The organism is Trinickia sp. HAY1-2D, from assembly GCF_056754935.1.
In genome coordinates, this window is sequence record NZ_JBPGWX010000002.1 from 1 (window position 1) to 57,671 (window position 57,671).

At 61.4% G+C, this 57,671-nt stretch carries 45 protein-coding genes, 2 pseudogenes and 2 riboswitches (1 of these 49 running past the window's edge); of the genes and pseudogenes, 33 read left to right on the forward strand and 14 right to left on the reverse strand.

The window, feature by feature from the left end:
- The 3 genes from ACR9ZC_RS06930 to ACR9ZC_RS06940 form a co-directional block, all read right to left on the reverse strand.
- Positions 1 to 2,064, reverse strand: a 2,064-nt coding sequence (locus ACR9ZC_RS06930; RefSeq protein WP_481579750.1) for a T6SS effector BTH_I2691 family protein, incomplete at its 3' end; no start/stop codon positions are given.
- Between the two features lie 36 nt (positions 2,065 to 2,100).
- A complete protein-coding gene (locus ACR9ZC_RS06935) occupies positions 2,101 to 2,904 on the reverse strand; it encodes a DUF4123 domain-containing protein (RefSeq protein ID WP_481579751.1) in 804 nt (267 codons plus the stop codon).
- 8 nt (positions 2,905 to 2,912) lie between these two features.
- Positions 2,913 to 5,465 carry a type VI secretion system Vgr family protein gene (locus tag ACR9ZC_RS06940; protein WP_481579752.1) on the reverse strand — a complete coding sequence of 851 codons (2,553 nt, stop codon included), beginning with the start codon at positions 5,463 to 5,465 and terminating at the stop codon, positions 2,913 to 2,915.
- 453 nt (positions 5,466 to 5,918) lie between these two features.
- On the opposite strand from ACR9ZC_RS06940, the gene ACR9ZC_RS06945 reads away from it, so the two are divergent.
- Positions 5,919 to 6,371, forward strand: a complete 453-nt coding sequence (locus ACR9ZC_RS06945) for a DUF4410 domain-containing protein (protein WP_481579753.1) — start codon at positions 5,919 to 5,921, stop codon at positions 6,369 to 6,371.
- A gap of 125 nt (positions 6,372 to 6,496) precedes the next feature.
- On the opposite strand, the gene ACR9ZC_RS06950 is transcribed toward ACR9ZC_RS06945, so the two are convergent.
- On the reverse strand, positions 6,497 to 7,102 hold the full coding sequence (locus ACR9ZC_RS06950; protein WP_331571526.1) for a ParB/Srx family N-terminal domain-containing protein: 606 nt from the start codon (positions 7,100 to 7,102) through the stop codon (positions 6,497 to 6,499).
- 610 nt (positions 7,103 to 7,712) lie between these two features.
- Between ACR9ZC_RS06950 and ACR9ZC_RS06955 the strand changes: the two genes are divergently transcribed.
- The 8 genes and pseudogenes from ACR9ZC_RS06955 (at position 7,713) to ACR9ZC_RS06990 (ending at position 29,001) form a co-directional block, all read left to right on the forward strand.
- Complete coding sequence (locus ACR9ZC_RS06955; protein ID WP_481579754.1) at positions 7,713 to 9,881, forward strand: two-partner secretion domain-containing protein; 2,169 nt, start codon at positions 7,713 to 7,715, stop codon at positions 9,879 to 9,881.
- The gene (locus ACR9ZC_RS06960; RefSeq protein ID WP_481579755.1) at positions 9,866 to 11,677 is read left to right on the forward strand and encodes a ShlB/FhaC/HecB family hemolysin secretion/activation protein; all 1,812 of its coding nucleotides are present in this window, start codon (positions 9,866 to 9,868) and stop codon (positions 11,675 to 11,677) included. The genes ACR9ZC_RS06955 and ACR9ZC_RS06960 overlap by 16 nt, the downstream gene beginning before the upstream one ends.
- Positions 11,678 to 11,759: 82 nt before the next feature.
- Positions 11,760 to 12,632, forward strand: coding sequence for a peptidylprolyl isomerase (locus ACR9ZC_RS06965; protein ID WP_481579756.1), 873 nt, complete (start codon positions 11,760 to 11,762; stop codon positions 12,630 to 12,632).
- An 85-nt stretch (positions 12,633 to 12,717) separates the two neighbouring features.
- Positions 12,718 to 13,287, forward strand: a complete 570-nt coding sequence (locus ACR9ZC_RS06970) for a hypothetical protein (RefSeq protein ID WP_440562151.1) — start codon at positions 12,718 to 12,720, stop codon at positions 13,285 to 13,287.
- A 62-nt stretch (positions 13,288 to 13,349) separates the two neighbouring features.
- The gene (locus ACR9ZC_RS06975; protein ID WP_331572841.1) at positions 13,350 to 13,937 is read left to right on the forward strand and encodes a hypothetical protein; all 588 of its coding nucleotides are present in this window, start codon (positions 13,350 to 13,352) and stop codon (positions 13,935 to 13,937) included.
- Positions 13,938 to 14,023: 86 nt separating this feature from the next.
- Positions 14,024 to 24,165, forward strand: a pseudogene (locus ACR9ZC_RS06980) (two-partner secretion domain-containing protein); the annotation flags it as partial.
- 1,165 nt (positions 24,166 to 25,330) lie between these two features.
- The gene (locus ACR9ZC_RS06985; RefSeq protein ID WP_481579757.1) at positions 25,331 to 28,741 is read left to right on the forward strand and encodes a polymorphic toxin type 46 domain-containing protein; all 3,411 of its coding nucleotides are present in this window, start codon (positions 25,331 to 25,333) and stop codon (positions 28,739 to 28,741) included.
- Positions 28,738 to 29,001, forward strand: coding sequence for an immunity protein Tsi6 family protein (locus tag ACR9ZC_RS06990; protein WP_481579758.1), 264 nt, complete (start codon positions 28,738 to 28,740; stop codon positions 28,999 to 29,001). The genes ACR9ZC_RS06985 and ACR9ZC_RS06990 overlap by 4 nt, the downstream gene beginning before the upstream one ends.
- A gap of 102 nt (positions 29,002 to 29,103) precedes the next feature.
- Here the strand turns inward: ACR9ZC_RS06990 and ACR9ZC_RS06995 are convergent, their stop codons facing one another.
- From ACR9ZC_RS06995 to istA, 3 genes are all read right to left on the reverse strand, one after another.
- Complete coding sequence (locus ACR9ZC_RS06995; protein ID WP_481579759.1) at positions 29,104 to 29,334, reverse strand: SymE family type I addiction module toxin; 231 nt, start codon at positions 29,332 to 29,334, stop codon at positions 29,104 to 29,106.
- A gap of 537 nt (positions 29,335 to 29,871) precedes the next feature.
- A complete protein-coding gene (gene istB / locus ACR9ZC_RS07000) occupies positions 29,872 to 30,642 on the reverse strand; it encodes an IS21-like element helper ATPase IstB (RefSeq protein ID WP_481579760.1) in 771 nt (256 codons plus the stop codon).
- 14 nt (positions 30,643 to 30,656) lie between these two features.
- Positions 30,657 to 32,180, reverse strand: a complete 1,524-nt coding sequence (gene istA, locus ACR9ZC_RS07005) for an IS21 family transposase (RefSeq protein WP_481579761.1) — start codon at positions 32,178 to 32,180, stop codon at positions 30,657 to 30,659.
- A gap of 278 nt (positions 32,181 to 32,458) precedes the next feature.
- On the opposite strand from istA, the gene ACR9ZC_RS07010 reads away from it, so the two are divergent.
- On the forward strand, positions 32,459 to 33,115 hold the full coding sequence (locus ACR9ZC_RS07010; RefSeq protein ID WP_481579762.1) for a hypothetical protein: 657 nt from the start codon (positions 32,459 to 32,461) through the stop codon (positions 33,113 to 33,115).
- A gap of 130 nt (positions 33,116 to 33,245) precedes the next feature.
- Positions 33,246 to 33,482: a hypothetical protein gene (locus tag ACR9ZC_RS07015; protein ID WP_481579763.1), complete on the forward strand. Its 237-nt coding sequence runs from the start codon at positions 33,246 to 33,248 to the stop codon at positions 33,480 to 33,482.
- 90 nt (positions 33,483 to 33,572) lie between these two features.
- On the opposite strand, the gene ACR9ZC_RS07020 is transcribed toward ACR9ZC_RS07015, so the two are convergent.
- Entirely contained in the window at positions 33,573 to 33,743 is a 171-nt protein-coding gene (locus ACR9ZC_RS07020) for a SymE family type I addiction module toxin (RefSeq protein WP_481579764.1), read from the reverse strand.
- A 111-nt stretch (positions 33,744 to 33,854) separates the two neighbouring features.
- Between ACR9ZC_RS07020 and ACR9ZC_RS07025 the strand changes: the two genes are divergently transcribed.
- The 6 genes from ACR9ZC_RS07025 (at position 33,855) to ACR9ZC_RS07050 (ending at position 37,747) form a co-directional block, all read left to right on the forward strand.
- Positions 33,855 to 34,184, forward strand: coding sequence for a hypothetical protein (locus ACR9ZC_RS07025; protein WP_481579765.1), 330 nt, complete (start codon positions 33,855 to 33,857; stop codon positions 34,182 to 34,184).
- A 2-nt stretch (positions 34,185 to 34,186) separates the two neighbouring features.
- Positions 34,187 to 35,263 carry a site-specific tyrosine recombinase XerC gene (gene xerC, locus ACR9ZC_RS07030; RefSeq protein WP_481579766.1) on the forward strand — a complete coding sequence of 359 codons (1,077 nt, stop codon included), beginning with the start codon at positions 34,187 to 34,189 and terminating at the stop codon, positions 35,261 to 35,263.
- Between the two features lie 39 nt (positions 35,264 to 35,302).
- Positions 35,303 to 35,677 (forward strand): type II toxin-antitoxin system RelE/ParE family toxin, encoded by a 375-nt coding sequence (locus ACR9ZC_RS07035; RefSeq protein WP_481579767.1) that lies wholly within the window; start codon positions 35,303 to 35,305, stop codon positions 35,675 to 35,677.
- On the forward strand, positions 35,670 to 35,975 hold the full coding sequence (locus tag ACR9ZC_RS07040; RefSeq protein ID WP_440559222.1) for a helix-turn-helix domain-containing protein: 306 nt from the start codon (positions 35,670 to 35,672) through the stop codon (positions 35,973 to 35,975). The genes ACR9ZC_RS07035 and ACR9ZC_RS07040 overlap by 8 nt, the downstream gene beginning before the upstream one ends.
- A 297-nt stretch (positions 35,976 to 36,272) precedes the next feature.
- On the forward strand, positions 36,273 to 36,614 hold the full coding sequence (locus ACR9ZC_RS07045) for a hypothetical protein (RefSeq protein ID WP_481579768.1): 342 nt from the start codon (positions 36,273 to 36,275) through the stop codon (positions 36,612 to 36,614).
- A 155-nt stretch (positions 36,615 to 36,769) separates the two neighbouring features.
- Entirely contained in the window at positions 36,770 to 37,747 is a 978-nt protein-coding gene (locus ACR9ZC_RS07050; protein ID WP_481579769.1) for an AraC family transcriptional regulator, read from the forward strand.
- Positions 37,748 to 37,835: 88 nt separating this feature from the next.
- Here the strand turns inward: ACR9ZC_RS07050 and ACR9ZC_RS07055 are convergent, their stop codons facing one another.
- From ACR9ZC_RS07055 to ACR9ZC_RS07080, 6 genes are all read right to left on the reverse strand, one after another.
- Complete coding sequence (locus ACR9ZC_RS07055; protein ID WP_481579770.1) at positions 37,836 to 38,321, reverse strand: flavin reductase family protein; 486 nt, start codon at positions 38,319 to 38,321, stop codon at positions 37,836 to 37,838.
- 54 nt (positions 38,322 to 38,375) lie between these two features.
- Positions 38,376 to 39,695 carry a zinc-binding metallopeptidase family protein gene (locus ACR9ZC_RS07060; protein WP_481579771.1) on the reverse strand — a complete coding sequence of 440 codons (1,320 nt, stop codon included), beginning with the start codon at positions 39,693 to 39,695 and terminating at the stop codon, positions 38,376 to 38,378.
- A 1-nt stretch (position 39,696) separates the two neighbouring features.
- Positions 39,697 to 40,347 (reverse strand): cysteine hydrolase family protein, encoded by a 651-nt coding sequence (locus tag ACR9ZC_RS07065; protein WP_481579772.1) that lies wholly within the window; start codon positions 40,345 to 40,347, stop codon positions 39,697 to 39,699.
- Positions 40,344 to 41,402 (reverse strand): LLM class flavin-dependent oxidoreductase, encoded by a 1,059-nt coding sequence (locus tag ACR9ZC_RS07070; RefSeq protein ID WP_481579773.1) that lies wholly within the window; start codon positions 41,400 to 41,402, stop codon positions 40,344 to 40,346. The genes ACR9ZC_RS07065 and ACR9ZC_RS07070 overlap by 4 nt, the downstream gene beginning before the upstream one ends.
- A 52-nt stretch (positions 41,403 to 41,454) precedes the next feature.
- Positions 41,455 to 42,531 carry an MFS transporter gene (locus ACR9ZC_RS07075; protein ID WP_481579774.1) on the reverse strand — a complete coding sequence of 359 codons (1,077 nt, stop codon included), beginning with the start codon at positions 42,529 to 42,531 and terminating at the stop codon, positions 41,455 to 41,457.
- Positions 42,532 to 42,738: 207 nt separating this feature from the next.
- Positions 42,739 to 43,428 carry an outer membrane protein OmpK gene (locus ACR9ZC_RS07080; protein WP_481579775.1) on the reverse strand — a complete coding sequence of 230 codons (690 nt, stop codon included), beginning with the start codon at positions 43,426 to 43,428 and terminating at the stop codon, positions 42,739 to 42,741.
- Positions 43,429 to 43,796: 368 nt separating this feature from the next.
- On the opposite strand from ACR9ZC_RS07080, the gene ACR9ZC_RS07085 reads away from it, so the two are divergent.
- The 16 genes and pseudogenes from ACR9ZC_RS07085 to gcvP all read left to right on the forward strand — a co-directional run.
- Complete coding sequence (locus tag ACR9ZC_RS07085; RefSeq protein WP_481579776.1) at positions 43,797 to 44,249, forward strand: tyrosine-type recombinase/integrase; 453 nt, start codon at positions 43,797 to 43,799, stop codon at positions 44,247 to 44,249.
- Between the two features lie 59 nt (positions 44,250 to 44,308).
- A complete protein-coding gene (locus ACR9ZC_RS07090; protein ID WP_481579777.1) occupies positions 44,309 to 44,740 on the forward strand; it encodes a DUF29 domain-containing protein in 432 nt (143 codons plus the stop codon).
- Positions 44,741 to 45,016: 276 nt separating this feature from the next.
- Positions 45,017 to 45,241: a type II toxin-antitoxin system RelB family antitoxin gene (gene relB, locus ACR9ZC_RS07095; RefSeq protein ID WP_481579778.1), complete on the forward strand. Its 225-nt coding sequence runs from the start codon at positions 45,017 to 45,019 to the stop codon at positions 45,239 to 45,241.
- Positions 45,225 to 45,494, forward strand: a complete 270-nt coding sequence (locus ACR9ZC_RS07100) for a type II toxin-antitoxin system RelE family toxin (RefSeq protein ID WP_481579779.1) — start codon at positions 45,225 to 45,227, stop codon at positions 45,492 to 45,494. The genes relB and ACR9ZC_RS07100 overlap by 17 nt, the downstream gene beginning before the upstream one ends.
- 353 nt (positions 45,495 to 45,847) lie before the next feature.
- Positions 45,848 to 46,864, forward strand: a complete 1,017-nt coding sequence (locus tag ACR9ZC_RS07105) for a HEAT repeat domain-containing protein (RefSeq protein WP_481579780.1) — start codon at positions 45,848 to 45,850, stop codon at positions 46,862 to 46,864.
- 318 nt (positions 46,865 to 47,182) lie between these two features.
- Positions 47,183 to 47,779 (forward strand): undecaprenyl-diphosphatase, encoded by a 597-nt coding sequence (locus ACR9ZC_RS07110; protein WP_481579781.1) that lies wholly within the window; start codon positions 47,183 to 47,185, stop codon positions 47,777 to 47,779.
- Between the two features lie 92 nt (positions 47,780 to 47,871).
- Positions 47,872 to 48,630 carry a COG4705 family protein gene (locus ACR9ZC_RS07115; protein WP_481579782.1) on the forward strand — a complete coding sequence of 253 codons (759 nt, stop codon included), beginning with the start codon at positions 47,872 to 47,874 and terminating at the stop codon, positions 48,628 to 48,630.
- A 30-nt stretch (positions 48,631 to 48,660) separates the two neighbouring features.
- The gene (locus ACR9ZC_RS07120; RefSeq protein WP_481579783.1) at positions 48,661 to 49,326 is read left to right on the forward strand and encodes a response regulator; all 666 of its coding nucleotides are present in this window, start codon (positions 48,661 to 48,663) and stop codon (positions 49,324 to 49,326) included.
- A complete protein-coding gene (locus tag ACR9ZC_RS07125; RefSeq protein ID WP_481579784.1) occupies positions 49,302 to 50,663 on the forward strand; it encodes an ATP-binding protein in 1,362 nt (453 codons plus the stop codon). Before ACR9ZC_RS07120 ends, ACR9ZC_RS07125 begins: the two co-directional genes overlap by 25 nt.
- A 58-nt stretch (positions 50,664 to 50,721) precedes the next feature.
- A complete protein-coding gene (locus ACR9ZC_RS07130) occupies positions 50,722 to 51,324 on the forward strand; it encodes a TetR/AcrR family transcriptional regulator (protein WP_481579785.1) in 603 nt (200 codons plus the stop codon).
- Between the two features lie 133 nt (positions 51,325 to 51,457).
- Positions 51,458 to 52,492, forward strand: coding sequence for an NADP-dependent oxidoreductase (locus ACR9ZC_RS07135; RefSeq protein WP_481579786.1), 1,035 nt, complete (start codon positions 51,458 to 51,460; stop codon positions 52,490 to 52,492).
- A 150-nt stretch (positions 52,493 to 52,642) separates the two neighbouring features.
- A pseudogene (locus ACR9ZC_RS07140) lies at positions 52,643 to 53,038 on the forward strand (Fic family protein); the annotation flags it as partial.
- Positions 53,039 to 53,414: 376 nt separating this feature from the next.
- On the forward strand, positions 53,415 to 53,996 hold the full coding sequence (locus ACR9ZC_RS07145; protein WP_481579787.1) for a hypothetical protein: 582 nt from the start codon (positions 53,415 to 53,417) through the stop codon (positions 53,994 to 53,996).
- Between the two features lie 165 nt (positions 53,997 to 54,161).
- Positions 54,162 to 54,273, forward strand: a riboswitch (glycine riboswitch).
- Between the two features lie 40 nt (positions 54,274 to 54,313).
- A riboswitch (glycine riboswitch) is annotated at positions 54,314 to 54,481 on the forward strand.
- 93 nt (positions 54,482 to 54,574) lie between these two features.
- Positions 54,575 to 55,693: a glycine cleavage system aminomethyltransferase GcvT gene (gene gcvT, locus ACR9ZC_RS07150; RefSeq protein ID WP_481579788.1), complete on the forward strand. Its 1,119-nt coding sequence runs from the start codon at positions 54,575 to 54,577 to the stop codon at positions 55,691 to 55,693.
- Between the two features lie 63 nt (positions 55,694 to 55,756).
- The gene (gene gcvH / locus ACR9ZC_RS07155) at positions 55,757 to 56,137 is read left to right on the forward strand and encodes a glycine cleavage system protein GcvH (protein ID WP_481579789.1); all 381 of its coding nucleotides are present in this window, start codon (positions 55,757 to 55,759) and stop codon (positions 56,135 to 56,137) included.
- An 86-nt stretch (positions 56,138 to 56,223) separates the two neighbouring features.
- Positions 56,224 to 57,671: the start of an aminomethyl-transferring glycine dehydrogenase gene (gene gcvP, locus ACR9ZC_RS07160; protein ID WP_481579790.1), read on the forward strand. The gene runs 1,510 nt beyond the window's last position; only the first 1,448 of its 2,958 coding nucleotides appear in the window; the start codon lies at positions 56,224 to 56,226; the stop codon falls past the right edge of the window.

Sequence of the window (57,671 nt, forward strand, 5' to 3'; positions counted from 1 at the left end):
GGATTTCTTCAACTCCTCTCGGGCGAATCGCAAGTTGATGGCATTGAATATTGCGCCGATGCCGGCGAAACCCGGTTCACCTTTGGCAACCAGCCGGAATTTTGGCATATAGATGTTCTCGACGACATCCGGCGTCAGCGTCGCCGCAGCCATCTTCCGGGCCACATTCGGCGGAGCCTTGACGCTAGCCAGGGCTGCCGCTTCCTCTTCGGCGCTCTGCACCGCCACGAACTGCTTTACTTTGACTTCCAAATCCTTCTCCCCGGCAGGCGGGGCCTTTTCTTGCAACCGATTCTTCACCTTCTCCACATCAATTTTCTGCCGTCCCGGCATCATTTCCTGCATCTGCCTAGCGATATAGTAGACCCACTGATTGGGCGAACCCCACAAAGCTTTGAACTCGAACAGCTTTTTCGTCCGCATACACATCGCCGCATAGAGCACTTTTGCGGCCGTCGCATCCACACTCGAACTAACAGCTTGGACAATCGGCCCTCCGGCCTCGTGCAGCAGACGTGCAAACGAGCTTGCGATTATCCCTTTGAGGCTGCGGTCGGCCATCTCGGCGACCTCTTCGATCTTGCTATAAGCCTCGATGAGCTTCGCCACGGACTCCCGCATTTCGATATAGGGGTAACTTGAAGCCTCCTTGACCTTCTCGCTCAACACCGGGTGATTGAGCACAAACGCGCGCAGCAGCGGGTTGCGCTTATCGGAGACATCGCCCTTCGCCCACTTGACGAGCACGTCGACCGTCTCCTTGCGGTCCGCCGCGCCCTCAATGCAGTTCGTGAGCATATTCGTATAGCTCACACCGCTTCGGCAATTCCCCTCTTCGTAGTCGAATTGAAAAACGTCCAGCAGCGCAGCACTGGTTAGCCAAGCTTTGTGGTCCTGCGAAAGCGGCACTAACGTACTCGTCTGCTCTTGCTCCAACTTCGCAGCCATATTCCGTTTGAAATCGTCGATGGCTTGCGACCGGTAGTGGAACGTATACGGTTTCCACGCTTCGGGGCCGGCACTGACGAGATCCGCTTCCTTCATCTTCTCGATGCTCTTGAGCTGCTTTTCGAGCAGCTTCCCGCCGTCAAAAATCGCAGTTGTGCCCAGCCCCTCATAGGCATTGGACTCGAGCAGACGCGAGCCGCTTTCGACGTCCTCCTTGGCCGACGCAACGACGGCTTCGTGCAACGCATCGATGGCGCTCGCGGTCCAGATCCCGTGCCCGTATGGCTCGAGCGCAGCCCCGAATGCCAGCCGCTGTTCGAAGTTCAATTCTTGCGTGATCCCGACCGGATCCCAGAGCGCGAAAACGAGCCCTTTCTCAGGGGTGATGGAGTCCATCGCCTTCTTCAACGCCGGTCCTTGTCCGGCGCGGTTGTGATACGGGAAGAGGGCGGTCGTCAGTGCCTCCGAAGGGTTGGCCTTGTACTCGCTCAGCAGGTCGGCAACGTGTGTCACGCTATCCGCGTGATGCTGCTGCGTGCTGCCGTCGAACCACCCCGTTGCATCGAACTTTTGCATTCGCTTGTCGCGGCAGCCCATGAAGTTCGATGCATACGCGTCGCGGACCTTTTTCGTCCACCGCTCGTCGCTGAAGGCGATATAGACGACGCCTGCCTTTTCGGCATCCTCGATAGTGATGCACTGCGCCAGTTGCGCATGTCCGGCCTGATGACAGTTGAACGGCTGTTCGAGGCTCCGGTCGATATTCATATCGAGAGGGTATTCGTACAGATTCCCTTCGACAGTCACCGCATATGCTTGCCAACGCCCGGTCTTCGGATAGAACACGTACACATAGCCGTAGCGCAGCGTGCGCAACGCGTACTTGGCCTTTTTCAGCGCGATGTTCGTCACCCCGTCGCCGAACCTTCCGCCCATGAGTCTCATCGCGCCGGCGGCGCTGTGCGCCTTCGTATCGGCGAACACCGAGTAACGGACCGGCAAGATGGGCAAGCCCTTCTTTTTGCACATGTTGCAGCTGCCGGGCTCGCGCGTGGATGCCTGCATTGCCGCTGTCGTCAACTGACCGATATTCGAGAAATCGAAGTCGTAAGCCATATTCTTGTTTCGTTAAAACGTGTGGCGATGCCGCGGTCATTGGTACTGGATGCTTTCGCGCGCGATGGCTTCCCAATCGCCCTGCGTCCAGCGTGCGACGGTCTCCGCATACGGCGCTTTGTCAGGCGCCTGCAACACGGTCCGCACACGAGGATGGCGGTCGAAATACGGAGAGACGATCGCGCCGTGCAGGGCGAACGCGAGCAAGTCAGCGCCAGAACGGCCATACATCTCGCCCTTCGCCAGTTGCGCATCGAGCAGCGAAGGCATGCCGGGCTTGAGAGGCGCACCGCTGCCAAGCAGTATTTGAAGCGCCCGCTCGATGACCTCGATGCGCGTAACTTGCTCGTATTGCGCCTTCGTAATTGCAAACTCCTCGTTCGGGGCTTTTGCGCCCTCGAGTCTCACCCATTCCGCCGCGCTGTCGAGATAGGACCAACGCGTCACGGGCCCCATCAGCGCGCCGAGTTGTTCGGGTTTCAGTATCCATCGCAAATGCGCAAACACGCGCGGATCGTAGAACCGGAAAATTGAGGTTCCTTCCGTAGGCTTTGGCAGCAGCAGGCGGTTCGCCAAATGCCGCCGCAATCGAGTGGATGCTTTATCGCATTCGAGAATGGCGCAGATGACCGGCGGCGTTCCTGCGGCTCGGTCGCGTTCCGCTTGCTCACGCAGTGCCGGCAACTGCTCGTCAGGATGCTCAGCGCAATACAGCATGGGCGCCGTGCCCTCCAGCTCCGGTCGTGTCTCGGGAACGAACTCGCCGACGTCGTAAATAGGCGGCGCGCCCGGCAGTTCGAGCTTGCCGTTGAGGGGCTCAACGATGACATAGTGAATCATGCCGTGACCTATACGAGCGCAGCGCCGGACTGTGCCGCTGCGCCCATCTGCTGGGCGCAGGATTTGGCGGCTGTGAGCTGCGCGGAGGCATTCTCACTTGCCGGTCCGTCGACCACGAACTGTGCGCCCTTGACCTCGACCGTTCCCGGCGCATGCAGATAGATGTTGCCGTCGGCCAGTCGGATCGTCGCGCCGCCCGCTTTGAGCGTGATCTCTTTTTGCGCAGTGACCTCCACAGCACTAGCCGTCGAAATAACCTTCACGGTCTTGTCAGCCGTGATTTCGATGTTGTCCGACTGCGCTTGGAGTTCGACTTTGCCTTTGCCTGCGAACAACTTGATACCGGCGTTTTGCACGAAAAAGCTGAGCTTGTCGCCGACGCTCGCAATCCAGGACTTCGCCGCCGACACATACGTGCTGGAGCCACTCACGAGGTTGATATGTTCGGTAGCCGCTGCGTGCAGCGATTGCTGAGCCGACAATCCCATACCGGAGGGGCTCGCCAGCAGCATGATGGGCTGCGAAAACGAGTTCGCAGCACCCGTGCCGCCGCCAGCGGTGCGGCCACCGCTCATCGTTCCTTGAGCATCGTTCTGTGTGGATGCGGCGAAGTCTTTGATTGCGCTTTGCGCCTCATCCAGCCCCTCAGCCTGGCCGTCTGCGGCCGCGAGCGACCGTCGCTGGATCACGCCGCTCGAGTCCATCAGATGTCGAGTCGCCTCCTTGGCATCGAGCGCCTGACTCGATGTGCCGCCGCGCGCATAAGTCGAAACGTAAAGCCCTTGTCCTGCGCGTACGGTACCCGACGAGTCGGTCTTCAAGTCGAAGCCCGTGCCGAGGTAATTCCCGCGTGTATTGCCGCTGTGGTCGACGAGGTACCCGATGTGGAGATATGAATTTGCCGTCGAGCAATAAAGTTGCGCGCGACTTTGTGCCGTCGAGTCATCGAAAACGAGCTGATTGAAACCGTATCCGCCATACTCCTTGGACTTGAAGCCGGACAACAGGCCGTTCGTATGCCAGTGCGGCGTATTGATACCGTTGAAGAGCACGCCCGTGACGACGGGCCGGTCGCAGTCCCCGTCGATATAGTCGATGGCGACTTCGTGACCTACCCTTGGAACGAACACGCCCCCGAACGTGCTCCCCGCATGCGGCGAAACCACGCGCAGCCAGCATGAAGACGACTGATCTTTGTTCCCCAGCCGGTCCCGATGCATCTGCACCTTCACACGGTTTAATTCATCGGTGTACACCTCTTCATTGGCCGGCCCGACAACCGTTGCCGTCTGCATATGCATTGCCGGCTTCTTGTGCTCGAACGGGCTCCGATACGGGACTCGCTTGCGTTGCGCCTCGATTTCGACGAGAAAGAAGCTTTCGCCGCCGGTTGGATCGGTCGACGTAAACACCGTCTTGAGGTCCTTGTGTTCCGCGCGAACGCGTGCCATTTGCCGCTGCAAGCTGTGCGGAAACGGGCGGCTGTTGCCGAGCGGCAGATTATTCTGGATGTACCAACGAACGGCGATGGTCGCAAATTCCTGGTCTTGAGCTTTATCGGCGTCATGCTCCGGATGGCCTTTCAAGCTGAACCACCGGCCCGCATCCATGCACCGTACGCTGCCAACGCCAAAAAATCGCTTGCTCCGCGAATCCAACTCCTCGAGGCGAATGCGAACATAGCGTTCGCCCGGGTCTCTGCCCCCCTCGCGCACCGGAAAACTGTAGTGCCCCGCGTACTCATAGACCTCGAGTTCTTGGGGCACTCCGCCGCGTTGCGCCCAGGAAGTTCCGGCGCGCGCTCTCGGCGTGCTCGGGAGCTTGTAATCGGCCGTGCGCACCGCGTATGCAACGCTCTCGACGATGCGCTCGCTGTCCCACTCCACGAGTGTGTCGATACGGCCTTCTCTCTCGCCACGATAAAACGTGACCTCTTGCGAATCGAGCGGCCCGAACCGGCCAATGTCGTCTGTGATGACGACCGTATGTGACTTCCCGTCGTTCGCTTGTTCGATGTACGTGAACCAGCCTTCGGATTCCATCAGCCGGTGGACGAAGATCGCATCGGTCTCGTACTGTGTGCAATAAGAGCGCTTGGCGCCCGCGTCCCCGACCTCGAACCGGTAATGTCCCCTCGCGAGCGCATGGCCTTCGAATACCTGCGCAATGATGCCGGCTGTCGTGAGGTCTTGAAAAATTCTCGCGTCCTTTCGGTGCCGCAGAAATCGCATCCATGACGACAGCGAGAGCTGATAGTACGTGAGGCCACCGTCTCCACCGAGGCGGCGGGTTGCGAATACATAGCCGTGATAAGGAAGATACGTGCCGTCAGGCTGGAGAATCCACAACGTGACCGGCTGCCCCATCAACTTTTTGAGTTCGAGGGTTCGCTCTCGCGAGACGAGGTCGATTATGAGTTCAAAGCCTCGGCCGATACGGGATTCACCGACCACGCGCTGAGGCAAGAGCGTAGGCGTCCCGTCCGGGGTTTGCAGTATCAGCGTTCGGTTGGCTTGCTCGACTCCCGTCTCGAGCATGAGCGAATGAGCTGACCTACCCATATCAAATACCCCTTTCCAGACACATCGGCAATCAAAAAAATGGAATCTTAAATTAAATGGCTGGTAATGGAAATGACTTATGCCACTGGCTAAAATATCTTAAAAACTATTAACTATTTTCGGGAATTTATGCCAGGTGAAAACGTTTTAGGCGGCGTCGAGCTGCGCCGTGGCAGGTATCTTTTCCTTACATGACCCGACGGGCACCTGCCGAGCTATGTCGAATCCCGACGGCACGCCAAGCTCGTTGGCGACGTCGTTCTCCAATTGGGTTGCCGATAGCGATCGGCAGGCCGCTGCCGCGCCCCTTTCAGTCCCCCTTAATTTCGTCCCCGATCTGCCGTTATCGACAGTGTCCGTCCTCAATGCAAAACGGGGGGATGGAATGCGAAAACCAATCAAACGAGGGAAACGATGATCTCGAAGATTTTTGCAGTCTCGGGGGCGGTGGCTGTGCTGACGCTGGCAGGCTGTGCGGCGACGCAGCCGAATATCGATGCCGCGCATACCGGCAATGAGCAATTGAAAACGAGCTTGGGTTCAGGCGTGGCAGAGCCCACCCTCGATACCAATGGTCACGAGATCAGCGCGGCGGTGCGCGCCGGGCTGATCGACGCGTTCGACCAGCAAGCGAAAAAAGCAGGCGTGAAGGTCGGGCCGGGCGGCGTGCCGGTCAAGATCGTCGTTACCGACTACGCCGCGCGATCGGGCGTCGCGCGCGTCCTGCTCGGCGTTCTTGCCGGGCGCGATCACATCAAAGCGACCGTCAATGTTGGCGATGCGAATTTTGAGGTCGAAGACGAAGCTCATTCGACCATCAACGGGATCGACGTCGTCGCAGAAGATGTGGGCATCGAGGCAGCGAACGGCGTGGCCAAGCTTGCCGGTTTGTCCGTGGGTCAATAAGAGCGCCTGCGGCCTAAGTACAGGGCCTTGGCGTTTTCAAGAACTACTGGGGCTCAGTGGGCGGCTATCGCAAGCTCCTGATATCGAGAAATATGATCGACAGGCAACTCCGCGACGTAGCCCATTCACCTCGCAGCCTCGGGACGATACCCCGGAAGTGCTCGCGCTTCCGGGGTATGCGCAAAGCGAAATGCCGTCGCCAGCATCTCGGCAAATCCCTCGATCGTCCCCGAGTCGCCGCTGACGTGTTCTCGCAGATAGTCGGCCCATGCAAATTTTGCGTTGAACTCCCCGGGGTTTTCAAACACACGGGCGATGCGCAGAAAGGCCGCGAGGCTTTGATACGGGTCGTCCGGCATCTGCGCTATCGAAGGTGGCAAAGTCCCGATGTCGACTTTTTCGCCCCGCTCGTTGAAGGGATGGACCCAACCTCGCTCCATCATGGCCGCAAGGAAGTCGATGTCGTCGAGGTCGCGGAAATCCATCTTGACCTGCACCGGCGCGCGTTCGATGCCCAGTTCGATCCATGCTCGAGCCCAATGATGATGATCGATGACATGCAGCACGCTGCCGGGACCGCGAACGACCGCAATCGCACGCTGCTCCATGAAGGCATAGCGCGAATCGGCGCAAACCGCGCGGGTCTCGGCCATTTTTCGTCTGACGTGAATCATGCCAACTGCGAACTGGGTGGGGCGCAAATCGCGCAGCGTGGCAGAAGATTCCTTCATTGCCTTCCCCCCTCGGGATCGCCGGCCGTCATCTGTGCAATCGGCCATTCTTCCCGCAGTGAACGATGCGTGGATGGACAACCCGTATTGACGCAACGAGCGTTCCAAAGAGGTTGTGGCGATTCGGCTGCTTCCTCAAATGATGCGTTGAGCGGTATCCGTCGCATGACTCGCAGCCGGGAAACAGTCAGATTTTTGCAACAGCAGACACGTGCTTTGCCGAGCGAGCATAGAAAGGAAGTGGAAACAAATGGATAGTAATTTGAAAGAATTTGGCGCACATGATTTTGCCATGATGTCGATGATCGTCAGCTACAGAGCGATACGTGGCCTGTGGTCGCAAGGATCGGCTTGCACTCGTCGAACATTACAAAATTCAAACGACCTTGGGCGAAGCCGTGAGTCGCCTGCCAGAACCCTTTCAATTCGAAAGAATTTTTGTAACCATTGGTAACTGATTTGTCTGATAGCATTTCCCTCGTTTGCCGCGGCGATAGGCACAGACAGTTTCAAGCCAGCGGCGAAGAGGTTCTTCAAAAAGAAGTTCGCATAACAAGCGCATGAGCGAGAGGCGATACAAACGGCCCCGCCGACGCGCAGAGAGAAGACCATGCAATTCCGTAACCACCGTGCGGGGCTCACGGGTGAGACGGTCGATACGCAACGGAGGATGCCGTCGTGGTTCGGTCGATATCTGGGCACTGCGGTACTTTTATCGATCGCCGTATCGCATTCGGCGCAGGGCGCAGGCGCGCAAGGCATCGTCGCTGATGGCGGCACGGCCACCACTGTCTCGACCGCTGCGAACGGCCGGCAGACGGTTGCAATCGCACCCGCCGTCTATGGCGTGTCCAACAACACCTACACCAGCTTCAACGTCGGCAAAGCCGGCGCCACGCTCGACAACTCGGGCATCAACGCTCGCACGATCGTCAATCAGGTCACCGGTACGAACCCAAGCCTGATTCAAGGCGACATCACGGTTGCAGGCCCGCGAGCCAATGTCATTCTCGCGAACCCGAACGGCATCACCGTCAATGGTGGCTCGTTCGTCAACACGGGTCACGTTGCACTGACGACGGGCCAAGTCAGCTTCTCCGACGTGCAACTGGCCTCGGGCCAGTTTCAGCGCAACGTCGTATTGAACACACAGGGCGGCACCATCGTGGTCGGCTCCGGCGGGCTCGCCGGTACATTGATCGGGCTCGAGCTCATCGCGAAGCAGATTCAAATCAACGGGCCGGTACAGAACAGCTTCAGTTCCGGCACTGCATACGTGCGAGCGGTGGCCGGTACGACACAGGTCACGCTGAATACCGGAATCTCGCCCAACGACAACGGCAACGATTGGCTCTCGCTCGCCAACAGTCAGATCGCCAATCCGAACGCCATCGCCATCGATGTCGAGCCGACGGGCAGCATCACGGCAGGCAGCATCCGCCTCATTGCGAACGACCTCGGTGCAGGTGTTCGCAGCGCGGGCACGCTCGTAGCAAACGCCGGCGATTTCACGCTCAGTGCCGCGGGCGACGTTCAACTGCTCCAGGGCAGCAGCATCGCGGCCGCCGGTGGCATCACCGCCCAGGCTGGCGGCGCGATCTCGCTGACGGCCGCCCACGTTCAGTCGGGTGGTGACATCGTGTTCTCGAGCAGCGGCTTCTCGGCGTCGAACGTGGGCGTCAGCGAATCGACGATCGCGTCGGGAGCGGGCGGTGTTCTCATCAAGAGTACCGGCGACATTGCCAATACGAGCAGCCTGATCCAAGGCGTAACACGCATCAAGAACAACACCGAATCGAAGGGCGCTGTCACGCTCTCGGCCACCGGCGAAGTGACGAATGCGTCGGATACCTCACAGCCCTCGACGCTCGGCGTCATCTTCGGCAGCAACGACGACGTGTCGCTGACGGCGGGCGGTAATGTGAACAACCGCAACGCGCGTATCGAATCGAACTACAACGTGTCGATTGCGGCTCAGGGCGATATCGATAACGTCATCGACCATACCGAAGGCGCAAATGGCGGCAAGTTGACGAGCTACTCGAGCCACGGTCATCGCTGGCTCGTTTTCGCTGCGAACGACGACGGGTTTTCAGTCGACTATGGCGCGCTGCCCGCGCCCGCGCAACTCTCGTACATCGTGTCGGATGCCGGCAGCGTCTCGCTAACCGGCCGCAACGTCATCAACGCGGGCGGCAGCGTCATCGCGAACGGTGACAAGACGCCGGACGGAAAGCTGCTCGCGAACGGCGGAAACATCGCGATCACGGCGCAGCAACAAGTTGTCAATCAAGCCATGTTCACCGGATCGGCATCGTTTCGCCGCTCCTGCTTCATCGTTTGCCATCAAAGCGCATCGAGCACCATCCAATCGTTCGGCGGGGCGATCGAGGCAAGCAATGACATTGCGATTACGGCCGGCACGCAGGCCGTCAACGTCGGCGGCAACGTCTACTCACAAAACGGCAATGTGACCGTCATCGCACCCATCGTCTCCGCGCAAGGGGTGAGAGGCTACACCGCGTACAACCGCAACGCGGGGCTGAAGGCGTGGTTCGGCAATAGCTGGGCGGCGATTTACGCGGCCGATGACGGCGGGCTCTTCACTGCTGCATCGGGCGAAGTGCGTCTTGTCGGGCAGGGTGTCGTACAGGGTGGTGCGTTTTCGGGAGCGAAGGGTGTGAGCGCAACGAATGGCATCGTCACGATCGCTCCGCCTTATCGGCAACCGATGGGAATCGGTAATCACGTCGGGCTCGTGTCATGGCTCGGTCTGTGAGAACGGCACTCGTTCGTATCGTGGCCGCCTGCGCGCTCGTGAGCGCGGCATGGCAAGCGGCTGCGCAAACGCCCCCGCCGCCTGGCTTGCCGCCCGCGCTGCCTACCGTGCAGGACCCGGGGCAGCGCCTGCTCGACGAGCAACGGGCACGTCAACGCCAGCGCGAACTCGATGCCGCGCCGGCGCAGATTCAGGCGGCGCCCGGGGCGCTGCCCGCGATTCCGAATCTGCCAGCGGGCGCAGACGTCGAATCGTTGCCGGAGACCGGGCCGACGTTTCTCATTGAGCATGTCGTTTTTGCCGGCGACACGGTGTTGTCCGCGCGACAACTCGATGCGGTTGCGCATCCGTTCATCGGCAAGCACCTCGGCCGCAATCGAATCGATCTGCTGCTGCGGCGCTTGACCGAGGCCTATATCGCCGAGAGCTACATCACCACGCGCGTCTATTTGAGCACGCCGCAGAATCTGGCATCGGGCACGCTGTCGGTCACCGTCGTGCCGGGGCGCATCGAAGGCATCATGCTCAACGGCGCAGCATTGCGTCCCGCGCCGCCCCTGCCCAAGAGCGGCTTGCCGAAGACGAGCGGCGGCGGATTGCTGACGGATGCCGGTACCGCATGGGCGTTTCCGGAGGGCGTCGGCGACGTACTGCGGTTGCCCGATCTCGAACAAGGCGTGGACCAGATCAACCGCTTGCGGCGCAACCAGGCACAGATTCAGATCCTGCCGGGACAGGCCAGTGGCGAATCGATCGTCGCCATCGAGAACGCCTACGGCAAGCGGTTCGCCTACAACTTCGGCATCGACAACTATGGTTCCTCATCGACGGGAACGCTGCGATATCGCGCGGGTGCGGAAGCCGATAACGTGCTCGGCTTCCAGGAATCGTTCGGGATCTCCTACATCGGCACGACCGACAGCAATGCGCTCGTCTTCTCCGCTGCCGTGCCGTATGGCTTTCACACATTCAGCTACACGACTTCGGTATCCGAGTATCAGCAGGCCATCGGCGATACGGCGTTGCTGCTGGGCCGCACCTTCAGTCAAAGCATCGGCTGGAACTACGTGTTTGCGCGGTCTTCGGCGTCGCGCTTCGCGGTGGATGCGACGCTGACGAAGCTGCGCGCCGAACGCGACATCAATGACATCGATCTCGCGCCGCAGAGTCTGACGGTCCTCCGTGTGGGCGTATCGGGCCTCTGGCACTTCTCGTCGCATGGCGAGCCCGCTGCCTTTAACGCGGAAACCGGGGTGGCGCAGGGCGTGCCGTGGCTTGCCGCGGTACACGACGCGCATGGCATCGGCGAGGCCGACGCGCACGCGCAGTTCACGCGTCTCGATTTAAGCGCCACGCTGCAAATGCCGTTAGGACATATCGGGCCGACAGCATGGACTTATCGCGGGACGTTCACCGGCCAATACAGCCACGATGCGTTGTTCGGCAACGAACAGCTCTTTCTCGGCGGCAGCGATACGGTGCGCGGTTTCACGCAGGGCAGCGTCAGCGGCGATAGCGGGTTTTATCTGCGCAACGAATGCGTCTGGACCAATGCTCCGGCATGGCGCGACGGTCATTGGGAGTCCTATGTATTCGTCGACGGCGGCAAGGCACATCTCGTCGCCCAAGGCGGCTGGCCCACGCTGATAGGAGCCGGCGCCGGTGTGCGCGCGCAATGGAAGGTGCGTGCGAGGCTGGTTTCGGGCGAATTGCTCGCCGGACAGGCACTGACGCAGCCTGCCGCGATGGGACGCAAGGCGAGCGTAGTGCTTTTCACACTGAACTTGGCGACGTAGCTCGCGAGATGCGCGAGCTGCGAATGCCGATTGATCCCGAGAGGGGAAGGACGAGGCGATGAACGAGAACTTGAGAGCAACCATGAAAAACAGCGTACGCGTAGTGCTGATGGTATCGGCACTGGCAGTGACGGGAGCCGCCGTTGCGGCGAAGAAGCCGGCATCGGCTTCGGCGCAGGCGCCTGTCGCGGCCAGTGCGCCGTTGCCGGCAGGCGCGATCGCCCGCGTGAACGGAGTGACGATTCTGGCGGCGGATCTCGATGCGGCGGTGCGTGCAAGCCGGCAGCCCGACACGCCGGCGCTGCGGACATCGCTGAAGAATCAGTTGATCGCGCGCGAGCTTTTCCGCCAGGCGGCGCAAAAGCAGCATTACGACGCGCATGCCGACGTGCAGGCCATCGTCGAGCAGACGAAGACGACGGCGATGATGCAGGCCTATTTGAAGGATGTCGTGAAGCCCGCGCCCGTCACCGATGACGAAGTGAAATCGAAATACGACGCCATCGTCGCGACACTCGGCGAAAACGAGTACAAGCCGAGCGCGATTGCGGTGAAGGACGAGGCCACTGCCAAGACGATTCTCGAGCAACTGAAGAAGGGTGGCGATTTCGCGCAACTCGCGAAGCAATACAGCCAAGGGCCGAACGCGGCGCAAGGTGGTGCGCTGAATTGGGTGTCGTTCAAGACGCCGATCACGGCCGGCAGTACGCAGAACTGGCCGCAGCCGCTTGCCGAGGCACTCGTGAAGTTGCCGAAGGGGGCGGTTTCGAGTGCGCCGGTGCAAGTGGGTGACGCTTTTTGGATTTTGCGCGCGGACGATATGCGCAAGACGCAAATCCCGACGCTCGATCAATCGAAGGACGGCTTGCGCAAGGAACTCGAGCAGGTCGCGTTGGCCAAGGCGACGGCGCAGGTCGTGACCGAGCTCGTCAAAAGCGCGCACATCGAGCAGTGAGATGCTGAAAAGCGGCGAGCCCGGGGATCAGCGCTTTTAAACGAGACATTCGACAACAAAACCTCAACCACAAGAGACCAACGATATGGACTTACACAAACGTATTCCTCGCCTCGTCGCTGTCGCGATACCTGTTGCGCTGCTGAGCGCGTGTGGCTTCGTGGCTCCGCCCTACACGGCGTCGGTCGACAACATTCAAGCCCTGAAGAATGCATCCGGCGCACATGCGCGCGTCGGCACGTTCGACTCCCAGTCGAGCACCAAAAACTACTATCCGATTGCCCTGCGCGCGAACGTGATGCGCTCCCCGGTTGGCGATTCGTACGGCAGCTATCTCGCCGATGCGATGACAAAGGAGCTGACGATGGCAGGCAAGCTTTCGCCGCAATCCGATGTCGAGATCAAAGCGACATTGATCGAAAACCACGTGGATGTCGGCTTGGCGACTGGCGAGGCCGCGCTGAGCGCGCGTTTTATCGTCACGCGCGGAGGCGCCATCCGATATGACCAGGTCAAGACAGCCCATACCCAGTGGGAATCGGCTTTCGCGGCCATGATCGCGGTCCCGAAAGCGCGCGAAGAATATCCCCTGGCTGTTCAAAAGCTGTTGGGCGAGCTTTACGCGGACCCAGCGTTTCGCGAAGCAATCGAATAGGCGCAGGCAGCGCGTTAGAGATCGACAAACCGTTTCACCCCACGCAAACGAGGACCAAAAAAATGGCATTGATTCACAAAATCGCAGTAGTTGGCATGATTGCAGCGTTGTCAGGTTGCGCACACGAAATTTCGTTGACGGGCGACCCCGCCAAGCTTCCTGAGTTGTCGACGAAACCCATCGAAAAGAGCGTCGCCATGGTGATTTCGGAAGACGAGTCCGCGCGCGAGGTCATCACGCCAGGCGGAGGAGGCGACAAAGTCAGTTACCACCCGTATCACGACCTGGAGCTTCCGATCTACGTCGGTCTTGGACATGTGTTCAAGAACGTCACGAAGATGAAGAAAGCGCCGGATGCGGAAGCTATGCGTGCGCAGCATCTCGACTATGTCGTTGTCCCGTCGATCACGACGAAGTCATCGTCGCCTAGCCTGCTGACGTGGCCGCCGACGGACTTTACCGTCGCGCTGACCTGCACGATCACCGATCCGACGGGCCAGAAAGTGGTGGTCGAGGACGTGACGGGCACGGGCCACGCCGAATTCAGCGAATTCAAGCGCAACTTCGGTTTGGCCGGACAGCTCGCGGTTGCGGATGCAGTGACGAAACTGCAGACCGCGCTGGCGAACGAGCCCAAGTTGCAAAAGTAATAGCACAAAGCCGAGCCCGTGGCCGCGGGCTCGGCAATACGCAATGGGCAGTCGGTAAAAACAAAACAACTCGTTGGCGAATAAAAATGACGAACGGGGCAAGGCAGGGCGGTGTATTCCAGCGTCTGGAGCAGGCACGCGCCGCATCCGACGCATTACAAGCGAATGCCGAGACGGGCATGCCGGAAAGCGGCATGCATGCCCGCTATCGCAGCTGGCAACGCGCGCTGAGCGCGTTCGTTGCCGCGACCCTGTTCGTCGGACCGATTACCGTGACGGTCGAGACCGGCCGTCAGGCGGCGGGCGTGCTGGCGGCGGGAAGTCATCGGCTGGATGACGACGCCTGGCGTGCGATTCAGGATATTGCTTCGTTGCGCCTGCGAGTGCGCATCGCAATGCAGGCGGCTAATGCCGCCCCGATCGTCGATCCCACTGCGCCAATCGCGTTTCAACCGCAGATCGTGCAATCGACGGGCGCCGGTGGCGGCGTGCCTGTCGTCAACATCACCGCACCGAATGCCGCGGGCATTTCGCTCAATCAATATCAAACGTTCAACATCGACGCAGCTGGGTTGATTCTGAACAACAGCTTGCAAAGCGGGACTTCGCTCACAGGCGGCACCGTGGGTGCCAACCCGAATCTGAACGGACGCACGGCCAGCGTCATTCTCAATCAGGTGACATCGACAGGCGCGGGCTACGCGAGCGTATTGGCCGGCCCGCTCGAAGTCTTCGGCGCGGCGGCGAGCGTCATCATCGCGAACCCGAACGGCATCGCGGTACGCGGGGCGGGCTTCACCAATACGACGGGCGTGACGCTCACGACAGGCGCGCCGCAATTCCTCACCGGCACGGGCGGCACCGTGACGGACTTCACGAACGGTCAGGCCATCGCCTACGACGTGAAGGGTGGGCATATTCAGATCGAAGGCAATGCGGGCGTGAATGGCCCGGGCTCGGGCATCGAAGGTACCGTTGGCACCATCGATCTAATCGGCGAAACGGTGGGCATCAATGCGCCGTTATACGCCGGCACGCGCATCAATGTGATTGCGGGCGATCAACTCGTGAAGCCCGGCGTCGTTGATGCAACGGGCACCACCTATTCCACGAGCGCCAATGGCAGCGCGAACACGCTGGCCGCAATCGGCGCCGCCAATCAGGGTTATGCGATCGACGCGACCGCGTTCGGGGCGATGACGGCCGGCCAGATCGCGATGGTCGGTACCGCGGCGGGCATGGGCGTGCGGGCCGACGCGGGGTTGTCGGCGACGACGGGAAATCTGACGCTGTCGTCGAACGGAGATTTGACGGTGGCGAGTCATACGGCACAGCAGGACGTGTCGATGACGAGTGCGGGGAATGTCACGGTCTCGGGTGCGGGCGTGGCCGGCAGCGGGTATACCGTGAATGCCGCCGGAGACGTGGTGTCGAATGGCACCGTGCAGTCGGGGGCCGATTTATCGGTTACGGCTGGGAACAACGTCACGATCGCGGGTCAGACCACCGCGCAAAACAATGTGACGCTGTCCGCCGGACATGATGTGTTGTTGACGGGATCGCTGGCGAGCGGCAAGGCGCTCAACGCGACGGTGGGCGGTGCGCTCAGTGTGCCGGGCACGCTGCTGGTGGGCACGGATGCGACGCTCGCGAGCGGCACGCTCGATGTGCCGGGCGTCGTCATCGTGCAGGGCAACGGTACAGTGACGACGCAAGGCGACCTGACGGGCAGCGGTTCCATTGCGTTCGGGCAAAGCGGCGCGGTGACGAGCGGGCACGATCTCAACATCACGGGCAAGCTGCTTTCGAACGACTTGCACGTCGATGCGGCGAACAGTGCGACGTTTGCCGATGTGCAGGCAGGCGGCGCGTTGGGCATCACGGCGCGCGGTCTCGCCGGCAATGGAGACGTGACGTTCAACGGCAACGCTGCCTCGGTTGGCAATGCAACCGTTCAGGCCGCGAACGATGTGATTGTGAACGGCACGCTGGCCGGCGGGGCCCAGGTGGCGTTGACCGGGCAACGCAACGTGACCGTGGCCACGTCCGGCACCGTGCAATCGGTCGGCGATTTGTCGATGACGGCCACGACAGGCGACGCCGCTTCCATCGGCACGATTACGAGCGGTGGCGCATTCAGCGCGCAAGCTGCGCACGATGTCGCTTTGGCAGGGACGACGAATGCGGTTGGCGACACGACGCTGAACGCGGGCAACGATCTGACGGTGAACGGCACCCTGGCGGGCCAGGGCAACGCTGCGCTGACCGCCGGGCGCGATCTTACCGTCGGTGGCACCAGCGGAATCGCGAAGGACGTGACGGCCACAGCCGGCCACGATCTCTCGGTAGCCGGTTCGCTACAAGGCAACGTGATCGCAATGAGCGCGGCCAATGCGATCACGTTGAACAACGTCCAGGCCAACGGCGCGCTATCGGCGACGAGTACCGGCAGCACCGGGAGCATCGTGGTCAACGGGACGGTGGCATCGCTCTCGAACGGCGCGCTGAATTCAGCCGGCACGGTGTCGATCAACGGCGCCTTGAAGACCGCGGGCGCGCTGGCCGTGAGCTCCGGTACCGATACGACGATCGCCGGCACGGTCGCCTCGAACGGCGACATGACGCTGACGAATACGGCGGGCTCGCTGACGAGCACGGGGCAGATGCAGTCGGGCGGCAACCTCGGCATCAACGCCGCTCAGTCGATCGATCTCGGGACGGGCGCGACCTCGGCGCTCAGCGATGTCACGCTGCACGCCGGCCGCGACGTGCTGATGAACGGCACGCTCGTCGGCCAGGGCAACGGGACGATCAACGCCGGCGGTGCGATCAACGGCGACGCGGCACTGGCGTTCGGCCTCGCGGCGAACTTGAACTCGACGGGCGATACGTTGCTGACAGGGTCGTTGCGCGGCGCGACCATCCAGACGAGCGCCGGTGGTTCCGGCACGTTTGCGGATGTCCAGGCCGGTTCGACGATCGCCCTGTCTGCGAACAACGACCTGAATGTAACGGGAACGCTCGTCGGCGGCGCGACGGTCAATCTGACGGCCGGACGCGACGTGAACGTTGGCGGCACCACGACGGTGACGCTCGACACGGCGCTGCAAGCAGGACGCGACGTCAACATCACGGGCACCGTCAACGGTCAAGCTAACGGCACGGTGACGGCAGGCCGAGACATCACCGGGAACGGAACACTGGGCTTTCAGCAGGCCGCGATACTCAGCGCGGACCGCAACGTCGCACAAACCGGACTCGTTCAAGGGCAGACGGTTCAGGTCTCCGCGGGTAGCGATCTGGCCATTAACAACGCCCAGTCGGCGTCGAATCTGAGCTTGAGCGCCGGCACCTCGGGCGCGGGCAATCTCACCGTCAATGGATCGGTCTCGGCGGCTCAGGCGTTGACGGCCACCGCATTCGGCAATGTCGCCGTGGCGAACGGCGGCAAGCTCGCAGCGGGCTCGACGCTCGGCGTCGGTGCGCTGAATGACATCACCATTGGTGGGGCGGTCGAGTCCGTGGCCGACATGACGCTGAACGCGCAACTCGGCAGCTTGAACGCGACGGGCGGCATCAACAGCGGCGGCGCGCTCACGATCACGACGGGGCTCGATCTGTCGACGGGCGCGAGCACGACTTCGACCGGCGACATGACGCTGAGCGCCGGGCGGAACGTGATGCTCAACGGAACCCTCGTCGGCGCGGGGAATGGGTTGATCGTTGCCGGGCAGGATATTACGGGTGCGGGCACACAATCGTTCGCCTCGGCAGCGGTGCTCAGTGCACAACGCGACATCGGCCTGAGCGGATTGCTGCAAGCGAATTCCATTCAAGTCACCGGCGGCAACAACGCGGCGCTGCATGACATCACGTCGGCGACGACGCTCGCGGTGACGGCCAATGGCAACGCGGGCGAGGGCGACGTCTCGGTGGCGGGGACGGCGAGCGCAGCCGGCGCGGTCACGCTGACGGCTGCGCGCGATGTGCTCGTACAGGGTTCGGTGGGCAGCAGTTCGACCGTTGGGCTCGTTGCTCAGCGCGACGTCACCATTGCCGGCTCGGTGAATTCGACCGGCGACTTGAGCATCGATGCGAAGACGGGCAACGCATCGCTGAACGGCACAACGACGACATCGGGGGCGCTGACCGTCACCTCGGGCATCGATACGCGGTTAGGAGGCCAAACGAATGCGACGGGCAGCATCGATGTAGAAGCCGGGCGCAACATCGCACTCGACGGCTCGCTTGCCGGACAGTCGAGCGGAACGCTTTCTGCGGGGCAGGACATCACCGGGGCCGGCACGGCCGCCTTCGGTCAGGCGGTCGGCGTTGTGGCGAATAACAACATCGCGTTGACGGGCTCCTTGCAAGGCGCCGCGGTCGATGTGGTCGCGGGTAACAATGCCGGGCTCGGCACGGTGCAGGCACTGGCGGGCGACCTCAATGTGACCGCATACGGCCTGGCTGGGCAGGGCGATGTCACGTTGGGCGGGGCTGCCACGGCGTACGGATCGACTTCGTTTGCGGCAGCGCGTGACGTTAGTGTGGCCGGGGCGATCAACAGCATCAACGCGACGACGTTGAGCGCGGGTCGCAACGTGACCACCGCGGATATCGGCTCAGGCAGCGATATCACGTTGAGTGCGACGAACGGCAGTATCACGACGGGCAACGCGGCGACCAACGCGAATCTGTGGGTGGACGCTGGCGGCAGCGCGACGCTCGGCACGGTGAACGCGGCCGGGGTCGTGGCCATGCAGGCGCTCGGCTTCGACGGTATCGGCGACGTTGCGGTTCACGGGGCATTGACTGCGGGAAATACGGTGGCGGTCGCTGCGACGCGCGATGCGAGCTTTGCGGGTGCGCTGACGACGGGAGGCGGGTTGTCCGTTTCGGCTGGCCGCAATGTGACGGCCAGCGGCACGGTGTCGGCCAACGCCGATACAACCTTGACGGCGACAGCAGGAAACGTGGCCGTGGGCGGTTCTCTGTCGACGGTCGGCAATCTCAAAGCAAGTGCAGGGGGATCGCTGGCGCTCGCGGGCGGACTGATCAACGGCAATACGTCGCTGAGCTCCGGCGGCGCCATGACGCTCACGAACGCGCTATTTGGTTTGGGCGCGGCGACGCTGAGTTCCGGCGGCGCGATGAACGGCGGTGGCTCGCTCACGTTTGCCGGCGACATCGGGATCACATCCGGCGCAGGTATCACGCTTGGCGCGGTGGACGGCGCGGGACAGTTCACCGCGACGTCGGCCGGCGACATGTCGTTCGGGGCTACGACGGCGGTGGGTAACGTCACCGCTAAATCGACCGGCGGCAGTGTCGCGTTCAGCGGCCCGGTTCAATCGGGCGGCATCGCCGATCTGGAGGCTGCACATAATGTGTCGGCGGCGGGTGGTATTGCGTCGGTCGGCAACGTCACGGTCAAAGGCACGGCCGGGAATGTGAATGTCGCGGGCGTATCGGCCAACGGCGACGTGAACCTGACCGCGGGTCAGACGTTGACGCTGAGCGGCTCGAGCACGGTGGCGGGCGAGCTTGGACTCGCAGGCGGTAACGTGACGCTTTCGGGCACGGCGAGCGGCTCGAAGAACATCACGGTGGGTGCGCAAGGGACGCTCGATGCGAGCCAGGCAACGCTTGTGTCGTCGCAGAACCTGCAGGTCAGCGGCACGAATGTGACGTTGGGCAACGCGATTGTCGGTGGAGCGCTGAACGCGCAGGCGAGCCATCAACTGACGCTCTCGGGCAGCGCCGTCGATGTGGTGGGGGCGGCTACGCTTGCTTCGCAAGGCGGGCTTTATAACGCGAGTAACGTGCTGGCAGGCGGCGCGCTGACGGTATCGGCGCAGAACCTGACGAACGCGGCAAATGCGTCGTTGGCGTCGACTTCGACGACCTCGATCACGGCGACGAACTTCAGCAACGCGGGGCTCGTGAACGGCAAGTCGACGAACGTGACGGTCGCGGGTGCGTTGTCGAATGTCGGTGGGTCGTTGATGGGGCTCGATAGCCTGACGATCAACACGGGCACGCTGAACAATCAAAACGGCCTGATCTTCGCAGGCGATCCGAACACGACGAATGCGCCGACCACGGGCGATTTGTCGTTGACGATCAACGGTGGTGGCAGTGCGTTTGCCAATGCGAGCGGGCAGTTGCTGGCTCAGCGGAATTTGGGTCTGACTGCGGTGAATGCCGCGATCGATCCGTCGTTGGGCACGATCAGTCAGGGTGGTCAGCTGACGATCACTGCGGGCAGCATCAATGTGGCGGGGACGTGGGATTACGGTGGCCAGGGGGTAACGCTCAATGCGCTCGGGGGGATGACGAACGGCGGGACGATCGAGGGGACCGCGCCGTTGACTATCTCCACCGGTGGGATATTTACGAACAGCGGCACGGTGAAGGGGCAGGACGTCACCTTCAATGGCACGCTGAACAATGTCGTCAATGCGGTCATGCATGCGGGCGATGTGCTGACGCTTAATGGCAGCGTTACAAATCGCGGGACGGTGGAGAGCGCAGGCAACCTCGTTTTCAATGGTGCCGGCAATTTCGACAACCAGTACGGTACGACGCAAGCCAACGGCAATGTCACGTTAAACACTGGTGCGACGGTCTACAACACGGCCGGCTCGATCACCGCTGCGGGCAATATCAACATCAACGCGGGCGCGGTCATCAACGATGCGTTGCAAGGGGCGAGTCAAACGCAAACTCAGTTGGTCGGCGCATCGGCTGACCCGAGCCTGGTAACGAATATCGTTATTGGTACGCTGACGTCGGCGGGCTGTATGGGGTCCACTCATGGCGACTGCATCTACTCCACGGCCACCACTAACGCGACGATCAATACGCTCGAGCCAAACCTTGCGAGTGGCACCATTCAAGTCGAGATTGGTGCATACAATCCGTGCTTCGGATCGTCTGATTGCCAGAACGTTGAAGTCGGAAACACGAACGGCGGCGGTCAGACTCAAACGATCGCATTACCGGGTATCGATCGAACCACGACATCGCCCGGGGCCGTGTCGCCCGGTGTTATCGCCGCGGGCGGCAGCGTCAACATTGCGACGGGCTTGCTGTCGAACTCTGGCAGCACCATTTCTGCAGGGTTGGACGTCAACCTGAATTTGCAGTCTCTGAATAACGCCCCGGTTGGCAACGCCATGACGACAACCGTCGACGTGGTCGACCAGGCTCAACTGAACGCATTCATGGCGCAGTTGAATGCGTTGGGCGCGATCGGTATTTATGGCACGCAGAGCGCGGGTATCTCCGGCACAGTGATTCCGGAGTCATACGTCACGCCGAATTCGACGGCAAGCGTGCCCCCTAGCGCCACTAGCACCGACACGTATTTCGGAGCGCAAGGCCAGATTATCGCGGGTCAGAATTTGACGTTATCGGGCGGCAATCTCGTCAACGGCGGTTTGCTCTATGCCGGGAACAACGTCAACGTAAGCGGCACGCAGTCATTCAGTAATCAAGGCCAATACAACACGAGCACCTCGACGCAGCCGGGATGTGCCACGGGCGTAAGCGGGACGGAATGTGCTGCCGGCACCGGGCTGCGCGGCGCCAATCCAGCGACGACATCGTTCTCATACGCTCAGCAAAGCGCGACGATCTACGCTGGAAACGATCTCGTGATCTCGGCGGGGCAAATCAGCAACACATACGGGAGTCTGCTCGCCGGTCACGACATCGTGATTGGCGGCGTCGGGACGACGGCGACTTCCACTACGCCCGCGTCCAGTTTGACCAACACATCGGGCAACATCATTGCCGGCAACAACATCACGCTGAACGTCTCGGGTGCGGTGACGAATACGTTGCCACCCCCGGTTCCGGTGCATGAGAACTATGGATCGAAGGAAGCTTATTCCGGCTGCATGACCGCGGGCGGCTACAAGGAGAGCTATTGCGAAGGCTACGTCGACCAGCAATCGGGTGACTCCTCGGTCATCAGTGCAGGCAACAACCTGCAAATCACCGCCGGGAGTTTGACGAACATCGGCAGCTTGATCGCGGCGGGCAACAACGCGACGATCTCCGTTGCTGGACCGGTGGTGAATGAAGCCCAGACGTTGAACGCCTACTGGCATTCGCACTGGGTGCAAGAAACGGGGATGTTCAGCAGCGACAAGCGCCACGATATCTGGGCGTGCGGGTCGGCTGCGGAGTGTACGGCGCTTTATGGCAGCGCGTATACGAACGTAGGCGGCACGATCGATCCACCGCAGCCGGTGGGCAATATCGCGGCGACGATTCAGGCGCCGAACCTTTCCATTTCGTCGAACGGCGTCATTCAAAACGTCGGCAATGTGATCGGCACCAATGTGCGGTTGACGGGGCAAAGCCTCATCAACGGCATCACGACGGCCAATACCTATACGCCGCGCGTGGATGGTCCGTCGCAGGTCATCTCGCTGAGCCCGGTCAACTTGCCGGGGCTGAAGCTGGGTACGACGGGCTCGGGCGGCACTGGGGCGTCGGCTGTGCCGGGACAGGCATCGTATATGGCGGGTGTGCTCGGCGGCTCCGCAGCGACGCTCGGCCCTCAGCAACTCTTGAGTGAGCTGCCCGCGAGCCTGCAACCGAGCTCGACGCTGTTCTATTACAACCCCGAGGCCGAGGACCTCATGCTGCAGCAAGCAGCGCTGAAGCAAACGGGGCAGGCGAGCTTTATTGGGGGATTGTCCTACGACCGCACGAACGGTCTTTCGGTCACGGATCAGGAAAAGGGCATTCTGTACCAGAACGCGCTCGACTACGCGAAGCAAAACAATTTGCAGCTCGGCGTTGCGCTGAGTCAGGCGCAGATCAACGAGCTGAGCAAGCCGATGCTTTGGTACGTCGAGCAGACGGTACCGGACCCGAGTTGTGTATCGACGGGCATCGTAACGTGCAAGACGGTCACCGCACTGATGCCGCAGGTGTATTTGCCGTCGAGTTCGAGCAGCGCCTTGTCGGCGGGCGGCAACATCATCGGTCAGGACGTCACGCTCGACTTCAATCAAGACGGTCACGGCAGCATTCTCAATACGGGCACGATTTCGGCGTCCGACACCCTCACGGTAAATACCTCGACGCTGACGAACCAGGCGAACCAAGTCGACGTTGGGCAGATTTGGAGCAGCGTCAAGGGCGGCTACATCGACACCACGGGGACAGTGGTGCAGCCGGGCGGGTTCATGAGCGCGGCGAACATGGACCTGAACGTGCAGACGCTGAGCCAGATAGGCGGGGCGCTGCAAAAGCTCAACGCGGATGGCACGCTGGATCAGGCGGGCACACAGCAGATGACGGCTGCGCTTGCGCAGCAGTTGGGGGCAGCTTCACGCAGATGACGTTGACCGATCATCTGCATACGGATTTTGTGAAGGAAGGCGGGTTTGGCTTCGATCAGCTCGCAGCGATGGCCGCAGCGGTCGCCTTGTCGGCGATGGGCATGCCTGTGTTGGGTGCGATGGTGTCATCGACGATCAATCAGCTTTCGAGCGGGCAAGGGTTTAGCTTTGGGCAGGTGCTGGAGGCGGGGGCCGTTGCGTGGGCGGTGCAGGGTTTGGATCAGGGCTTAGGGCTGAATAATCTGCCGCTGTCGCAAGTGGGCGGTGACTTGATTAGCGGCGCGGCAAGCATGGCGGAGATTGCCCAGGGCGCCCTCGAGGTGGTGGGAACCGGGCTCGTTTCAGCAACGGTCAATACGATTGCCTATGGTGGCAGCTTCGGCCAAGTGCTGGAAAACAGCGTTGTTAGCAGTTTGGCGGCGGTGGCTGCCGGCGGGATAGGCACGTTTAATGAGCAGGGCGGCTTCGGGAATGGTCTGCAAGGTCATCTGCTCGATATTGCGGCGCACGGCGTGCTGGGATGTGCTGCGTCTGCAGCGGAAGGAACGGGATGCGCCGGGGGCGCCATTGGTGGGGCGACGAGTGCGGCGTTCACGTCGCTGATCCCAGATCCGACTGACAGCAACGGCAATCGCGTACCCTGGTCGCCAGGACAGGTAGCTGCGTTGGCGGGAGCATCCACGATCATCGGTGGACTCGCCGCAGGGCTCGCAGGGCAGAACGCAGCGGCAGGGGCAACGGCGGCTCAAAACGAGACGCTGAACAATCGGGTGTTGCATTCTGAAGAGCAGCCGCTCACGAAGCAACTGGCAGCCGCAGCAAACGCGAAGGGGATTACCAACGCAGATGGATCGCCCCTGACGACTACCGATGTTGCGAATCAGCTGGCTCAAATGGGCTACCGGCAGGCTGGTGTGTCGGAGACCGGGGCTGCAGCGACAACCGAAGGATCGGTGCCACCAAATGACGGGACCACGTGGTTGCCGGCTGGTGTTGATTCCTCGACAGGACAAAAGATTTGGGCGCAGGTGCCTGGCGCGCCCAATCCGGCACTGCAGTCATTTATCATTCAGGCGACGAACGGTGCGGATGTGCCTGCATTTGTGAATAGCTACACATCCTCCCCTGCAGGAGCGCAATCAAATTTTGGCCCACAGGGCACGGTGATCGGTTCGTCGGCAGGTTCAATATGCCCGAACGGCGATTGTGGAATCGCGTATCGATCGATATCCATGCCTTCCCCTGCCACGGTTACGGATCAGGCCTCGACGGCGTTGGCGCTTGCTGCCATATGGCTTCCTCCGCCGTATGATGGTGCGGCATTGGTAAGTTCGGCAGCATTCAAGTCATTGAATTATCTCTATAGCCAGCCGAGCGGTTTCTCGGTTTTGTACGATACAGTGACTGCGACTGTTGGTGCCGTGATCCCGCAAGGGCGATCGGTTCAAACCTTGTTCACACTGGGCACGACCGCGGCTCAACCTTACGTCGTGCCGCAAAAGCCATGAGGGCGAGTATGAGATCGAGGGGTGGGCGTCATGGATGATAGGAGATGGCGGGATGATTTGACCGTACTTGAGCGAAAGGTGTACCGATGGGTGGCGTATTCAGCGTTGGGTATTGTCGCTTATTGTTTGCTTTTGCTTCATAAGTACGCCTCTGATGGGCCGCCGGTGCTGATCGGGATTGGATTCGTTGCTCTTCTCATAGCTATCGTATTCGGCTGGGGATACAACAAGAGCGTTAGAGTCTTGGACTTGCGCCGATTCGGCAAGTGCTCTAGTGAGGGGAACTCGGATCGCGATCGGTAGACCGACGCCAAAAAGGGACGCATTCATAACGTTCGAGTCGAGGTGGATGCATGGTCGCTAGGGTAGCGGTGCATATGCGAGGTCATGCACAAGTGGCGATTCAATTGCGGCAACTGATCGAAGTCGAATTTCGCTAGTATCTGGGGGCGCAACGCGGTGCGTCGCCTAGGCAAAGCGAACTTCGTTTGGGGCGCGATTACAAACAAGTTGCCCGCCACCCGTGCGGCTTCACGAGAACTACGGCACCAAAGAGCAGTACTCGGGGTGCATGACTGCGGGCGGCTACAAGGAGAGCTACTGCGAGGGCTACGTCGATCAACAATCGGGCAGCTCGTCGGTGATCAGCGCGGGCAACAACCTGCAGATCACGGCGGGAAGCCTGACGAACATCGGCAGCCTGATCGCGGCGGGCAACAACGCGACGATCTCCGTCGCGGGACCGGTGGTGAACGAAGCGCAGACGCTGAACGCGTACTGGCATTCGCACTGGGTGCAAGAAACGGGGATGTTCAGCAGCGACAAGCGCCACGATATCTGGGCGTGCGGTTCGGCTGCGGAGTGCACGGCGCTGTATGGCAGCGCCTATACGAACGTAGGCGGCACGATCGATCCGCCACAGCCGGTGGGCAACATCGCGGCGACGATTCAAGCGCCCAATCTGTCGATCACCTCGAACGGCCAAATCGAGAACGTGGGCAACGTGGTGGGCACGTCGGTATCGCTCACGGGCCAGCGGCTGATCAACGGCATCACCACGGCGAACACCTATACGCCGCGCGTGAACTCCCCCTCGCAGGTGATTTCGCTGAGCCCGCTGACGTTGCCGGGGCTGAACCTGTCGAGCTCCCGAGCGACGGGCAGCTTACCGACGAGCGTGGCCGGCCAAGCCTCATACGTCGATTCGTCGGTGGGTTCGAGCGCGCAGTCGCAATTGAGCCCGCAGGTGCTGCTGGCGAACTTGCCCTCGACGCTGCAGCCGAGCTCGACGCTGTTCTATTACAACCCGCAAGAAGAGGATCTGCTGCTGCAGCAAGCGGCATTGAAGGAGACGGGCAAAGCGAGTTTCGTCGATGGCTTGACGTACGACAGCCAGAACAATCTGTCGGTGACGGAGCAGGAGAAGGCGTATCTGTACGGCAATGCGCTCGATTACGCGAAGCAGAACAACGTGCAGTTGGGCCAGGCGCTCACGCAAGCGCAGGTGAGCGCGCTCGATAAGCCGATGCTGTGGTACGTGGAGCAGACGGTACCGGACCCGAGTTGCCACGCGACGGGTACGGCGAGTTGCCCGACGATCACGGCGTTGATGCCGCAGGTGTATTTGCCGTCGACGACGAGCGCGCTGTCGGCGGGCGGCAACATCATCGGCCAGGATGTGACGCTGAACTTCGAGGGCAACGGGCAGGGCAGCGTTCTGAATACGGGCAGCATCAGCGCGTCCAATACGCTGACGGTGAATACGCCGACGCTGACGAACCAGGCGAATCAAGTCAACGTTGGGCAGATCTGGAGCAAGGTCGAAGGCGGGTACGTCGATACCACGGGGACAGTGGTGCAGCCGGGCGGGTTCATGAGCGCGGCGAACATGGACCTGAACGTGCAGACACTGAGCCAGATAGGCGGGGCGCTGCAAAAGCTCAATGCGGACGGCACGCTCGATGAGGCGGGCACGCAGCAGATGACGGCTGCGCTTGCGCAGCAGTTGGGGAGCAACTTCACGCAGATGACGTTGACCGATCATCTGCATACGGATTTTGTGAAGGAAGGTGGTGGTCTGCCGACGTTTGTGGTGATGGCGATTGCCATTGCGGCGTCGATCGCGACGTCTGGCGCTGCCGCGGCGGCGATGGGAGCGACGCTGACCACGATGACGCTGGGTGAATCCATCGCGGTGGCTGCGCTATCGGGGATGGCGGGAAGTGCGGCGAGCCAGTTGGCGTCGGGGCAGGGACTGAACTTCGGTGCGCTACTGGAGGCCGGAGCGATAGCGGCGATCACGGCGGGGCTGACCAACGGCATCACGTATAACGGCACGACGGGCGAATTCGGGCTGAACGGTCTGAGCCAGGGGCTAAACAGCCTTCCGGCGGGCACGAGTACGCTTGGACAGTTGGCAGGCCTCAGCAATATCGGCAATGCCTTGGGGCAGATCACCCAGGCTGGTGCGACGGCGGCGAGCAGTTTGCCTAGCCAGCTGGCGGCATTGGGCGCGACAGCGGTGATCAACGCGGGCGTGCAGACGGCGATCGAGGGTGGCAGCTTCCTGAACGACTTGAAAGGAGCTGGGCTGAGCGATCTGGCTGCGCTGGGTGCCTACGAGATCGGAGGGGCGCAGAACACGCTCACCAAGGACTTCGGGACGGTAGGGGGAGAACTGGCCTATGTGGGTCTCCATTCAGCGCTGGGTTGTGCGGCCAGCGCGCTGGGAGGAACTGGTTGTGCAGGCGGGGCGATTGGCGGGGCGGCTGGGGCGTTCCTGAATACGACTGTCGATGCGAACGGCAGCATTCCGGCGCCGCTCGATGTTGCCATGACCACGATGGTGGGCGGGTTGCTTGCCGGGGCGGTGGGGGCCAATGCGCAGGGCGCGGCGACAGCGGCGGAGAACGAGACGCTGAACAACTGGTTGAATCACCTCCCGCCGAAGCCGATGTCGCTGTCGCAGGCGGATCAGTACCAGCAGGCGGCTGCCACGGGGGACGGCAGCACACAGGACAAGTTGGCTGTGTTGTCGGCGCAGAATGACCAGAATCTGGCTCAGGCGTGTGCAAATGGGCCCAGTGCTGGATGCCAAGCGCAGATTCAAGCGGCTCAAGCGGGTGGGAATGTGGTCACGATGAAACCCCTTGGGAACGGGCAGTACTTCACGTATGCGAATCCGTTGTCGGGTATGGCGGGGCCGGAAAATTTCCCGTTCTCGTATGCGAACGGACCTCAAATTACGGCCCTCCCAACTGGACCATCGCTCGGTGCGGCGACGCTGGACACGATGCTAGGCAGTCCGTTGGCGGGAGCATTCGGAGGGCTGGTGTATGCGACGGGCGGGTCGAATGCAAGCGCCTATTCGGTAGCACAATTGGGTGCTGCGACGGACGGCGTCATGGCAGGGCTTGCTGGGTACAAGATGCCGGAGGCGCCCACGCTTGTTGGCGCAGACAGCGCCACAATTCAATCGCAAGTCTTGAGCAATATCGCTGCGACCCGGGCCGGCAACTCGTCGTCACAGTTCGGCCAGCTCGCGTCGTGGGAGACAGCGTACAATTTTTATACGCAGCAGGGTGGCTTCAGTGCGGATAGGACGCTTGGTCACTTGCAGGGTATCGACTTCACTCAACCGGTTACGGTAACGCAGGTCGGACCAGGTACAAACTACGTTCAATATGTGTTGAATGGCAACGTTGGGAATTACTTTGCACCGATCGGGACGCCAGCGGCTAGCCTCGGGATCAATCCCGCAAATCGTATTCCGGGGTTGTTTACACCTTCCGGCTTCACCTCTGCCTTGCAAAGTACCGCGGCAAGCGTGACGGATACCTGGACGGTCCCGGGCGAGCCATTCGTTGCTGATGGCGGTGGCACGCAATTGTTCGTCCCCAACAAATCGACGATGACTCCGGTACCTGGAAAATGAAACAAGATCGCATTGTTCTCTTTGAACAAGGGTTAGCTAGATGTCGGGCGCTCCTGCTACAGCACCCCGACAGCCGAGCTCTTCGTTCCATTGAAAAGCAGATTGAGTTTCTTATTGATCTTGAAATGGGGCGAACGAGCGAGGCGGGCAGGCTTCAAGAGATTACGATCGGCGTATTGACCGCTCGGGAAGTCGAACCGTTGGACGAAGATGTGGCTGAACTTCTCTATGAGGTAGCAAGTGAGGCGCGTCGTCTGTGAAGAGGTGCGTTTCGACGCCGCGCCGGCGGCTCGCGGCATGAGATGTGGCTACCAATCCGGCAGTAACCCGACTTGCGCCGGGTTTGCTGCCTTTGAGCTCATTCAAGCATGCGTGATGACGAGCTTGCCTGCGTGGACTTCGATCTTGAGTCGTTGTCGAGGCATGAAGCCGGCTTCTTCGAGCCACCGGCCTGAGACCTTGAACCAAGGGAAGAGCGGCGGGTCGGTGCGGTAGCTGCGGTTGGGCTTCCATTGGCGATAGCGCCATGACTGCTGAATGGTGACATGCCGCTCGGGATGAGCGGGACGTGCGTTAAGATTGGTGTCAGCCATGATCGACTCCGGTACGAGTTGATGGTGGTCAGCGGGTCGTATGGGTTGGCGCCCATGCGGCCCGCGCTGCGTTTACGGCGATGGAAGGGGTGCGGTTCTCCTGTGAGCGGTGATGTTAAGTCTTTGATTGTATTAAAAATCAGTAGTCCTAACCATTGACCTGTCGGCCTAGGACGGAATAGTAATGCAGTGCGGGCCATGCGGCCCGATACCTTGACGAATGAAGAAGTGCCGTGCCGGAGCGGCCCGGAAATCCTGGCCTGTGGCCAGGATTGGTGACGAAGGGTTTGTGCGGGCCGGTGGGCCCGAAGAGGTGACGAAGAGGGTTCGTGCGGCCCGCTGGGCCGAGGGTGACGAAGGGCCGGGGGTAAATCGCGGGCTTCGTCCCTGCGGGCCGAATCCCACGATTGAACATAACGCGGACATTATCCCCGGCCGGTGTCACCTTCCGGCATAAAGGAGCCGGGTATTTCCGGCATATAGGCGCCAGCAGAAGTGGGCAGAATCGAGCATCTTTGTGGTTCAAGAATGTGCCGTTTATCCGGCGTTTGCAAGGTTCAAGTGATGCTCCGGCAGGTGCCTCGGGCTGCGATATGAGTGCCCATCGAGCACGAGGCAGTAGGCGTTGTGACGCAGGCGGTCGAGCGTAGCCGAGGCCAGCAAGCGGTTAGCTGGAAACGCCTGATCCCATTCGGTCAGATCGAGGTTGCTCGTCACGATGGTGGAGGCCGCCTCGTAACGCTCGGCGATCAGTTCATGCAGATCCTCGTCGGCGGGCGGACGAAGCGGTTTGAGCCCGAAGTCATCGATGATCAACAATTCGACGCGCATTAAGCTGGCGAGCCGACGCTCGTAGGCGCCGGTGGCGCGTGCTGCGTTCAAGCTCGTTGTGAGCTGGGTGCAGGTGGTGAACAGCACGTCGACTCCCTGGCGCACGGCGCAATGGCCGAGGGCCTGCGCCAGATGGCTTTTACCGGTACCGCAGGGCCCGACGATGAGCACGGGTGCGTGCTCGCCCAGGTAACGACCGCCGGCCAGATCGTGTACCAGGGCACGGTTCAACTGCGGTAGCCGATCGAAGTCGAATTGCTCCAGCGTCTTGCTGGTGCGGAAGGCGGCGCGTCGCATGCGTAACGCAAACTTCTTCTGCTCGCGCCGGGCGACTTCGTCTTCGATCAGCAGCGCGAGGAAGTCGACGTAAGAGAGCTTCGCGTCGATCGCTTGGCGATTGCGCGCCTCCAGCGAGTCGAGGATGCCGGACAGGCGCAGTTGCTTCAGATGTGGGGTCAAGGCTGGCATGGGTTGCATGGCCATCTCCTGGGTCAGTGACGCACGTGGGCGTCGGGGGCAAACAGAGACTGGGCGTCGCGGGCGAAACGCGCGCTGGGCGCATGGATGTGTTCGTTCGAATCGGTGAGTGGTTGCTGATCGAAGCCGCCGACAAGGATCGTCTTGACGGTCCGATAGAAGGGACTGGCGTGTGCGAGCGCCCGAGCGCACGCCGCTTCCAGGCGCGAAGCTCCGTAGGGCTTCTGCAACCGCATGACGCCCTGCGCCGCACGCAGGCGTTCGAGAATGTGATCGGCCAGCAGCAGTTCGATGAGCTCGGCGCAAGCCGGCCCCACGCGCGTAGCTTGTTCGAGACACCACTGCCGATCGTGAGCGAGAAACGCGCGCGCCTCGGGCGGCAGGTGGTCGCGCACGGTAAGCCGATCGCCGGGGCGGCGGCCGCGTACGTGCGAAGCGACCAGTCGGTAATCGTCGTAGATACAAACCGAAGCATCCGTTGCACGCAGCCACAACCGTTTGCCGACCAACGAGAACGGCACGGAATACAGCACGCGCTGATGGGCGACATGGCAGTCTCGGTGAACCGAGACCTTGTGCCAGGTGCCCAGATCGGGGGCGACGGCTGGCAGCTCGCGCATCAGTGGCCGTTCGATCTCGAACAAATCGAGCGGTACTTTGCGTGTTGTACCGTGGATGCGACGCCCCGCTTCATGCATGACCCAGTGACGAGCCTGCTCGTTCAGATCCATGAAGTCGCGGAACTGGCGCAGCGGCAGGAAGTTGCCTTTTACGTATTTGACGCCGGCTTCGACGATGCCCTTCTTGGGCGGGTCCGCCGGCGGGCAGGGATCGATCCGGAAACCGTACCCTTCCGCGCATTCCGCGTAGGCGCGTTGCACGACAGGGTCGTAAGCGCAGGCACGCGTGATCGCGCACTTGGGGTTGTCGATGATCACGCGCGTGGGCACGGCGCCGAACCATTCGAAGGCGCGACGATGGCACCCGAGCCAAGTTGCGACCGTCTGGTCCCAGACGAACTCGACGTACTGATGTCGCGAGAAGGCAAGCGTCATCACGAACGCCCACGTGCGCCGCAGCACGCCGTCGGCGTCGGGCAGCATCGGGCCGGCACCGAAATCGACCTGCGCCGCTTCGCCGGGCGCAAAGCTGAGCGGCACGGTGGCCTCGGGCGGACGGTCCGCGTTGATCGAAACGATCATGCGATAAACCGACGAATAACTGCCGGTGTAGCCGTGCTCACGCCGCAAAGCGGCCAGAATCGCGGTGCCGGGCACTTGCTGCTCGATCCATGAGGCGATCAATGCGCGGTGGACCTCGAGCCCCGAGACGGTGGACCTAGCCTTGTGCGGCGGGCCGAGCGCCGCGGCGATCTCGGCGTCATCCGGTAACGGCGCATCGGGCTTGAGCCAGCCTCGTTGTTCGGCCAACTCTCGCAGTGCGGCGAGCTTGCGTCGGCCCATATAGCGACAGCGCGCCAGTTCGCGCTCGGAATCCCCGTGGCGCATGCGCACGAGAACCTGGCGATATTGATGCATCTCGATTCTCCGTCGGCCCATCGCAGCCTCCCTTGGGGGATCACGCCCCACAAGTTAAGCCTGCGATGAGCATCACGATCGAGATGCTCGATTCCTGCCCTGGCTCCTATATGCCGGAAATCGACTGGCTCCTATATGCCGGAAACGCAGTGGCTCCTTTATGCCGAAAACGTCCCGGCTCCTTTATGCCGGAAGCCCAGTGGCTCCTATATGGCGGAAGATGACAGATGGTGGGCGGTGTGGCAGCGGGTGTGGCGGGGGCCAACGCGCAAGCAGGCGTGACATTCGCGGCAAACGAGGCGCAAAACAACTGTCTGAATCACCCCGAAACCTGCACGCAGATGGCCAAGAGCGCAGCGTCAGGCGTCTGGAACGGCTTGGTGAGCGTCGGGGAGGTTGTAGCGAATATTCCGAATGGGGGACCGTTTGCTTCGCCAGGGGATCCCGGCTACATCTCGCTCGACGGCTTGCGTTTGCCCTATACGCCAGGTGATCAGATCGGTCCCGGATCGGCGTTCTTTACGGCTGCGCTGGTCACGAAGGGCGTGGGAGGGGCCGTAGCCGATGGGGAGGCCGAGACGCTAGCGACGTCCGGCGCGAGAGCTTCTGCATCGAGTTACGTGCCGACAGCAGGAGACGTGGACCTGCCGAACGTGTATAGCGCGCAGGTACAAGGCGTTGCTAATAGTGTTGGAACTCCGTACGGCCCGGCCTTTCAATCCTATACGCCGGCTGCGCTTAGTGCGATCGGCCAGGTTCAGCAGGGGGCGACCTTGTTCCGAATCGGCACGCTTGGCCAAAGCCAAGCCGCCGAAGCGCAATTCTGGTCGTTGCAAAATCCGCTGACTACGCCGAACTATCCTGGCCTCTACGGCATTCCTCCTGAGAACGTAACAAACGCGAACTTCGTAGAAACGGCTATCCTGCAGCCGTGAAGTCCATTCATTACACGTCCAGCACCGGCAGTCGGCACAAACCCCGGCGGCGGTATCGAGGTGGTCGTGCCAAGCGGGGGCGTCCAAATGAGATCGTTTGGAACGCAGGGGACGCACTGAGAATCAGACGATGAGCGATTCATATGAAGAGGCTAGGGAGATAGCCAATGTGCTTGACGGAGCGGGGTTGCATGAATATGCAGAGGGACTCCGAAGCGCCCTTGTCGAGGGAGCAACAGGCACCGAAATCTACATGATCTTGCGCTGGCGACTGGCGGAAATAGTTAATGACGCTGAGGTTGAAGCGGACATCAAGGCTCGAGTGCGTGTTCTGTACGACTACCTCGATCGAGCATTGGCTTCGTAGATGGTCGAGCGACGTCATCAACGGACAGGTTGTCCGTGGTCAAGCTCATAAGCGAGTGACCACGGCTCAGTACGCCGTCTATGTGGTCATTCAGGCGTGCGTAATGACAAGCTTGCCGAGTTGAACTTCGATCTTGAGGCGTTGGCGAGGCATGAAGCCGGCTTGCTCGAGCCAACGGCCTGAGACCTTGAACCAGGGGAAGAGCGGCGGATCGGTGCCGCAGACGCGGCGGTTGCTCACGTTGTTGGTGGATTGGGTCAAGCATGAATGCGAGGCCCGGGACGAGACGCGAGAGGCGCTGCGCTTCACGCGGCGCGAGGTTCGCACGGCGACGCGTTGGGGCGATACGCAACTAAAATCCATCTGTCGCGCTTGGTCGAGCTCGAGTACGTGATCGCGCACCGAGGCCGCAACGGCGTGTTCGAATACGAGTTGCTGTACAGCGGCGAGGATGATGGCAAGGCGCATCTGTGCGGGCTGATCGACCCGACTGCCCTTGCAGAGGACGGCATGCGGCCGGGGTCAAGCGATGATCGGTCGGGGTCTGGTCGGGCCGTGGTCGGGGCACGGTCGGAGGCTGGCGAAAAGCCGCAGAGCCATGCAGCACAAGGCGAAGCCGTCGATCCGGTCGGGCCTGTGCCGAGCACGGCTAACCCTGCGAGTGGCATCCTCTCTTTAGCCGCCGCTGTTGAGTCGTCCTAACGATGCCGAACCTTGGGAGGCATGAACCGTATCCTCCGATCGGGCCGGCGCACGATCCGCTGAGCTTGTATCGGCAGATAATGGAGTTCCTGATGTGGCTGGAGGAGCGCAACACCTCGCGGCATACGCTCAAGCATTGGGAGCTGTATCTGCGGTACTTCGTGAGCTGGTGCGACGAGCGAGGCCTGACGCGGCCGGCGGAGATTACACGGCCGATCCTGGAGCGCTATCAACGGCACCTGTTTCTGAAGCGCAAGAAAAACGGCGCACCGCTGTCGGCGACGACGCAGGCGTCGCGGGTGACGCCGATTAGAAAATGGTTTCGGTGGCTCACGCGCAACAACCGGATACTGTACAACCCGGCGGCCGACCTGGATCTGCCGAAGGTGGAAGAGCGTTTGCCCGAGCATGTGCTGACGATCGAGGAGGTCGAGCGGGTGCTGAACCTGCCCGACACGACGACGCCGCTGGGTGTGCGCGATCGGGCGATGCTGGAGACGCTGTACAGCACGGGGATCCGGCGCATGGAGATCATCGGGCTGCAGCAGCGCGACGTCGATTACGAGCGCGGCACGCTGATGGTCCGGCAGGGTAAGGGCAAGAAAGATCGGATGATTCCGATCGGCGATCGAGCGCTGGCGTGGGTGGGCCGATATCGCGATGAGGTGCGGCCGGAGCTGGCGATCGCGGGCGATGACGGCACGTTGTTCTTGACGGTAACGGGCCAGGCGTTCTCGGATAACCGGATGACGCAAATGGTGCGCAATCATGTGCGCGCGGCCGGGCTGGGCAACATCGGCAGTTGCCACTTGTTCCGGCATGCGATGGCCACGCAAATGCTGGAAAACGGCGCCGACGTTCGGTTCATCCAGGCGATGCTGGGGCACGCGGACATCAAGACGACGCAGGTCTACACGAGGGTGAGCATCTGGGCGCTGAAGGATATCCATTCGGCTACGCATCCGGCACGGCTTACGCGTGCAACACTGAGGCCGGAGGATCAGCCACTGGCGACGGTGGCCGACTTACTGACCGCACTTGACGAGGAGGCGGCTAGCGAGGTCGGTGCTCACCTATAGCACGGAGTGCTATAATGTTCGGCAAGAAAAAGGACCGGTATGAGGGTCTTCAAGACCAGGATGTTTGCGCGTTGGGCCGACAAGGAAGGTGTGAGCGATGCGGCGTTGCTCGCGGCAATGGATGAGATAAGCCGAGGGTTGATTGATGCGAACCTGGGCGGTCATGTGTTCAAGAAGCGGGTGGGCATTGGCGGACGAGGTAAAAGCGGCGGAGTGCGTACGCTGCTGGCGTTGCGGGTGGGAGATCGAGCCTTCTTCGTGTTCGGCTTTGCGAAAAACGAGCGGTCCAACGTGAGCGACAAAGAGCTGGAGACGTTGAAACGGCTGGCGTCGCAGCTACTGGGCTACGATGCTCGGGAGCTGCGTGAGGCGCTGAGCACAGGCAAGCTATATGAGGTGGAAAGCGATGGGTGACAGACTGTTGAAGACGCTGCATGAGACGGCGCAAGACCTGCACGAGATCGGGCTGATGGATTCGGTGACGATGCGAGAGTTCGACGCGTTGTGTCTGCCACCGATCAAGCAATACAGTGCGGCGCAGATTCGGCGACTGCGCCAGCGCGCCAAGGCGAGTCAGGCAGTGTTCGCGGCGTGCCTGAACACGAGCATCTCGACGGTACAGAAATGGGAGCAGGGGCAAAAGCATCCGAACGGCCCTTCGCTGAAACTGCTCGACCTGGTTGATCGCAAGGGCTTGGAAGCTCTGCTGTAATGCCCCGCTGTACCGTCTTGGCCCGGCGGGCTTGCGACGGCGCTTCCTTCTTAGCCGCGCTTCTGCGGCACTCCCCATCCCTTCTTACTATCTCGACGGGCCGATACAATCGGCCCGTCGGCGCTTACGCGCCATCGCTCTTTAACGTCCTTCGTCGACGCCATCTAAGGGCCGAAAACCGCGTCTGGGCAAAAAATCTCCGAAACCGAACCGCATCTAGGCGATGACGGGTCGCAAAGTCGCGCCGCGTCTAGGTTTGCGGGCCATTGCAGGCAAAGGTCGCCTCGGGTGTTGGATATGGGGCGATTGGGGGGGGGCAGTGTCTGCCGTCGCGGCAAAGCGACCTCCACCGTCTCGGGACTCGAAGTCCACCGCGCCCTGATTGCATCGTGGCTCGAGCAGAACGTGCCCGGCACCGCAATTCTGGCCGCGTTACGGCGTGAGCACGGCTATACCGGCAGCTATTCGTCGGTTTATCGCATGATCGTTTCGATCAACGCGGGCCGTCCGCCCGAGGCCACCGTGCCGCTCAGCTTTGCGCCCGGCGAAGCGGCGCAGGTCGATTTCGGTGCCGGCAACAAAATCCGGCTTCTGTGCCCGAGGCCGTTATGTGGCCATTCGTCTTCTCCTGGACATTGAGAGCTAGCGGATCGGCTTCCCCATGATTGGGCATGGCTTGTATAGAACTGGGGCAGGCAACTCGAGAAAAATGCTCGCCCCACCTGTTTACAGCCCTGGCATGCTCGGTCCGAAACTTGCGTGTGACACCCTCGGTCGTTGACGAAGAGGGAGTGATGAATAACTGGAGCGTTCGTACTTCCCAGTACGCGATCGAGCAACGGGAGCAGGTCTGGCGACATGCGTTGCAAAAGGTTTATCTATCGATGGCCGCGCCCTGCGAAGCGGCGGTGACGGGGCTGCGCGGAGAAGTAGTTTACTGCCGTTCGCCGCTCGGCACGCAGTTCGTCAAGCTCGCGGGCTCACCGCAAGCCATCATCGGCAGTTACCCCTTGCAATCGACGAGCGCCACCAACTTGTGGATCGCGTTGATGCTGGAAGGAACGGCAACGCTGCGCATCGAAGATAAGCATTGCGCGCTCGAGATCGGCGATATCCTTTATGGCGCCGGGGGCGTCGACAACGTAGAACTGCACCTTAGCAGCGACTTTCGCATTTTGACGGTCGAGATGACCCACGAAGCCTTTTACCGCCGCCTTATCAATCCAGGCACGATCCGGGCGGGCACCATCTCCGGCCGGCAAGGTGTCAATCAGCTGCTTTCAGACTTCCTATTTTCCGTCGCCGCTCGAATGGAAAGCTTGGCGCAGACGTCGTTCTATCCGATCGAAATGGCCCTCTCGGAGCTGCTGACTTACTGCTTGTCGCATCGGGAAAACGACACCCCGCGGTTTCGTGATCAGGGGCAGGAGCATCGTTTTCGTGCCATCTGCCACAGCATCGATCTGCACTTGGGCGACAGTGATTTGAACCTGGAAATGGTCGCGCGACTGAACAACGTATCGCCGCGCTATGTCCAGAAGATTTTTGCCGAAACCAATTCGACCTTCAGCCATTTCTTGCGCCAGCGTCGGCTCGAGCAATGCAAGAAGGACCTTTCCAGCAGGGAGCACGCTTCACTCTCGGTTTCCGAAATCTGCTTTCGTTGGGGCTTCAACGATCTCGCCTATTTCAGCCGGGCGTTCAGCGCGAAGTATGCCTGCTCCCCGAGGGCGTTTCGCGCCAAAATGCTCGCGGACGCAACCCCAGGTTGACGGCAGGGTGCCTGACGGCACCCGCCAACGCCGGCAATTCGGCTGGTCGCCGCAGCGGCTTGGGCACCGGTTTCTGCCAGGCGACGATTCAAGCGCCAAATTCTCCGCGGTGATACCTCAGCGGACGACGCGCCGGCTCGCGCGTAAGATGGCGCGGCTCGCCGATCAGGATGGCATGGTCGCCTTCGACATGACACGCGCTCAACCGACATTCGATGCTTGCGCAGCAATCGGGCAGCAAAGGACAGCCTGATACGCCCAACCGGTAGTCGATCCCGGAAAACTTATCGCCGACCTTGGTGCCGAACTTCAGGGCCATAGCGCGCGCCTCGTCGGCGAGAATGTTTACGGCGAAGGCGTTCGACTGCCTTATCGACGCCAAAGTCTGGCTTCGTACGTCGAGGCAAACAAGCAGGAGGCGCGGCCGCAGCGACAAGCTGCAAAACGCGCTGACGGTACTGCCGGAGGGCCGTCCGTTGTCCGCAGTGGTGACGATCGTAACCCCGGTGGGAAAATCCGACATCGCCGCGCGCCACTGCGTGGTCAACTCCTGCTCCGAACGCGCTTCGTTCATACACACGGCACTCGATGCAAACGAAAATGAAGTCATTTAGTGCTGCTCCTGGAATCAACACCTGCCGCAGATTGCGAGAGCGGTGAGGGCATAGATTTGCGCGCTGCGCACCAGATCTTCGGGCGTCGGCAAATGACGCGGGATTCCGCAGGTAACTGCCGGAATGCGGTGCATGTTGAAGACATTGTGATCGCGCCACATGCTCGAATAGATTGGATCCGACCGCTGCAATGGCCGGCCGAGCACGGAGGCGGTGGCTAGACCCAGCGCCGCCGCCAGCGGCTTGACCGCCTCACGGTCGGCTTCATAGCCGTGGCGCACGACGAGCGGACGCAATTCGAATTCGCCGAGATCGAGGCCGCGCAGCAGTTGCTCCAGTTCGCGCTGCACCGGGGCCACGGTCTGCCGGGCTGTCAAGCCCACTTCCAAATAGAGCGAACAGACTTCGCTTCCGCTGCCGAAAGTGTGAGGTGCACCTGCCCGGATGGAATCGATCTGGACCTTCGGCACCGACAAGCCACCCTCCGTCTCGTACCGATTGCGAACCTCGTAATCCGCGCTAAAGCGGTGCAGCGCCTCGATGAGCCGGCCGACGCGATAGATAGGATTCGGGTGCGTGAGGATATCGGCATCGTGCACCAGTGCAGGCGTAAACGCCCCGCGGCCGAAGAGCTGTATGCGAAACAAAACATAGCCGCAGCCTTGCCAAGTGACCCCGTAGTCGGTCGCTTCCGCGGCGATCGCATAATCGGCCGCGACACCGCCGTGGTGAAAGAGGTAGTGCGCGCCGATGTCCTTGCCCATGAAGTCGATACCCTGATATTCCTCGATCGGCTCGGGGCCGATCTCGCCTGGACATGCGGTCAGAAAAAGCCGCCCCGCCAATCGGATGCCGGCGCTACGCAACGCCTTCGCGGCGATCATGAAGCAGCTCATCGGCCCGCGATCGTTGGCAACGGGATAGCCGTGCAGGCGGTTATCTTCGAGCCAGCATTGCGTCCACTCGCGCTGCCCCACTGTTTCCGGACGATACTTGTGATCGTCGAGCGCGGGGCAATAGGCCGGGCTCTCCGTGTCCAGATGCGAGGTAAACAGCAGATTCGCCCCGTCACCGCCGCCGCCGTATTCGCCGATTATGTTGGGCCGTGTGGGCGTTGCGCCGATAGCGCGCGGCTTGAACCCCTCTCGTTGCAGCCAATCGTAGACATACGCAGCGGCGCCGGCTTCTTCGCCGGAACGGCTGCGGATATTGCCGAGCTCCAGCGCGAGGCGGGTAAGCTCTTGCTGATCAATGGCTGCAGCAATGCGCAGCCGATCGTCGTCAGAGACCGGGTGCAGCATCGAGTCCGGCAATCTCGTTAGATGCGATGTCACGCTAGGATCCTCTCTCGGTGCGCGTGTTCCATTGGCCGACGATATTGTCGGTGCTGAGAACGAGCGCGAAGTTTTCAGTCAGCATGTCGAGCGTGTATCGATGGAAGTCTTCGCGATACGCACCACACGCGTCACCCGCGACCACGACCAGCAAGTCGCGCTGAAACGCATCGCGGGCCGTGGAATCGACGCAGCACTCGGTGGTCAGGCCGCAAAGGACAAGGGTATGGATGCGCTCGCCGCGCAAGCGCTCGTTGAAATCAGTGTCGACGAACGCGCTGTAGCGCCGTTTCCAGACGACTTGCTCGTCGGGGCGAGGCGCGAGCTTATAAAAGCTTTCACCTCCCGATCCGGCGCGGCATATTGCACATGCCGTCTCCGCCGACAGGCCACGATAGTCCATCCATTCGCGCCAAACGGAGGAGTCGGTCGCAGGCTCAGTCTTCAGCCCGACAAAGAAGATGGGTACGCCCGCCGAGCGAGCGGCCTGCGCGAGACGCGCCGCGTTGTCGACGGCGGACGCGACCTGCCCCACATCTACCCCCATACGCGCAAGCGCGCCGTTCGGCGCTCCGAAGTCCACTTGGACATCGATCACGCAAAGGGCCACGCCGTCAACGGTCAGCCGTTCCGCTAGCGACAGCCGGTTCATGAGAAATCAGCCCGCAGCCCCGGAAGGACGTCGCGGCCGAAGCGCGTGAGCCCGTCCACGTAATCCGGGAAAATCAACATCACGCCGTCCAGCTCGCAATCGGTCAACAGCTGCGAAAGCTGACGCCGGCAACTGTCGGCGGCGCCAATCGTGACGTGCGTCATGAACGTGTTGCCCGCGCGCTCGACCATCGCGTTGGTCTCGCCTTTGACGCTGACGCCGAAGCTACGCATCATGCCCTCCACCGCGCCTCGGTCGATCCCGTCTTGGTAATGCCGCGCGAGTGCCTCGGCTTGCGCATCGCTGTCCGCGCAAATGACGGTCGACATGCAATATGTCTTGATCGAAGTCCCGTACTCCGCGGCCAGGGCTTTTGCACGCAGGCTGATCGCGCGCGTTTGCGCTTCATCCTTTCCCCCGATGAAGCGTGCATCCGTGTTTCGAACGCTGAACTGAAGTCCGCGTTCGGATTGCCCCGCGCAGACGAGGAACGGGCGCGGCGCGGCAAAGGGCTTTGGATTCGAAACACACTCCTTCATCCTAAAGAACTTGCCGTCGTAGCTAAGTTGCGGGTTCGCCCAGAGCAGCTTGATGATCTCGGTCCACTCCTGCGTCATCGCGTAGCGCTCGTCGTGGCTTAGCGAGCCGTCCCAGGCACCCATCTGCTCGAATTCGTCCTTGAACGATCCCGAAACGATGTTGAGGCCGGCGCGGCCGCCGCTGATCTGATCGAGCGTGGACACCATCTTGGCCACTACTGCGGGATTGTGCAGCCCGGCGTGCATCGTGGCGATGACGCGCGCATGCCGCGTGGCCTCGGCGATGCCAGCCATCATCGTCATCGATTCGAGCGAGGCGTCCCAATGCCGCGTCTCGCCGCCAAACCCTCGCCATTTCGCCATCGACATGATGAAGTCAAGACCGATTTCGTCGGCCAGCAGCGCGGCCTCGCGATTCTGCCGGTATGACGCGTCCAGCACCGGCGTATTGCGGGAAATGATCCAGCCGCCTTGAGCAATGGGCAGAAAAACACCAAATTCTTTAGAGCACTTCATCCTTCACCTTCATAAAAAACAATCCGTCTTTCGAATGCGGGAACCGAAAAGATCAAATTCCCGACGATAGCTCTTCGGTATAGCGCTTCATCTTGACTGGCGGCTGCATAAAGGCAATGGCGACCGATATCACCAGCGGAATTCCGGCAACCAGCAAGAACGCGCCGGTAAAGCCGCCGAATGCGTCCTTCATTTGTCCCGCCAGCCAAGGGCCAAAGCAGGCGAACGTTGATAGCAGGTTGGTGACGGAAAAAATCTCGAGGTACGGCAGGCGCCCGAAAAAATTGGATAGCAAAACGCTGGTGGCGAGAAAGGTCATGCCGTAACCCGCACCCACTCCGACTGTGAAAAGCAAGAGTACGGGCAACGAGGTGGATGCGCCCAAGGCGAGCGTGCCCGCCACCATCAGCAGCAGGCTGACGATCAACATGCTTTTCGGCTCGATCTTCTCCCCGAAGAACCCGGCCGCAAAACGCGACAGGGAATTGATCAACGCTTCGGCGCTCAGCAGCGCGGCCGCAGTCTTCGCGCTGAAGCCGTGCTCAGTGATATGCGCAACCGCAAAACTGTTCGTCGTGATGCCGACGAGCAGAAATGCCGCATAGCCGCCCGCGATGGCATAAAACTGCCAAGTACGCATGGCCTCGCGTGCGCTCCAGGTTTCCCCCGTGTGATAGACAGCGGAATCGGCGGATACACGCTCGCCGACATACTTCGCATGCTCACGCTCCTTTTCGCCAGCAGGCATCAGCATTGCCGCGAGGAGTCCGGTGACGGTCATGAAAACGCCACAGAGCACCCGATGCATACGCCAGTCGCCGAGCACGTTGACGGCTAGCACCACAAGCCAAGGGCCGACCACGCCGCCCAATCCGCCGACAGTGAAATAAAAGCCGAAAGCAGAAGACTGGTTTTTATACAGCCGGCCGATCACATATGTACCCGGCACCGTGGCCACGAAGCTGAAGCCGATTCCCAGCAACGTCGCGCCCAGCAGATAGGGTAGGAGGGAGGCGCACCGCGCGAGCAGCGCAAACCCCGCTGCCAAGATGACGGTGCCGCTAGAAAGGTCAGCCGCACACCCACCCTGCGGATCGACATCGCCGGCAAATAGCTCGACAGGCCGCATGCCAGTCCGAGCAGAGAGAAGCCGAGGCCCGCACTGGACCAACTCCAGTGCAAGTCCGCAATCATGCGCGGCAGCACCACACCCAGGGAGGTGAACGTAGCGGCCGTAATCAGGAAGTAGATTGCACTCAACAGCGCGAGTATGACCGATTGATATGCTTTACTGTACGTATTCATATAACACCTTTTGTATGACCGCCGCCACGGTTCAATTGAAGCTATATCGAACCAAAGCTCCGTAGCTAAATTGGTTGGTCGGGTAATAGGCCGTGTTTTGAATTTTGTATTTATTTTTTATCGGATCGAGGACGATACCTACCCACAAATGTCCAGCCGGCCGGCCTAACTCCTTGCCGAGGTCGTAATGCAATTCCGGCTTGAAATCGGTAGTTTTAGCCTGACCATGCAACCCGAACGTATGATCGAAGGTCCCGACGATTCTGAAATCACCGAAACGGGTCGAAAATGGGAATCCGTAATCGACGTGAATGCGCCGATCATTCCATCCTTCGCCAGAATTATGTTCCCAGTAGTAAATTGTCCTAAGCCAGCCAATCCACGATGCCTGCCAGTCGATGGCGACACCTGGAAAATAGTTGTAGTTGCCATGCTCGGTTCTTGCGATCCACTGCGCGAACGACAAGTCCTTGAACGGACCGAACGATAAGTCTTTGCCGATGATCTTACCAAGGCTCAATCTTGGCACAAATTTGTAATACCATATTGTCGTCGCTCCGTCGCCATTGTTTTGGAGGGACGTTTCGAATATGGCATAGGTATAGAGATCGCCGAAACTATAGTCGCCGAATGATTCAAGAATCGGCGAGAAGGTGGTTTTCGGGTCGACCCTGTTGTTGGTTTGGAGGTACCCACTGATGTCGAACGATTGGTAATTCACGACTCCACCCGAATACGCGAAAGAGGCGTTCGGGAGCATCGCCATAATCAAAATTAAATACAGGTATATTTTTTTCATGATTGAAAATAAATATCGGCTTATAATGTCGATGAGCAAACTTCTGCTTTCTTTAACTGGTCCCCAAGGACAGTCGAGTGCCAGTCAACTGCCACTGCAAGATCAACCCGGGATCAATTTATCCAGCTAAAAAACGGCATGCTTGTAAAAAGGCGCACGAAAAGTTGGACGGGGACACCGACGCACTGGCGTGTACGGTTGCGACTTTGCGTCGGACGCTCCCCGGGCGTTCGCGCCGTTAATCAGACTGCGGCGGGCGCCCAGCGACGTTGCACCGCAACGCGCAGCGGTTGCTCAAGCCGATACACGTGGTCAATCCGTACGCGCATCGGTTGACATTCTTGGCTGGCGATCGCGGTGACGACGGCACGTTGTTCCTGACGGTAACGGGTCAGGCGTTCTCGGATAACCGGATGACCCAGATGGTGCGTAACTGCGTGCAAGCGGCGAGGCTGGGCAACATCGTGAGCTGCCACTTGTTTCGGCATGCGATGGCGACACAAATGCTGGAGAACAGGGCCGACGTTTGGTTCATCCAGGCGATGCTGGGCCACGCGGATATCAAGACGACGCAGGTCTACACGAGGGTGAGCATCCGGGCGCTGAAGGATATCCATTCGGCTACGCATCCGGCGCGGCTCACGCGTGCGACACTGAAACCAGATGAGGCGCCGGCGACGGTGGCCGACCTGCTGGAAGCACTGGACGCCGAGGCGCAAGCCGAGGGCGAAACGGAGGAATAGGTGAGCTTACGGGAATGGGTAAAATGGCGCCATGCGTGACTGAGCTTAGGGGCCGGCAAATGGGAACGAGCTACGAGAAGGACGTGGTGGCATGGGCCAACGAACAGGCTGCGTTGTTGCGCGCGGGCGAGTTCTCGGCCATCGACGTGGAGCACATCGCGGAGGAAATTGAGGACGTGGGTAAGAGCGAACAACGCGAACTGATCAGCCGCATGGCCGTGCTGCTGGCACATCTGCTCAAGTGGCAGTTCCAGTCTGCGCGGCGGGGCGCAAGTTGGCTACGAACGATCAAGGCTCAACGGCTTGACGTTGCCTACCTTCTGGATGAGGCCCCCAGCCTGAAATCGAAGTTGGCCGACCCGGATTGGATGCGTGTCGTGTGGGCAAAAGCCCTTGCACAGGCAGTGAATGAAACCGGTCTTGATGTGTTCCCCGAAACTTGCCCGTGGTCCATGGAGCAGGTGTTGGACGAGGAGTTTATGCCGGACTGATCGTTGGATCATCCGAAGACCCGCCAGCCGGCCTTGCGCCGGCTTTTTTACGAACATCGGCAGCCTGATCGCGGCCGGCAACAACGCGACGATCTCCGTTGCTGGGCCGGTGGTGAACGAAGCGCAGACGCTGAACGCGTACTGGCATTCGCACTGGGTGCAAGAAACGGGGATGTTCAGCAGCGACTTGGCTATGCTTGACGCCGGGGAGAGCTTGGAACAATGAGAGGGAGTATCACGTGCTATACGCGTATAGCAAAATTGCCGGAGGCTGCCATGCTAGCCATACGTTTACCCAAAGAACTTGAATCTCGCCTGGAGACGCTGGCCAAGCGCACGGGGCGCACCAAGACATTCTATGCGCGCGAGGCCATCGAGCAGCACCTAGAGGACTTGGAAGACCTGTACTTGGCCGAGCGTGTGGCCAAGCGCGTCCGATCTGGTACGGAACAAACCTCGTCGCTAGACGAGGTGGAGGCGCGGCTTGATCTGGCGGATTGAGATCTCTCAAACTGCCGAGAAGCAACTCGGCAAGCTAGACCGTACGTTTGCTCGGCGTATCGTGACCTTCCTTCGAGAGCGCGTATCTGCATTGGACGATCCGGGCTCGATTGGCGAAGCCCTTAAGGGCAGTGAGCTAGGTGAATTCTGGAAGTACCGCGTTGGCGACTGGCGGTTGATCTGCCAGATCGAAGACTCGCGCATCACGATTGAAGTTCTGCGCTTGGGCAACCGGCGTGAAGTGTATCGCTGACGAGCTCGTTGCAGCTCGACACGCTTCCCTCTTGGCCGCGCTTGTACGGCACTCTCCATCCCTCTTACTATCCTCGACGGGCCGATACAATCGACCCGTCGGCGCATTTGCGCCATTGTTATTTGGGGCGTCCTTCGTCGACACCATCTTTCAACGCAACGGCCGGATCAGCGCCCTCTCCACCGAAAATACATATCAGAAAAGCTTCGTTTGGCGCCGATCAAAACCCCTCTAGACTGACCCTTCACGTTGTCGTAACGAACCGATCTGATCCCTGGAACATGGAGTGACGCGGCTCTTGCCGCTGCCCGTGTAACCAGGCGAGCATGCTGCGCGCGGACGAGGAAAACCCGATGAATACCGAAGTGCACGAACCGGACGTGCTGGCTGCATCCCATACGACCCCACCCGATCTACTGCGCGAAGTTGCCCCCCACCTCGCCCGCCTTGCCGACACCGACCCGGCAGTGCGCCGTGTCGCATTGTTCGACCTCGCCGACCTCGAAGATCCCGCACTCTTGCCTGTGTTCCTGGCTTCGCTGCGCGATGACCCGGCGCCCGAAGTCCGGCGCGAGGCCGCCGCCGTGCTCGCGTCATGGGAGCAGGACGAAGTCGTCGAGGCGCTCTGCGCAGCCCTACTCGACGACGCCGAGCCGGTACGCGCACAGGCGGCGCAAAGCCTGTCCGAACTGAAAGAACCCAGCTCGGGCTATGTGCTGCGCCGTTGGGCGCTGCGACCGGAGCCGTTCGTGCGCCGCGCGGTACTCCGCGGGCTGCGCGAACTTCGGTTCGCAGATGCCTTCGACCCGGCCATGGAGGCGCTCGCCGCGCGACAAGCCGATGTACGGCTCGAGGCTGTCTCCGTACTCGGCTGGCTGAAAGATGCCCGCGCGCTCGCATCGCTCGCGGCGCTCGCCGCACGCGATACGCAGGCGGAAGTGCGCCGCGCAGCCATCGGCGCGCTGGGTTTTGCCTCGCCGGCCGATCCCGCCATCGTCGAAGCACTCGTCGCAGCGCTGTCCGACGACGCGTGGCAGGTGCGCGAGGAAGCCGCGACGACGCTAGGCAAACTCGGCGTGGTGTCGGCGCGCGAATCGCTCGTCACGGCACTCGACGACGCATACTGGCAGGTCAGGCTACGCGCGACTCGCGCGCTCGGACAACTGCGCGATGGGCACGCAGCTCCTGCCGTTGCGATGCTACTCGCGCATCCGATCAGCAACTTGCGCAAGGAGGCCGCGCTGGCGCTCGGCGAGCTGGGCGTTGCCGGTTCACTGCCCGCACTGCACCACGCGCTTGGCGATCGCGATCCTGAGGTGCGCAAAGCCGTCCGCATCGCCATCGAGCAAATCGAAATCGCACCGCAATAAAACAACGCGGCGCTGGCCGAGCGCCAAGTAAGGAACGCGAGCACTCGGACCGGCAGGCGGGATTCTCGCGCCCCATGCCGCTGCCCGCGGCCGATGGCGCCAGGAATTTGTCGCAGATCTCATCACGTCAGTACGAGCCAGTTTATTTCGCGCAAATTCCCTGGGCGATAATGTCGTCGATATACCGACGATCGAAAGCCATCCGAAATGAAACTCCCCGGTGGCCTCCTCAGTATCAGCTAAGTCTTCGTCGGTATCCTCTCCCTTATTGTTGCCACCTCCCGCTCGTCCCGGCGACGCAGCGCGAACGGAGAATTGATGGAAGGACTGAATCGAGCGCTTTTTCTCTGGCTCAATGCGCCGGACAACCCCGGTCACCTATCGATGGCGATGGCGCTATTTTTTGCCGAATATTTCATTTGGCTGATTCCTGCCATGATCGCGATTGTCTGGTTACGCGGTGGCGAGCGCACGCGTAAGGCGCTGATCGAAGCCACCGTCGCCGCGTCGATTGGGCTTTGCATCAATCAGCTGATCGGCCTCGCATGGATGCACCCGCGCCCGTTCGTCATCGGCCTCGGGCACACATTGGTTGCGCACGCACCGGACTCATCCTTCCCCAGCGATCATCTGACGCTCTGGTGGTCGGTCGCGTTTGCGCTCGCCATCCCCGGCAACTTTCCTCGGGCCGGGGTGCTGTTCGCATTGCTCGGCTTGCCCATCGCGTGGGCGCGCATCTACGTAGGCGTCCATTTCCCGTTCGATATGGCGGGCGCGGCTATGGTCTCGCTGTTGAGCGTCGGCGTGACGCGGCGTGCAATACGGCCGTGCCTGCCGCATATTTTTCGCGCGGCGGCCTGCGTTCACTGCTTGCTTTTCAGCAAGTTCATTGCGTTGGGATGGGTGCGCAAATAAGAACTGGGTAACATCCGCGGCGACGAAGGCACGAGTCATGCGGCGACTTTCATATCCAGCAAGGCAATGACTGCATTAAAAGGAAGCTCACGATGACGAAATCGACTCAACACGCATTGGCGAAGGTACCCGAGGTGACACTCGGGTTCTGGCTCCTTAAAATTGCCGCAACCACGCTAGGTGAAACGGGTGGCGACGCAGTGACCATGTCGATGCACTTAGGCTATCTCATCGGCACGGCCATTTTCGCGTTGATATTCGTCGTGGCGGTCATGGCGCAAATCCGCGCAAATGGGTTTCACCCCTTCTTGTACTGGCTGACGATCATCGCCACCACAACGGTCGGCACGACGATGGCCGATTTCGCGGATCGCTCCTTGGGCATCGGATATGCGGGCGGCTCGAGTCTCCTGCTCGCGTTGCTGCTGATCTCGCTCTTTGTCTGGTACCGGACGCTCGGCTCCGTCTCTGTCAGTACGATCACTACACCCAAAGCCGAAATTTTCTATTGGGTGACGATCATGTTCTCCCAGACCTTGGGTACGGCATTGGGCGATTGGACGGCCGACAGCATGGGGTTGGGATACGGCGGTGCCGCGCTCGTGTTCGGTGGATTGCTCGTTTTGGTCGCGGCGGCCTATTATTGGTCGAACATCTCGCGCACGATACTTTTCTGGGCGGCGTTCGTATTGACGCGTCCGCTCGGGGCTGCGGTCGGCGATTTCCTCGACAAACCCCTCAACGCGGGCGGTCTGGCCATGAGCCGTTATTCGGCCTCGGCCGCGCTGTTCGGCTTCATCATGCTCGGCATTCTGATCTTCCGGCAAAGAGCGGCGAAAGCAACGCATTGAATGCAGGCTGGAATCGGCGACGGAGGACGAATGCGGGTATTGCTGGTCGAAGACGATCCGATGATCGGCGAGGCCGTTCAAAACGCACTGAAAGACGTTTCATACGCGACGGATTGGGTGAAGACGGGGCCCGCGGCACTGTCCGCCTTCGAGGCGCAGCATTACGACCTCGTGCTGCTCGACCTCGGCTTGCCCGGCAAGGACGGTCTGCAAGTGCTGGCGAGCATTCGCGGCCGGGACAATCCGGTCCCAGTGCTGATCGTCACGGCCCGGGACGCGCTCGATGATCGGTTGCGTGGACTCGACGGCGGCGCCGACGATTACGTCCTGAAGCCATTCGAAATGACCGAGCTGCTGGCCCGCATGCGCGCCGTGCTGCGGCGAAAGGGCGGGCGCGCGGCCCCGGTCCTCAGCAATGGCCGCGTGTCGCTCGATCCGGTGACGCGCGAGGCCGTCGCTGATGGCCGCGCGCCCGTGCAGCTTTCCAATCGCGAATTCGCGCTGCTGCACGCGCTGCTGATACGCCCCGGCGCGATCCTTTCACGCAGCGATCTCGAAGACCGGATCTACGGTTGGGGAGAAGAAGTCGAAAGCAATGCCGTCGAATTTCTGATTCACGCACTGCGGCGCAAGCTCGGCAGCGACATCATCAAAAACGTCAGGGGCGTCGGATGGATGGTTTCAAAAGGCGGTTGAACGCGTCCCTCCAGCTCAAACTGTCCTTCTCGCTTTCGCTCGCGATTCTCGGGGTTGCCGTGGTCGCCGGCATCTTTTCGTTCGCGTCCGCGCTGCACGAAGCCCATGAGCTGCAAGACGATACGTTGCGGCAAATCGCGACGCTCCTCGACCGGCAAGGCGTGCCGCACCTTCAGTCGCCGGCTGGGGCGAGCGTGGCGAGCGACGACAAAGACTCCCGCATCGTCGTGGAATATCTCGCCGATGCCGGGCAGCAAGGCGTCGGCATCGCTGGTGCCGAGGCGCGATTGCCGATCCCAGCCGACTTGGCGGACGGCGCGCACACGCTGCGGATCAAGGGCGAGTCCTTTCGCGTGCTCATCAAAACAGCGGCCGGCGGCGGGCGAATCGCCGTGACGCAGGAAACGGATGTTCGCGACGAGATCGCGCGCGATGCCGCCCTGCAGACTTCGATGCCGTTTCTGATCCTCGTGCCGATACTGGTCTTTTTGATTGCGGACCTCGTTCGCAAGATGTTCCGGCCGATCGCCGCGCTGTCGCTGGAAATCGATCGGCGGGCCGAGCGGGAGTTACATCCCATCGAAACGAGCCATCTGCCTGTCGAGGTCCGGCCCTTCGTCGTCGCAATCAATCGCCTTTTGACGCGCGTTGCGCAATCGATGGAAGCCCAACATCGATTCGTTGCCGATGCCGCGCACGAACTGCGCTCCCCTTTGACGGCACTTTCGCTGCAAGCGGAACGGCTGGCCGAAGCGGAGATGTCGACGACGGCCCGGGAGAGATTGCGTTCGCTGCGACAGGGCATCGAGCGCGGACGAAACCTGCTCGATCAACTGCTGACGTTGGCCAGAGCGCAATCGCCTTCGGAGCCGCTGCCGGCGACACAGGCGGTGTCGGTGCAGAGCATCTATCGTCGCGTGCTCGAAGACATCATGCCGCTTGCCGACGCCAAAAAGATCGATGTCGGTGTCGAAGGCACCGAGGACGCGCTGGTACGAGCAAGCGAGCTCGATTTGATTGCGATCGTAAAGAATCTCGTCGATAACGCCATCCGCTATACGCCACGAGGCGGGAAGGTCGATTTGTCGGTGCGCGGCACGCCCACGCATGTGTTGTTGCGCGTGATCGACAACGGGCCCGGCATTGCACCGGACGAGCGCGAGCGCGTTTTCGATCCTTTTTATCGCACGCTGGGGAGCAATGAAGTGGGATCGGGGCTGGGCCTGTCCATCGTCAAAGCTATTGCCGAGCGCCTCGGGGCGGAAGTCCGCCTCGAGTTTGCCGATGAGACCGGGCAGTCGGGGTTGTGTGTTTCCGTTCTCATTCCGGCCCAGTGACCCCTATCGTATGAGGGTTGCTAGACGACCGGTCTAATACTGGCTACAGTACGGTTCCATGAGCCATGCAACGCCTCCCACCGATGTCCGCCGGCACATTCTCGATGTCGCGCATCCTCTATTTCTGAGCAAGGGCTTCACGGCCGTCGGCCTGACGGAGGTGCTGGCTGCGGCGAAGGTGCCGAAGGGGTCGTTTTATCACTACTTCTCGTCGAAGGAAGCGTTCGGCGAGGCGGTGCTCGAGGCGTACTTCGAAGATTATCTCCAGCGCATGGATGGGTTGCTCGGTCAGTCCGGTCCGGCGGCGCAGCGGTTGATGGCCTATTTCTTCGACTGGCTCGATTCGCAGACAGGGGACGAGGCGCAAAGCCGGTGTCTGGTCGTGAAGCTCGGCGCGGAAGTCTCCGATCTATCCGACACGATGCGGGCGGCACTGGAACGCGGCACGCGAACGATCACGGCGCGGCTCGCGCGCTGCGTGGAGGAAGGGTTGACGGACCGTTCGTTGCCCGAATCGCTCGATGCCGCCGGCACCGCCATGACGCTCTATCAGAACTGGCTCGGTGCCAGTCTGCTGGCCAAGATCACACGCGACCGCAAGCCGCTGGATACCGCGTTGGCCTGCACGCGCCGGATGCTCGGCGTCCCTTACGACGCTTGACGGGCGATCGTATGTATTCGCTTTCCGTTTTTTATTCCTCGTGTTCTAGACGACTGGTCTACTCAGTCCGCCCGCTGTGCCCGAAGCATTGCCGCCCCCGCCAATCCGAGATTGCATACTGAAGAAGTCCCCGATGCCGCAAACCGATACCGTCAATCGCCGCGTGGTCCTCGCGGCGCGCCCGCAGGGGTTGCCCACGCCGCGCGACTTTCTCATCGAAGAGGCAGCCATTCCGAAGCCCGCCGATGGCCAGGTTCTGCTTCGTACCGTCTATCTCTCGCTCGATCCCTACATGCGCAATTTGATGGAGGAGGTCGGTCCTGCCTATGCGCCATCGATCCCGCTTGGTGGAACGATGGTGGGCGGCACCGTGAGTCGAGTCGTTGAATCGAAGCATGGGAAGTGGCGAGCGGGCGATCTCGTGCTCGGCAACTCAGGATGGCAGGACTACGCGCTATCCGATGGCAGCGACTTGCTCCCCCTTGGACAAGAATCTCACGCGTCGCTGTCGTTGGGCGGTTTGGGCATGCCCGGATTCACCGCGTATGTCGGCCTGGCGGATATCGGCCAGCCCAAAGCTGGCGAAACGCTTGTCGTGGCGGCGGCCACGGGTGCCGTTGGCTCGGTCGTCGGGCAGTTGGCGAAGCTTCGGGGCGCAAAGGTCGTTGGCATCGCGGGTGGCGCCGACAAGTGCCGGTACCTCGTGGAAGACCTCGGCTTCGACGCCGCCGTTGATCGTCGCGATCCGGCATTCGCCGAGCGTCTGGCGGCGGCGTGTCCGGAGGGAATCGACGTTTATTTCGAAAACGTCGGCGGGGAAGTTTTCGATGCCGTATTGCCGTTGTTGAACATCGGCGCGCGCGTGCCGGTCTGCGGCGTGATTGCGCATTACAACGACGACGCGTTGCCGCCCGGGCCCGATCGATTGCCGCTTGCCATGTCGACGATTCTGCAAAAGCGGGTCCGTATGCAAGGTTTCATCATCCTCGACCACTTCGGCGAGCGTTTCGATGCGTTTCGCCGAGAGATGAGCGAATGGTTGTCCGATGGCCGCGTCAAGCTGCGCGAGGACCGCGTCGATGGGTTGGGGCACGCGCCTGCCGCGTTCATTGGCATGCTGCAGGGGCGCAACTTCGGCAAGCTCGTCGTGCGTGTAGGCGAGGAATGAAGAGGCTCGTGGCCGGTGTTACCGTTCTTTGACACGATCCCCTCCGCTCGCCCGTGCGGCGAATAGGCATATATTCTCCGCACATTATGCGGAGAATATATGTACATCTGGGCGGCCGAAGATTGGCCTGAATGGCGATACGACCTTGCAAGCCTCACCGGTTTGATTCAGCGCGAACGCAAAGCCTATTACGACGTGCTCGAGCGCACGCAAAGAGGAAGCCTCGACGTCACCGAGTGGTTGAACTGGTTTCTGAGCACCTTGAAGGACGCCGTCGAGCGCGCTCATCGGACGCTGGATTCGGTGCTGGCCAAAGCGCGGTTCTGGCAGCGCTTTGCGGGCGTGCCGATGAACGCTCGGCAAATCAAGTTATTGAACAAACTGCTCGATGGTTTCGAGGGCAAGCTGACGAGCAGCAAATGGGCGGCTATTGCCAAGTGCTCGGCCGATACTGCACTGCGCGATATAAACGAACTGATCGATGCGGGCGCGTTGCGAAAGTCGGCAGCGAGCGGCCGTAGCACGAGTTACGAATTGCCTCGATAGCGGTTGCTTGTGGCCGTGTCGCACCGCTTCCAGCGTGCTTCGTAATGGCTGAAAGGGCTTCGTTCTGCGGGCGATGTGCCATAGGTAGCACTGTTATACCTATGGTCACGAAATCTCTGACCCGACCACACAAGGCAAGGATATGACTCCTTCAGCGATCGGCCCGCGTGGCCGCGATGACAGCGCACGAGCGAGCGAGGGGGACGGCGGTGGTGCGCGGAGCGCCGAAAATGTGCCGCGGCCATCTCATCCGCCGACGCGAACGGACGTTAGTGGGCCGCTTGCAGGTGCCGCGCAACTCGGTGCGGCGGAGACTCGCTCACGCGCCGCGGCGAGGGTGACCGCGGGCAAAGCGTGGACGGGGACGGGGCGTACGGTGCGGGCGACGGTGCGTGCATTGGGTGCTGCGGGCGGCGCCGTAGCGGATGGCGGACGCTTCATCGGCATTGACCGCCGGAAGCTCCTGCGCGGCGCTGGAGCACTCTTGCTCGGCGGAGCCGGCCTGGAGGCTTGTCACGAAGTCGCGCGTCTGCTCGAGCCGCCGCCGCTCGCCGTTCCGGACGACGTCGAGGCGTCGGCCGCAGAGATTGCCGCCGCGCGAAACACTGTCTCCGAAGCCGCACAAAAGGAGGCTGACGAAATCATCGCCAGTTTGCAGGCATCTTCGCCCGGATCGCGTGAGATCGGAGTTCTCGAGCGCGCTAAGAAACAGGACGCACAAAAACTGCTCACTGCGCTCGATCACTACTGGAGCACCGTTCCCAGCCAGGCAGATTCGGCGCGCAGCCGCCGGCTTCGCGCGCAGGTCGCCCTCCTGAGACTGCGTCCGGAAAATGGCGAATCCCCGCCTCGAACGGCTACGCGGCGCAACGAATTAAAAAAGACGGTCGAAACGCTGCGCAAAGTGGACTGGACTTGTGTGTCTGGTCCGGATGGCACCATCAACTGCAGCCTATAGCGGAATCGGCGCGCACACGAGCGGAACACGAGGACACGAGGTCCGCAACCGCGCGGTTCCGGGTGCCGCGCGATGCATTCCCATCGTTCGAACAACGAACCATATCGACGCAATTGGACAGATCCTGTCGCGATTTGACAAGCCACTTACGGTCGCGTAAATTTCGCGCACGCGTCGGGAGAGTGCGTCGACAGCATGTTTCTTCATCCATCCATGCTGCCACGCCGCCGAAGGGGCATACCCACAAACTCTCAGGCAAAAGGACCGACCGCGTCGAAAACCCGCATCTGACGGCCTGCTTCTCAACTGTCAGACGGTTTTCGAACTCTGGAGAGCGGCAGTAGCCGGCCAGCGGCGCGCGTTTCAGCGCGAAGCCCGGCAAGCTGCCCACCGAAGGGGCGCGCGTTCGGCCGGGAAACGAAATCCGGAACAGGGATCGTCCCCGACTGCGCAATCTCTCAGGTACCGAGGACAGAGGGGCCATCCATCGCACACGCCAGCGGCCACCGCGGCGCAGCGCGATCGGCATGGCCCTTTTTTGTTTTCGCGAACCCTGTAGCGTGCCGAGGCTCCATTCCATGACCGAACTGAAACGTACCCCGCTTCACGCCACCCATCGCGCGCAGGGCGCACGCATGGTCGACTTCGGCGGATGGGACATGCCCGTCAACTACGGCTCTCAGATCGACGAACACCAGGCGGTCCGGCGCGATGCCGGCATGTTCGACGTCTCGCACATGTGCGCCGTGGATTTCACAGGAGCGCGCGCCCGCGCGTTTTTCGAATTCGCGATTGCGAACAACGTCGCCAAGCTGCAAACGCCCGGCCGCGCGCTCTACTCGTGCCTGCTCAATGAAGCGGGCGGCGTCGTCGACGATCTCATCGTCTATTACTTCTCGGACGAATGGTTTCGCGTGGTCGTCAATGCAGGCACGGCCGACAAGGACATCGCCTGGTTCTCGCGCCTGAACACCGAACACGCATTCGGCCTCACCATCACGCCGCGCCGCGATTTCGCCATCATCGCCGTTCAGGGCCCGAATGCGCGCGCCAAGCTCTGGCAAGCGATTCCCGCCGCACGCGAGGCAAGCGAGCCGCTCAAGCCGTTCAATGCCGCGCGCGTCGGCGCAACGCCGTTCGGCGAGCTGACCATCGCGCGCACGGGCTATACGGGCGAGGACGGCTTCGAGATCATTGTCCCGGCCGCGCATGCCGTGGCGCTTTGGGACGCGCTGCAGGCGCAGGGCGTCATGCCGTGCGGCCTCGGCGCGCGCGACACGCTGCGCCTGGAAGCGGGCATGAATCTTTACGGACAGGACATGGACGAGACGGTCTCGCCACTCGACGCAGGCCTCGCTTGGACGGTCGATCTGAGTTCGCCCCGCCCGTTCGTCGGACGCACCGCGCTCGAAGCGCACGGTGCGACGCGCGCATTCGTCGGTCTCATCCTGCGTAAGGAAGGGGGCAAGGCGGCGGGCGTGCTGCGTGCACATCAGAAGGTGCTGACGCCGTTGGGCGAGGGCGAGATCACGAGCGGCACGTTTTCGCCGACGATGCTCGAATCGATCGCCTTCGCGCGCGTGCCCAAAGGCGTGCAGCCCGGCGACACGGTACAGGTCCAGATTCGCGACAAAGCGTTGAACGCAACCGTGGTAAAACTGCCGTTCGTGCGCAACGGCAAGGTGCTCGCCGCCTGACGCCGGGCGCGCGGCGCACGCGTTTCGCGTTATCCGAATTTTTCCATTTATCAGGAGCATCCGATGAGCAACGTTCCGGCCGATCTCAAGTACACCGAAGAGCACGAATGGCTGCGCACCGAAGCGGACGGTACGCTGACGATCGGCATTACCGATCACGCGCAAAGCACACTCGGCGACATCGTCTTTCTCGAACTGCCCGAAGTCGGAAAACAAGTGACCGCCGGTGACGCGGTCGGCGTGGTCGAATCGGTGAAGGCAGCCTCGGACATCTATTCGCCGGTCTCGGGTGAAATCGTCGACGTGAACTCGGCCATCGTCGATACGCCCGACGCGGTGAACAGCGATGCCTACGACAGCTGGCTCTTCAAGATCAAGTTGGCCGACAGCGCGTCGACCGACAAGCTGCTCGACGCCGCGGCTTACTCCAAGCTGATCGACTGAACACTTTCGCTATCTCGCGCGGCGCGCTTCGCCGTGGTTCGTCGAAGCCGCCGCGCACTCCGCGCCACTCGCACCGCCCGCCCATCATGAAGCTCGAACACCCGGATCGCCTGATGAACCGCACTCCTTCCTCGCTTGCCGCACTCGAAGTGCATGACGCCTTCGCGGAGCGGCACATCGGCCCGGACGCAGCCGATCAGCAAAAGATGCTCGACGCGCTCGGCTTCGCGTCGCGCGCCGCGCTGATCGATGCGGTCATCCCGGAGACGATCCGCCGCACCGAGCCGCTGCCGCTCGGGCCCTTCGCGCAGCCGTTGGGCGAAGCCGAAGCGCTCGCGGCTCTGCGCGAGCTCGCGAACAAGAACCAGGTGTTCCGCTCGTATATCGGGCAGGGCTACTACAACACGCACACGCCGGCCGTCATCCTGCGCAACGTGCTCGAGAATCCCGCCTGGTACACGGCCTACACGCCTTACCAGCCGGAAATTTCGCAAGGCCGGCTCGAGGCGCTGCTCAATTTTCAGCAGATGATCACGGACCTCACCGGGCTGTCGATGGCCAACGCCTCGCTGCTCGACGAGGCCACGGCCGCGGCCGAAGCGATGACGCTGCTGCAGCGTGTCGGCAAGCCGAAGTCGAACGTCTTCTATGTGGCCGACGATGTGCTGCCGCAAACGATCGAGGTCGTCTGCACGCGTGCTCGGCCGATCGGCATCGAGGTCAAGGTCGGCCCCGCGGCCGACGCCGCCGCGTCGAATGCCTTCGGCGTGCTGCTGCAATACCCCGGTGCGAACGGCGATGTGCGCGACTACCGGGCGCTCACCGAGGCCGTGCATGCTGCCGGAGGCCATGTCGTCGTTGCGGCCGATCTGCTTGCGCTGACACTGCTCGCGCCGCCGGGCGAATGGGGGGCGGACGTGGCCATCGGCAGCTCGCAGCGCTTCGGCGTGCCGGTCGGCTTCGGCGGCCCGCATGCGGCTTACCTCGCCGTGCGCGACGAATTCAAACGGCAGATGCCGGGGCGGCTCGTCGGCGTGACCGTCGACGCACAGGGCAACGCAGCGCTGCGTCTCGCGCTGCAAACGCGCGAGCAGCACATCCGTCGCGAGAAAGCGACTTCGAACGTCTGCACGGCGCAGGCGCTGCTGGCCATCATGGCGAGCATGTACGCCGTCTACCACGGACCGCATGGCCTGAAGACGATCGCGCTTCGGGTCCACCGCATTGCCGCGTTGCTCGCGGCCGGCGCCAAGCAGCTCGGCTACTCGTTGGCCAACGAAACGTTCTTCGACACGCTGACGATCGAAACGGGTAGCCGGACGGCGGCCGTACACGAGGCGGCCAAGCGCGCGCGGATCAATCTGCGGCGCATCGACGATACGCGCGTGGGAGTCTCCATCGACGAAACGACGACGCGTCGCGATCTGGCCGATCTGCTCGCCGTGTTCGCCCATGCGGCCGGTGCCATTGACGTGCCGCACGTCGACACGCTCGACGCTGCCCTCACGCGCGCGGCCGGCGGCGGCGCGCCCGG

Coding starts and splice junctions, on each gene's coding strand:
- ACR9ZC_RS06995 (WP_481579759.1), bottom strand. CDS start 29,334: ATGGCTGACACCAATCTTAACGCACGTCCCGCTCATCCCGAGCGGCAT.
- istA (WP_481579761.1), bottom strand. CDS start 32,180: ATGCATCAATATCGCCAGGTTCTCGTGCGCATGCGCCACGGGGATTCC.
- ACR9ZC_RS06940 (WP_481579752.1), bottom strand. CDS start 5,465: ATGGGTAGGTCAGCTCATTCGCTCATGCTCGAGACGGGAGTCGAGCAA.
- ACR9ZC_RS07075 (WP_481579774.1), bottom strand. CDS start 42,531: ATGCGGCCTGTCGAGCTATTTGCCGGCGATGTCGATCCGCAGGGTGGG.
- ACR9ZC_RS07015 (WP_481579763.1), top strand. CDS start 33,246: ATGAGCGATTCATATGAAGAGGCTAGGGAGATAGCCAATGTGCTTGAC.
- ACR9ZC_RS06960 (WP_481579755.1), top strand. CDS start 9,866: ATGGCTCGGTCTGTGAGAACGGCACTCGTTCGTATCGTGGCCGCCTGC.
- relB (WP_481579778.1), top strand. CDS start 45,017: ATGCTAGCCATACGTTTACCCAAAGAACTTGAATCTCGCCTGGAGACG.
- ACR9ZC_RS06965 (WP_481579756.1), top strand. CDS start 11,760: ATGAAAAACAGCGTACGCGTAGTGCTGATGGTATCGGCACTGGCAGTG.
- ACR9ZC_RS06975 (WP_331572841.1), top strand. CDS start 13,350: ATGGCATTGATTCACAAAATCGCAGTAGTTGGCATGATTGCAGCGTTG.
- ACR9ZC_RS06950 (WP_331571526.1), bottom strand. CDS start 7,102: ATGAAGGAATCTTCTGCCACGCTGCGCGATTTGCGCCCCACCCAGTTC.
- gcvH (WP_481579789.1), top strand. CDS start 55,757: ATGAGCAACGTTCCGGCCGATCTCAAGTACACCGAAGAGCACGAATGG.
- ACR9ZC_RS07130 (WP_481579785.1), top strand. CDS start 50,722: ATGAGCCATGCAACGCCTCCCACCGATGTCCGCCGGCACATTCTCGAT.
- ACR9ZC_RS07050 (WP_481579769.1), top strand. CDS start 36,770: ATGAATAACTGGAGCGTTCGTACTTCCCAGTACGCGATCGAGCAACGG.
- ACR9ZC_RS07125 (WP_481579784.1), top strand. CDS start 49,302: ATGGATGGTTTCAAAAGGCGGTTGAACGCGTCCCTCCAGCTCAAACTG.
- ACR9ZC_RS07115 (WP_481579782.1), top strand. CDS start 47,872: ATGACGAAATCGACTCAACACGCATTGGCGAAGGTACCCGAGGTGACA.
- ACR9ZC_RS07035 (WP_481579767.1), top strand. CDS start 35,303: ATGAGGGTCTTCAAGACCAGGATGTTTGCGCGTTGGGCCGACAAGGAA.
- ACR9ZC_RS06990 (WP_481579758.1), top strand. CDS start 28,738: ATGAAACAAGATCGCATTGTTCTCTTTGAACAAGGGTTAGCTAGATGT.
- istB (WP_481579760.1), bottom strand. CDS start 30,642: ATGCAACCCATGCCAGCCTTGACCCCACATCTGAAGCAACTGCGCCTG.
- ACR9ZC_RS07045 (WP_481579768.1), top strand. CDS start 36,273: ATGGGGCGATTGGGGGGGGGCAGTGTCTGCCGTCGCGGCAAAGCGACC.
- gcvT (WP_481579788.1), top strand. CDS start 54,575: ATGACCGAACTGAAACGTACCCCGCTTCACGCCACCCATCGCGCGCAG.
- ACR9ZC_RS07120 (WP_481579783.1), top strand. CDS start 48,661: ATGCGGGTATTGCTGGTCGAAGACGATCCGATGATCGGCGAGGCCGTT.
- ACR9ZC_RS06970 (WP_440562151.1), top strand. CDS start 12,718: ATGGACTTACACAAACGTATTCCTCGCCTCGTCGCTGTCGCGATACCT.
- ACR9ZC_RS07090 (WP_481579777.1), top strand. CDS start 44,309: ATGGGAACGAGCTACGAGAAGGACGTGGTGGCATGGGCCAACGAACAG.
- ACR9ZC_RS07040 (WP_440559222.1), top strand. CDS start 35,670: ATGGGTGACAGACTGTTGAAGACGCTGCATGAGACGGCGCAAGACCTG.
- xerC (WP_481579766.1), top strand. CDS start 34,187: ATGCCGAACCTTGGGAGGCATGAACCGTATCCTCCGATCGGGCCGGCG.
- ACR9ZC_RS07065 (WP_481579772.1), bottom strand. CDS start 40,347: ATGAACCGGCTGTCGCTAGCGGAACGGCTGACCGTTGACGGCGTGGCC.
- ACR9ZC_RS07110 (WP_481579781.1), top strand. CDS start 47,183: ATGGAAGGACTGAATCGAGCGCTTTTTCTCTGGCTCAATGCGCCGGAC.
- ACR9ZC_RS07105 (WP_481579780.1), top strand. CDS start 45,848: ATGAATACCGAAGTGCACGAACCGGACGTGCTGGCTGCATCCCATACG.
- ACR9ZC_RS07070 (WP_481579773.1), bottom strand. CDS start 41,402: ATGAAGTGCTCTAAAGAATTTGGTGTTTTTCTGCCCATTGCTCAAGGC.
- ACR9ZC_RS07055 (WP_481579770.1), bottom strand. CDS start 38,321: ATGAACGAAGCGCGTTCGGAGCAGGAGTTGACCACGCAGTGGCGCGCG.
- ACR9ZC_RS07135 (WP_481579786.1), top strand. CDS start 51,458: ATGCCGCAAACCGATACCGTCAATCGCCGCGTGGTCCTCGCGGCGCGC.
- ACR9ZC_RS06935 (WP_481579751.1), bottom strand. CDS start 2,904: ATGATTCACTATGTCATCGTTGAGCCCCTCAACGGCAAGCTCGAACTG.
- ACR9ZC_RS06955 (WP_481579754.1), top strand. CDS start 7,713: ATGCAATTCCGTAACCACCGTGCGGGGCTCACGGGTGAGACGGTCGAT.